Source organism: Caballeronia eucalypticola (genome assembly GCF_047608185.1).
Classification (GTDB): domain Bacteria; phylum Pseudomonadota; class Gammaproteobacteria; order Burkholderiales; family Burkholderiaceae; genus Caballeronia.
Genome location: NZ_JBLKRU010000057.1, coordinates 1 through 47,402 on the forward strand (window position 1 = coordinate 1; position 47,402 = coordinate 47,402).

General features: G+C 56.2%; 34 protein-coding genes and 6 pseudogenes. 14 read left to right on the plus strand and 26 right to left on the minus strand.

Features of this window, described 5'->3' with window-relative positions:
- The coding region (locus ACMX25_RS35825) for a sigma-54 interaction domain-containing protein (RefSeq protein ID WP_414954616.1) at positions 1-982 on the plus strand (982 nt) is incomplete at its 5' end.
- Between the two features lie 36 nt (positions 983-1,018).
- Here ACMX25_RS35825 and ACMX25_RS35830 read toward each other — a convergent pair.
- A pseudogene (locus ACMX25_RS35830) lies at positions 1,019-1,227 on the minus strand (transposase domain-containing protein); the annotation flags it as partial.
- 25 nt (positions 1,228-1,252) lie between these two features.
- On the opposite strand from ACMX25_RS35830, the pseudogene ACMX25_RS35835 reads away from it, so the two are divergent.
- The 3 genes and pseudogenes from ACMX25_RS35835 to ACMX25_RS35845 all read left to right on the plus strand — a co-directional run.
- Positions 1,253-1,453, plus strand: a pseudogene (locus ACMX25_RS35835) (transposase domain-containing protein); the annotation flags it as partial.
- Positions 1,426-1,791, plus strand: coding sequence for a site-specific integrase (locus tag ACMX25_RS35840; RefSeq protein WP_414954617.1), 366 nt, complete (start codon positions 1,426-1,428; stop codon positions 1,789-1,791). The pseudogene ACMX25_RS35835 and the gene ACMX25_RS35840, both read left to right, overlap by 28 nt.
- Before the next feature lie 16 nt (positions 1,792-1,807).
- A complete protein-coding gene (locus tag ACMX25_RS35845; RefSeq protein ID WP_414954618.1) occupies positions 1,808-2,419 on the plus strand; it encodes a tyrosine-type recombinase/integrase in 612 nt (203 codons plus the stop codon).
- Positions 2,420-2,513: 94 nt separating this feature from the next.
- Here the strand turns inward: ACMX25_RS35845 and tnpC are convergent.
- The 7 genes and pseudogenes from tnpC to flhD all read right to left on the minus strand — a co-directional run.
- Positions 2,514-3,507 (minus strand): annotated as a pseudogene (tnpC, locus tag ACMX25_RS35850) (IS66 family transposase); the annotation flags it as partial.
- A 58-nt stretch (positions 3,508-3,565) separates the two neighbouring features.
- Positions 3,566-3,901, minus strand: coding sequence for an IS66 family insertion sequence element accessory protein TnpB (gene tnpB / locus ACMX25_RS35855; RefSeq protein ID WP_408501606.1), 336 nt, complete (start codon positions 3,899-3,901; stop codon positions 3,566-3,568).
- Positions 3,898-4,293 carry a transposase gene (locus tag ACMX25_RS35860; RefSeq protein ID WP_414954619.1) on the minus strand — a complete coding sequence of 132 codons (396 nt, stop codon included), beginning with the start codon at positions 4,291-4,293 and terminating at the stop codon, positions 3,898-3,900. The genes tnpB and ACMX25_RS35860 overlap by 4 nt, the downstream gene beginning before the upstream one ends.
- A gap of 963 nt (positions 4,294-5,256) precedes the next feature.
- Entirely contained in the window at positions 5,257-7,035 is a 1,779-nt protein-coding gene (locus ACMX25_RS35865; RefSeq protein ID WP_414954620.1) for an ATP-binding protein, read from the minus strand.
- Positions 7,036-7,239: 204 nt separating this feature from the next.
- Complete coding sequence (locus tag ACMX25_RS35870; protein ID WP_414954621.1) at positions 7,240-9,051, minus strand: putative bifunctional diguanylate cyclase/phosphodiesterase; 1,812 nt, start codon at positions 9,049-9,051, stop codon at positions 7,240-7,242.
- A gap of 116 nt (positions 9,052-9,167) precedes the next feature.
- Positions 9,168-10,595, minus strand: coding sequence for a response regulator c-di-GMP phosphodiesterase, NosR family (nosR, locus tag ACMX25_RS35875; RefSeq protein ID WP_414954622.1), 1,428 nt, complete (start codon positions 10,593-10,595; stop codon positions 9,168-9,170).
- A 698-nt stretch (positions 10,596-11,293) separates the two neighbouring features.
- Positions 11,294-11,671 (minus strand): flagellar transcriptional regulator FlhD, encoded by a 378-nt coding sequence (gene flhD / locus ACMX25_RS35880; protein ID WP_414954623.1) that lies wholly within the window; start codon positions 11,669-11,671, stop codon positions 11,294-11,296.
- 322 nt (positions 11,672-11,993) lie between these two features.
- Between flhD and ACMX25_RS35885 the strand changes: the two genes are divergently transcribed.
- Together ACMX25_RS35885 and ACMX25_RS35890 are read left to right on the plus strand one after the other, a co-directional pair.
- On the plus strand, positions 11,994-14,393 hold the full coding sequence (locus ACMX25_RS35885) for a putative bifunctional diguanylate cyclase/phosphodiesterase (protein ID WP_414954624.1): 2,400 nt from the start codon (positions 11,994-11,996) through the stop codon (positions 14,391-14,393).
- 464 nt (positions 14,394-14,857) lie between these two features.
- Positions 14,858-16,537 carry a methyl-accepting chemotaxis protein gene (locus ACMX25_RS35890; protein WP_414954625.1) on the plus strand — a complete coding sequence of 560 codons (1,680 nt, stop codon included), beginning with the start codon at positions 14,858-14,860 and terminating at the stop codon, positions 16,535-16,537.
- A 163-nt stretch (positions 16,538-16,700) separates the two neighbouring features.
- Here ACMX25_RS35890 and ACMX25_RS35895 read toward each other — a convergent pair.
- From ACMX25_RS35895 to ACMX25_RS35915, 5 genes and pseudogenes are all read right to left on the minus strand, one after another.
- Positions 16,701-17,089, minus strand: a pseudogene (locus ACMX25_RS35895) (TRAP transporter large permease subunit); the annotation flags it as partial.
- Between the two features lie 717 nt (positions 17,090-17,806).
- Positions 17,807-17,971, minus strand: coding sequence for a hypothetical protein (locus ACMX25_RS35900; protein WP_414954626.1), 165 nt, complete (start codon positions 17,969-17,971; stop codon positions 17,807-17,809).
- A 261-nt stretch (positions 17,972-18,232) separates the two neighbouring features.
- Entirely contained in the window at positions 18,233-18,520 is a 288-nt protein-coding gene (locus tag ACMX25_RS35905) for a hypothetical protein (protein WP_414954627.1), read from the minus strand.
- A gap of 104 nt (positions 18,521-18,624) precedes the next feature.
- A complete protein-coding gene (locus ACMX25_RS35910) occupies positions 18,625-18,834 on the minus strand; it encodes a hypothetical protein (RefSeq protein WP_414954628.1) in 210 nt (69 codons plus the stop codon).
- A 340-nt stretch (positions 18,835-19,174) separates the two neighbouring features.
- Positions 19,175-19,636 (minus strand): HU family DNA-binding protein, encoded by a 462-nt coding sequence (locus tag ACMX25_RS35915; RefSeq protein WP_414954629.1) that lies wholly within the window; start codon positions 19,634-19,636, stop codon positions 19,175-19,177.
- Positions 19,637-19,870: 234 nt separating this feature from the next.
- Here ACMX25_RS35915 and ACMX25_RS35920 point away from each other — a divergent pair.
- The 3 genes from ACMX25_RS35920 (at position 19,871) to ACMX25_RS35930 (ending at position 24,008) form a co-directional block, all read left to right on the plus strand.
- Positions 19,871-21,006 (plus strand): IS3 family transposase gene (locus tag ACMX25_RS35920; protein WP_414954630.1). Its coding sequence is split into 2 segments (ribosomal slippage): positions 19,871-20,126 and positions 20,126-21,006, totalling 1,137 coding nucleotides; the frame shifts between segments, so codons are not numbered across the junction.
- A gap of 325 nt (positions 21,007-21,331) precedes the next feature.
- On the plus strand, positions 21,332-22,189 hold the full coding sequence (locus ACMX25_RS35925) for an H-NS family nucleoid-associated regulatory protein (RefSeq protein WP_414954631.1): 858 nt from the start codon (positions 21,332-21,334) through the stop codon (positions 22,187-22,189).
- A gap of 322 nt (positions 22,190-22,511) precedes the next feature.
- The gene (locus tag ACMX25_RS35930; protein WP_414954632.1) at positions 22,512-24,008 is read left to right on the plus strand and encodes an IS5 family transposase; all 1,497 of its coding nucleotides are present in this window, start codon (positions 22,512-22,514) and stop codon (positions 24,006-24,008) included.
- Between the two features lie 614 nt (positions 24,009-24,622).
- Here the strand turns inward: ACMX25_RS35930 and ACMX25_RS35935 are convergent.
- The 5 genes from ACMX25_RS35935 to ACMX25_RS35955 form a co-directional block, all read right to left on the minus strand.
- Complete coding sequence (locus tag ACMX25_RS35935) at positions 24,623-24,763, minus strand: hypothetical protein (RefSeq protein WP_414954633.1); 141 nt, start codon at positions 24,761-24,763, stop codon at positions 24,623-24,625.
- 308 nt (positions 24,764-25,071) lie between these two features.
- Positions 25,072-27,156 (minus strand): putative bifunctional diguanylate cyclase/phosphodiesterase, encoded by a 2,085-nt coding sequence (locus tag ACMX25_RS35940; protein ID WP_414954647.1) that lies wholly within the window; start codon positions 27,154-27,156, stop codon positions 25,072-25,074.
- A gap of 209 nt (positions 27,157-27,365) precedes the next feature.
- Positions 27,366-28,658 carry a methyl-accepting chemotaxis protein gene (locus ACMX25_RS35945; protein ID WP_414954634.1) on the minus strand — a complete coding sequence of 431 codons (1,293 nt, stop codon included), beginning with the start codon at positions 28,656-28,658 and terminating at the stop codon, positions 27,366-27,368.
- 1,185 nt (positions 28,659-29,843) lie between these two features.
- The gene (locus ACMX25_RS35950) at positions 29,844-31,889 is read right to left on the minus strand and encodes a sensor domain-containing protein (RefSeq protein WP_414954635.1); all 2,046 of its coding nucleotides are present in this window, start codon (positions 31,887-31,889) and stop codon (positions 29,844-29,846) included.
- Between the two features lie 402 nt (positions 31,890-32,291).
- Complete coding sequence (locus ACMX25_RS35955; RefSeq protein WP_414954636.1) at positions 32,292-32,762, minus strand: low affinity iron permease family protein; 471 nt, start codon at positions 32,760-32,762, stop codon at positions 32,292-32,294.
- A gap of 730 nt (positions 32,763-33,492) precedes the next feature.
- Between ACMX25_RS35955 and ACMX25_RS35960 the strand changes: the two genes are divergently transcribed.
- Entirely contained in the window at positions 33,493-34,128 is a 636-nt protein-coding gene (locus ACMX25_RS35960; protein ID WP_414954637.1) for a chemotaxis protein CheB, read from the plus strand.
- 75 nt (positions 34,129-34,203) lie between these two features.
- Here the strand turns inward: ACMX25_RS35960 and ACMX25_RS35965 are convergent, their stop codons facing one another.
- The 3 genes from ACMX25_RS35965 to ACMX25_RS35975 all read right to left on the minus strand — a co-directional run bounded on the left by ACMX25_RS35965 (position 34,204) and on the right by ACMX25_RS35975 (position 38,011).
- Complete coding sequence (locus ACMX25_RS35965; RefSeq protein ID WP_414954638.1) at positions 34,204-36,570, minus strand: hybrid sensor histidine kinase/response regulator; 2,367 nt, start codon at positions 36,568-36,570, stop codon at positions 34,204-34,206.
- A 195-nt stretch (positions 36,571-36,765) separates the two neighbouring features.
- Complete coding sequence (locus ACMX25_RS35970; protein ID WP_414954639.1) at positions 36,766-37,047, minus strand: hypothetical protein; 282 nt, start codon at positions 37,045-37,047, stop codon at positions 36,766-36,768.
- 589 nt (positions 37,048-37,636) lie between these two features.
- The gene (locus tag ACMX25_RS35975) at positions 37,637-38,011 is read right to left on the minus strand and encodes a hypothetical protein (RefSeq protein ID WP_414954640.1); all 375 of its coding nucleotides are present in this window, start codon (positions 38,009-38,011) and stop codon (positions 37,637-37,639) included.
- Between the two features lie 180 nt (positions 38,012-38,191).
- On the opposite strand from ACMX25_RS35975, the gene ACMX25_RS35980 reads away from it, so the two are divergent.
- Complete coding sequence (locus tag ACMX25_RS35980) at positions 38,192-39,208, plus strand: Crp/Fnr family transcriptional regulator (protein WP_414954641.1); 1,017 nt, start codon at positions 38,192-38,194, stop codon at positions 39,206-39,208.
- Positions 39,209-39,255: 47 nt separating this feature from the next.
- Here the strand turns inward: ACMX25_RS35980 and ACMX25_RS35985 are convergent, their stop codons facing one another.
- The 4 genes and pseudogenes from ACMX25_RS35985 to ACMX25_RS35995 form a co-directional block, all read right to left on the minus strand.
- Positions 39,256-40,119 carry a sensor histidine kinase gene (locus ACMX25_RS35985; RefSeq protein ID WP_414954642.1) on the minus strand — a complete coding sequence of 288 codons (864 nt, stop codon included), beginning with the start codon at positions 40,117-40,119 and terminating at the stop codon, positions 39,256-39,258.
- 282 nt (positions 40,120-40,401) lie between these two features.
- Positions 40,402-40,575 carry a hypothetical protein gene (locus ACMX25_RS35990; RefSeq protein ID WP_414954643.1) on the minus strand — a complete coding sequence of 58 codons (174 nt, stop codon included), beginning with the start codon at positions 40,573-40,575 and terminating at the stop codon, positions 40,402-40,404.
- 235 nt (positions 40,576-40,810) lie between these two features.
- Positions 40,811-41,128: pseudogene (locus ACMX25_RS40400) on the minus strand (DesA/ISL3 alpha bundle tail domain-containing protein); the annotation flags it as partial.
- Positions 41,107-42,003: pseudogene (locus ACMX25_RS35995) on the minus strand (DesA family fatty acid desaturase); the annotation flags it as partial. The pseudogenes ACMX25_RS40400 and ACMX25_RS35995, both read right to left, overlap by 22 nt.
- Positions 42,004-43,160: 1,157 nt before the next feature.
- Between ACMX25_RS35995 and ACMX25_RS36000 the strand changes: the two are divergent.
- The 3 genes from ACMX25_RS36000 to ACMX25_RS36010 all read left to right on the plus strand — a co-directional run bounded on the left by ACMX25_RS36000 (position 43,161) and on the right by ACMX25_RS36010 (position 46,100).
- Positions 43,161-43,652 carry a polyhydroxyalkanoate granule-associated phasin gene (locus tag ACMX25_RS36000; protein WP_414954644.1) on the plus strand — a complete coding sequence of 164 codons (492 nt, stop codon included), beginning with the start codon at positions 43,161-43,163 and terminating at the stop codon, positions 43,650-43,652.
- A 44-nt stretch (positions 43,653-43,696) separates the two neighbouring features.
- Positions 43,697-44,536, plus strand: a complete 840-nt coding sequence (locus ACMX25_RS36005) for a class I SAM-dependent methyltransferase (RefSeq protein WP_414954645.1) — start codon at positions 43,697-43,699, stop codon at positions 44,534-44,536.
- Between the two features lie 427 nt (positions 44,537-44,963).
- Entirely contained in the window at positions 44,964-46,100 is a 1,137-nt protein-coding gene (locus tag ACMX25_RS36010) for a sensor histidine kinase (protein ID WP_414954646.1), read from the plus strand.
- A gap of 45 nt (positions 46,101-46,145) precedes the next feature.
- On the opposite strand, the gene ACMX25_RS36015 is transcribed toward ACMX25_RS36010, so the two are convergent.
- On the minus strand, positions 46,146-47,402 hold a 1,257-nt coding region (locus ACMX25_RS36015), incomplete at its 5' end, for an ISL3 family transposase (protein WP_414950301.1).

Here is a 47,402-nt window from a genome sequence, read left to right on the forward strand (position 1 = left end):
TCACTCAGAGGGTCACATGGTCGGATCATGTGACGCAATGCTTGCGCTGTTCAGTTCTATCCGCAAGGTTGCAATGACGGACGCGCCCGTGTTCATCTCTGGCGAGTCGGGAACCGGCAAAGAATTGACCGCGCTCGCCATTCACGCCCGTTCAGTGCGGTGCGATCGGCCGTTCATCGCGATCAACTGCGGTGCTATTCCCACTCACCTTCTTCAATCGGAATTGTTTGGCTATGAACGCGGCGCGTTCACCGGTGCCAACCAGCGCAAGATCGGACGGGCGGAGGCTGCAAACGGTGGCACACTTTTCCTTGATGAGATCGGAGACCTGCCGTCCGAAAGCCAAGCGAGCTTGTTGCGCTTCCTGCAAGAGCGCACGATTGAACGGCTCGGCGGGCATGCCTCCACTCCCGTAGATGTGCGTATTATCTCCGCGACACACGTGGAAATGCAGACGGCCATGAGCGATGGTCGTTTTCGGCCGGATCTATTCCACCGCCTGTGCGTGCTGCAGATTAAAGAACCTCCGCTGCGCGAGCGCGGTCAAGATATCGAGTTACTTGCGAATAATATACTCGAGCGTTTCAAGATGGACGCCAGTCGTCGAGTACGAGGATTTGCGCCCGACGCGATCGCTGCGATCCAGGCTTATGGCTGGCCGGGCAACGTGCGCGAGCTGATTAACCGCGTGCGCCGCGCGATCGTCATGTCCGACGGACGACAGATCCGCGCGGTCGATCTCGAACTCGGGGAGCATGTCGAGAGCGCGCCGATGTCCCTGGCCCGCGTGCGCGAAGCTGCAGAACGCCAAGCTATCGAACTCGCATTGCTGCGTCATCGAGGACGCCTCGGCGATGCAGCAAAGGATCTCGGCATTTCTCGCGTAACGCTATATCGACTGCTCAACACTCACGCACTGCGGGTGGCAACGGCTCTTCCAGAGGAGGTTATGGATGCGCCTTCTAGGCCGGATGAATGGTAAGTGGTCCGTGAAGGACGCACCTCGGACTGGAATAGATTATGCCGAAGCATCCCTTTCGGGTTTGCCGAGGTTCCAAGGCAACAAGGCCTCGTAGTCGTCGGCGGTCTTGGCATAAGCAGCGCCGTAAATAGGTCAACCAGATATCGATAAGCGTCGACACGATTTGCGACACACGTTTGGACGAGCGAGTACAGGTTCGCGCTCGCTTTAGCCCCACCCACAGAGTCAGCGAATAACCATGCTCGTCCCTTATAGACGCCTTTCTATAAACGCCGCTCCTGGCTGTTTGCAGACACCGTTGCGGGCGCAAACGCCAGCGCTAACATCTACTCAATCGTGGAGACCTGTCGCGCCCACCGCATTGATCCCTATCGTTACCTCACCTAGCTGTTTCAACGGCTGCCACTTGCAAATACCGTCGATGAATACGACGCGCTGCTTCCTTGGAAAATGCCTGCCGACATTCCCTGATCGCGCGCTCCCTACATCGTCCACGCTCCAACGGCGTGCACCCTCAGAGAGGCGTCGTTGATGGATCGCATACGTTCAAGTTCGTCTCTGAGCAGAACGGTCGCGGTGTCGTCTCCTTGCAGCTTGCCGACCTCGACGCTAACGTCGTGACACGCTTCCTGGATCACATCGAAGCTGAGCGATCTAATTCGGCGGCGACGCGCAACTGCCGACGTGCAGCGATCCGAGGCTTCTTCAAGCACCTGCTGCGCAACGACCTGACTCATTCACAACAGTACATACGAGTGTTGGCCAATTCCTGCCAAGAAAGCGCGCCAGCAGCCATCAACCTACCTTGAGGCGGATGATGTTCGATTGATCATCAACATGCCGAACAAACGCACCTGCGACGGATGGCGCGACTATACGCTGCTGCTGTTCCTCTACAACTGCGGTGCTCGGGTCAGTGAGGCTGCGGGCCTTCGGTGGGACGATCTGCAGTTAGCTGCCCCGAGACAGGTTCGCCTGCGCGGCAAGGGAAGAAAGGAGCGTGTGTTGCCACTGTGGCCCGAGACAGCCAACGCGTTACATCGACTGCGGGGCATGTCACGTAGTGACGGTGGACAGTGCGTGTTCGTCAATCGAAACGGGCAACCCCTGACGCGCGATGGCATCGCCTACATCCTCACCAAGTACGCGACCGCAGCAGCTCGCGACAACCCCGCATTGCTGCGAAAGCACATCACGCCGCACGTCCTGAGACACAGTTGCGCCGTCGCGTTGCTGCAATCTGGAACCGACGTCACAGTGATTCGCGACTACCTTGGCTATACCAGCGTCGCAACGACAGGTCGCTACATCACGATCAACCTGCAGATGAAGCGTGACGCCATGGAGGCGTTCTGGAAGAAGGCCGGCATTGAGCCGGCGAACACAAAGCCATGGAAATCAAAGGCCGACCTGCTCGCGTTCTTGCAGTCTTTGTGAACGATCAAACTTTATGTGGAGTTTGAACTTCAGATAGGCCACATGCACGTTGGCGACAACCTGATCCCCTCCGGATAAAACCGCACTCGGGATAATGTGCCATGCAGCCAATTTCCGTGATGCCCAGTTTGAATCCTGCTTTGTAGCCGCTGTAATCGTCGACGACCAGTTTGCCACGCCAATTGCCCAGGAAGGGTGCGAGCGTGTTCGCCAGATCTACCGTCGGCGAACTCGTACACGACCGCGCGCACCTCTGCGAACTGGGTCGACGTGTACGCCCATAAATAGGCGCGATGCGTCTTCCCTTTGCCGGGGCTCAACATCTGCACTGGCGTTTCGTCTGCATGTAAGACGCTGTGGCGCAGCAGTTCCTCGCGAAGTGCGTCGACCAAGGGCTGCAAACGTACACCGCATACGCCCACCCAGCCACCGAGCGTCGATTGTGGAATTGCTAGGCCAGCCCGGGCGAAGATGCGTTCCTGCCGGTACAGAGGAAGGTGGTCGCCGTATTTGGCGACCAACACCTGTGCGAGCAAGCCATTCGTCGGAATCCCTTTGTCGATCACATGCGGTGGCACCGGCGCCTGGATCAACGTCTCGCACGCTTTACATGCCCACTTCCCACGGATGTGGCGCTCAACAGTGAACACGCCCGGAGCGTAGTCGAGCTTCTCGCTGATATCCTCGCCAATGCGCACGCGTTGGCAGCCACAGGGGCAGGTTAACTCCGTCGGCTCGTGATGGATGTCGGTGCGGGGCAACTGGGGCGGCAACGGCAAGCGTTTGGCCCGCTTGCGGGGCTTCTCCTGCGGCGCGTCTGAGCGCAGTTCATCCAGCTCGGCCTCAAGCGCGGCCAAATCCTCATCAATGGCCTCGTCCAGCAAGCTTAACTGCTCGGCAGTGAACTGTTCGCTACGTCTGCCGAATTGCAGGCGTTTGATGACCGAGAGCTCATGGGTGAGCTGGTCAATGCGCGTTTGGCGGTAGTGCGATTCACGCGTCTTCTCGTCGACCTGGGTCATCAACTGCCGCGCAAGTGCGCGCAGTTGATCGGGGTTCAGGGCATCGAGATCAGTGGGTGAATTCATGCCCCCAAGTTTGCCAGCACCTGCACGCCGGGGGAATCGAAACTGTTTACGTCATTTGCTATACCACCGCGATTACGTGGTCGTGCGCCAACGTCTGCCAGGGCAGCCCGATCACGAGTGCGCGCAGTTGCTCGAGATTTAACGTCTCAGCAATATCACTATGACCATTGGCCCAGACGAAATGACCTTTGTTCAAGCGTCGTGCAGCAAGCCAGACGCCAAAACCGTCGTACACCAGGACCTTCATGCGCGTCGAGCGCTGATTGGCAAACAGATATGCATGATGTGGCCGTGCGGACCCAAATACCTTCACCACGCGAGCAAGGATGGTATCAGCGCCGGCACGCATATCGAGGGGTTCGGTCGCAAGCCAAATGGCGTCGATGCGGATCATCGCAGCACCTCCCGAACCCAAGCTGCGCTGTCACTCAAGCAAAGCTGCGGCCACAGCACTGACACGGTTGTGCCATTGCGCTGAATGTCGATACGCACGTTCGCTTGCGCCGCGTCGGGCGCTTGAGCTATCGGCACGGTCATTGGCAGCGCGACGACGGCAGGCTTGAGCTCGACATCAACCGGTTTGGGTGCAGGCGGCGCAGCGTCGCTAGGATCGGCGGCCTCTTTGATCCAGCGCCGCAGCACATTAGGATTCAGGCCATGCGAGATCGCCACGGCTGAACATGAGATGCCGACCTGCCGACATTGCTCGATAAGCTCTGACTTAAACGAGGTGCTATAGGTCCGCCGTGTGCGCCCGGTCGGAATGTCTTGGGAAAAAGTGTGCACGTGTCCGCTTCCTGATCGTGGAAACGTATGCTCTTACGCCCAGGAACAGAAACCCAGATGAGATCGCCGGATGCTTACTATCAATACGTCTGCCGGTTGTCATAAATTGCAAACTCGACGGTTTATCGGTGCTCTAATCGTATGATTAAGCGAAGTGTATGCGGACCGTAGCTTTTAAGTTCGCTAAAATGCTATTTATTGACATACGTCAAGGACGCGGGATTGGACAGTTCTGAGCTGCGTTAAGGGCGGTATGATCGAGTCTCTCTCAGTTCGGGTCGGCCTTCGGAATTGCCCGAACATTAAGTCGGCGCTTGCGTCGACTTTTTTTTGACGAAAAATAAAAGGCCCGACAAAAGCCTGGCAGCAAATTTACACAGCCTACATTAGCGGCTTGATAATGGTCTTTCGCGCAACCACCCCGTTTGACGCCGTAAGAACTTCGTCCGGATGCCAATTGGTGCGGCCAGAGGATTATGGTTTCGTAGCACAGTCAGCCCATTTGACAGCAGCGCAGGGTTTATATGAAGCCCTGGATAACTAATCCCGAGCGGTGAAGCCCCTGTAGTTGGACGCGAAGCCGTGATTCGATCTCTCTCCAAAGCTGACGTTCGCGCGCACATCACCCAGAGCCGGCGGCGCTAATCATTTATTGGACCGCCTGCCCATCTTGCCCGGGACCAGGCGTGGCGCGATCAATCGGAACCGCCTTGGCGCCACACCTAGCTTCAGCCCTAAGGGCGTTTACGTGGCGATACGGCTTACTGACACAGGCAAATCGTCGACACTTCCATACTGCTCTCGCATTCCCGGCACCTTCGCGTTCGCATACTTCGCGGTTCGTTTAAGCGTGTCTCAAACCGGTTGCGATCACTGCCGGTTTCACATTGATAATGTGCTGACATGCACAATAGCTTCATACCTGAGGCCGCGCCTTCGCTGGCGTACTTCACCTCGCTTTCGTCAAGTCACATCTTGTTTGACGGGCAGAGTTAGTCGGAACGTGGTGCCGCGCCCGACCACACTTTCAACGCCCAGGGTTCCATTGTGCTTTTGCGCGATACCGTACGACAATGACAATCCAAGCCCGGTCCCTTTCCCCACCGGTTTGGTCGTGTAAAAGGGGTCGAAAATGCGTGACAGGTTTTCCTTCGGGATGCCACAACCAGTATCCATTATTTCGACCGCCACACGGCCATTTTCGACACTCGTGCGAATAGTGATCGTCCCTCGGTCACCTCCGATCGCATGTGTTGCATTGACGAGCAGGTTCATGACTACTTGGTTGATTTCCGACGGAAAACACTCAACCTCGGGGATCTGGCCGTACTCCTTTATGACATCTGCTTTGTATTTGACCTCGCTGTGAATGATGTTCAGCGTGGCATCGATACCTTGATGCAGATTTGCAGACCGCCATTCCAAATGGTCACCTATGCGCGAGAATTCCGTCAGCGCTTGAACGATCTTTCGCACCCGGATGATGCCGTCTTTGGTCTCGCCCATCAGCACCGGGACATCCTCTTTCAGAAAAGGTATGTCGATACTCTCACTCAGCACCCGAAGTTTTTCCGTTATCGTCGGTTCACTGATGAAGTGTTCAGCCCCCTCATAAGCCGCGAGCAGGGTAAGCAATTTTTTCAGGTATCCATCTAAGGTGTTGAAATTTGAAAATATGAAGCCAATCGGATTATTGATTTCGTGCGCGACACCTGCGGCAAGCTGCCCGATGGACGCCAATTTTTCAGATTGCACCAGTTGCGCCTGAGCCTGGGAAAGCTTCGCATTTAATGCCGACAATTCCACGTTACGCGAGATCAGTTCCATCTCGATCTGCTTGCGCTCAGTGATGTTGTAGTTGACACCGACAATGCCGACCACCTTTCCGTCGTCATCCCGCAGAGGAACCTTCGTCGTTAACATCCACGCCACATCGTTGGCGAGAAGATAGTTAAGTTCTTCTTCATGATGAATCAACGGCTGGCCCGTCTGCATTATCGCTAGTTCTTCAAGATAATACTGTGCTGCGCACTCCTCAGGATAAAACTCGAAATCAGTCTTTCCAATCAAATCATTAGGAGTCTTAACGCCCATTGCGTGCGCGACCGCCGTGTTGCCAAAAATGAAGCGCGTTTTAATATCCTTGGCATAAATATGATGGGGAAAAGTTTCGGCGAATGTACGTAGCAAACTGCGCTGAAACACCAGTTCGCCACGCTCGGCACTCCATCTGTTATTTTCTTGCACCAGCCGCTCACAGTATCGAGCATTTTCAAGCGAAATTACTGCCTGCGCAATCAGCGCGTCCAGGAACGTCACCCCCTCTTGCGTGAATACATCGGCCGCAGAATCGTTCTCCAGATAAACAAGTCCAATCAAGTTAGTCTGACTGGTCATGGGCAGGCATACAACGGATCTGACATTTTCATTGACTAGATAGGGGTCTGCCGAAAAAGGGTTGTCCTGTGCCGCATCCGCAATCACAACATGAGCATGCGAGTGCTGTACGTTGGTAATAATGGAGATCGGAACTCTAGGGCATGGCATGCTTTCACGATGCGTGCGGATGTTCAAGCAATGACCGCACGACTCTCCTTCCGCCGCTAACCTCAACCATTTGTCCTCTGGCAACAGCAGATAACCCTTGCGCGCGCCCGAGATCTCGATAGCGGCGCGAATCATGGTAGCGAATAATTCATCCGGGAGGCGTTGTGCGGCAACGGCTCGCAATGCATCGAACACTCCCGGGAGTCTAGACATGGTTATGAGGGTGTTGATACATATCCTGGTCCTGGTAGAAACTTTCTTTCGGACGGTTTAGAAAGGAAGCCGTTGGACTGAAGTGAAATACGGCGCTTGTTCGATGCAGGTGCACTTCTCGCACGGCGTTGCATGCATCGAGATTCACGGACCAAGCAGGCACCGTGCGGGATGACGGAGAAGTCACTATATGCCGCCTTGTATCGCGCTTTGACCGGTGCGTGTATCGGCTAGTACCGCTGCCCGGCTCGATTCGCTCGGCGTCCACGACGCGAGAAAGTTGGCAACTTCCTGTTCCGGGCGCGGAGGACTGAAAAGATACCCTTGCGCCTCATCGCAGCCAGCTCGGGATAAGAAGTCGAGTTGTGCGTTCGTCTCCACCCCTTCCGCAGTGCTGACGATGCCAAGATTCGTGCATATTCCCATCACGGCCCGAATGACCGCTTCGGCTTCAGGACGTTGACCAATGCCTCTTGTAAATGATTGGTCAATCTTGATGCGATCGAACGGAAACATCGTTAGATAGCTCAAGGACGAGTAGCCCGTGCCAAAATCATCCATCGCGATGCTGACACCGATCCGTTGAAGTTGCCGCAGCACGCACAGCACTGCGTCCGTATTCTCGAGCATCAGCGACTCCGTGATCTCGAGTTCGAGTCGATGCGGTGCAAGCCCAGACTCCCTCAACGCGGACGTGACGGCGTCTACCAGGCTATTACCCCGAAACTGAGCGGCGGAGAGATTCACCGATACGCGAAGGGAACCGGGCCAGCGCGTTGCTCGCCAGCAGGCGTGGCGGAGCACCCACTCGCCGATTGGCGCAATCAGGCCCAGCTCCTCCGCAAGTGGCACAAATTCGCCCGCTCCGACAATTCCCCGCTTGGGGTTTCGCCATCTCAGCAGCGCCTCGAAGCCATTGACGCGTTGTGGGTGAAGATTAACGAGCGGCTGGTAGCACAATTCAAATTCGTGTCGACCGATCGCCTGATGCAATTCGAGTGCGAGCGCTCTGTGAGCCTGCATCGAACGTTCCATCTCAAGCTCGAAGAAGCGATAGCATCCTCGCCCGGCCGACTTCGCTTCGTACAGCGCAAGATCCGCATGCTTGGCGAGCGCACCCCATTCGCAACCGTGCTCAGGAGCGATCGCGATGCCAATGCTCGTGCCGATGACAATTGCATGCCCTTCGACCATGTACGGGTCGCTGACACCATTGATTAGTTGCTCGGCAAGCATCGCGATGTCGCCGCGTCCGACACCGTTTCGCACCAGCACCGCAAATTCGTCGCCGCCGATCCTTGCAACCAGGGCTCCGTTTGGTAGCTTTTGAGTGAGCCGTTCGGCGACGTGTTGCAACAGCGCGTCACCGACTGCGTGGCCGAGCGTGTCGTTCACGTTCTTGAAACGATCCAGATCAATATAAAGCAGCACGCAACGCGCTTGGTCGCCGGAAGCCATCGTCTCATCGATGCGTTGCCTAAGCAGCGCCCGATTTGGCAGATCGGTCAGCGCATCGTGCGTCCCCATGTGCGCAACGCGTGCATCGGCTTGGCGCAGCTCCGTGACGTCGTCGAACGTTTCGACAAAACCACCTGACTCCAACGGTTGATGTGTAATGGACATGACACGTTCGTCGAACCACAGTTGTTGCACCGTCCCGTGAGCCCTTGACCAGACCATCGCGAAATATTCGGCCGCATAGGGATAAGCTAGGCGCTCGACCTGGTCGCCGAAGACCGGACTGCGCAACAGGACCTCGACATAGGTGTTCCCGTGGTCGAACGCATCGGCTGGGAGCTGAAGCATATGGAGGAAATGTGCATTGCACATTGTGAGATGGCTCATCTCGTCCACCATGCAAATGCCTTGTGGCATATTCTCCAGTGCCACTTTTAACTGGTCGCGCTGAACAGCCAGTTCACCGACCAGGCGTTTCTGCATGCGAGTGCGCTTGGCGAATTCGTCAGCGCTCGCCAACGGGCTATAAGGCGTGTTCATCTATGTCTCTCTGTGAGCCGCCACACTGTAGCGGTGAGCTGATGTAATCACTAACCGACGCTTGCGCTCGACATTATCGGAACTGTCATAGCCGACATCGCGTTGTGATGGCGCGTTTAGCGGCGCATAGGTTCGGGTTGGCTTCGCTCCCCCGTGTGGACCAGAATCGCAAATGGCGTCTTGTCCTGCGCCTGAAAACGCTTCACCTGTGTGATTTGATGGGCGGACACGACGCCGTCCTTCGCCAGGAGGAGCACGCCCCGGCTCGTGTGCAGGTCATCGGCGAGACGCATCCCTTCGCGGAGCTGCGATGCGTCGATCAGCGTAACTGGCGTATCACCGCTCAGCGCGAGCGGATCCTTTACCAATGCTACGAAGCGATCAACAACTTGGGGATCGTAGCGCGTCCCCGCCTGCGAGTTGAGCATCACGATTGCCTGTTCGAGCGAGGCGGCTTGCTTCACGATGCCGCCGCTTCGCAGACCCTCGAAATCGCGGGCCACTGCCAAAATCCGCGAGCCAAACGGAATGTCTGAACCAGCTAAACCGTCAGGGGTGCCTCGGCCGTTGAACCGCTCGTACTGATGGCGGACAATGTGCGCAACATGATCCAGCTGCGCGACTGGCGTCAACACCATTTGTGCGCGCAGCGGATGCTGATAAAAAAACTGGATCTCCTCGGGCAAAAGTCGATCAAGCGATTTGCGAAGCAATTCGTCTGGCAGCGACAGCTTGCCGATTCCGTGCAGCAGGCCGGCGAAAAACACATCCTGAGCCTGCAAATCGCTCATGTCGAACGCCAGCGCCAAACGCCGCCCCATCTCGCCGATGCGCAGTGATTGGCCGCCCAGGACGCCGCAGCGCAGCTCGATCATGCTTGCGCAGACCTGCACCATCGTCGAGAAATTACGCTTCAGATCGCGTTGCGCGTCCTCGAGGAACATGACGGTCTGACGGATTTCCTCCGTTCGCGCCAGAACCTGGGCTTCAAGGCCGGCGTTAAACCTCCGCAAATCATCATTCTGCTTGTGCGTAAGCGCGGTCAACCGCTCGGTTTCCTTGCGCAACCGCCGTTGCTCGAGTGCCTGCTCGACTGTCAGGAGCAAGTCCTGGTCGTCCCATGGTTTGTTAAGATACCGGTAGACCCCGCCTTCGTTGATCGCACGAACAACCGATTCGACCTCCGAGTAGCCGGTCAATAAAATACGCATCGTATGCGGATATAGCGCTTGCGCGTGAGCGAGGAATTCTGCTCCGCTCATATAAGGCATGCGCATATCCGAGATGATCAAATCGACCTCGGTTGACGCGAGCATCTCCAGCGCGGCCGCCCCGCTTTCTGCGGTAAGCACCTGATAGCGTGTCGGCCTGAGCAAACGCCTGAGGGATGACAAGACACTCGGCTCGTCATCAACGAGTAGCACAACCGGGACAGATCCCGGATCGTCGTCTGTAACGAATGCTACGACCTCCGCGACTTGTTGTTCAGTGCTTGGCACGGCGAGCGAGGAAGGGATTTGTAGCTCCTCCGCGCACTCCGCCATGATGCTCCCCGCTTCAGCATCGTCGCTTACCCGGACATGATTGGGCGTGTCGTTATCATCTGTCATCGATACCTACTTGCAGAATTCAACGCGAGCGTCAATCGTGGCTCGCGATGTCGGGAAGCAGCATCGCCGTTTGCGCGACGCCACCGTTTCCGAGGGTGAAATGGACCTGTGACACGGCGCGACTTCCTAATACCGTCTGTGCCTTGCCATCGGCTGGACCGGGTAAACGTACAGCTTTGTAGCTTTACCCGAGGTCCGGATGAAAACGCGTTTGTGGGAAGCGAGAGGGTACGGAGGAGGTGCTACCACTGATTAAACTCAAGCGGCTACCAGGAACATCGTTTCGAATTTCGGTCTCAAAACGGGGACCGCTTTAGAATCGCCGTGACCCCATGATTAGGAATACACCCGATTCAGCTTGGTCTACGCATCAAGGTACATGGTTGGAGTGCCCGTCCAGGAGGAACACGCACGTGCTTTGGAACACCGAGACATGGATGTTTTGGCAGCCGCGCCATTTATCAGTGGCCCAAAACGGCACTGTGTCTTCCTCCGGTAACATGCCTCGCTTAGCGTCTTACCGGAACATCCGGTCGCGCAAGAGCGTGGTTCGTTTCCGGCAACTCCATTCACCGCTTGAATTCGATCAAGCCGCTCGCGACGGGTCCGTCATGTGCGGTGTCGATGAGGCTTTATTGATCGAGATGGGCGCCCACTTTTTGAACGAACAGTTCAGCGGGCTGGCTCGCCAGCAAGACAGCCGCATGGGGTGGTACGACGTCCGTTGCGCGGTGTGCTGGTTGAGTAAGCGCGCTGAGCATCATAGCGTCGTTGAAGCGGAAGAAACACAGCAGTTGGTCGGACGCTGCAAGCTTGACGACCTGAGCACGCGTGAGGCTCGCCAGGAGATCGCCAACTTGCGCTGACAGGCCGAGGCGCGACATTCCAACCGCCCGATCTTCGTGCAACATGCACTGCGCAAGCATTAGATAAGAAAGGTTGATTTCTCGAATTGAGTTCACTGTGTTTTGTCTGCTCATCGTTTCCCCTTTTTGCCCGTGCGCCTGCATCTTGCGCTAACGGCCACTAGCACTCGCGCAAACGTTATCGGTAACCCCTTGATGTGACTCTAGTCTGATGGTTAGAGAAATGAAAGCCTTATTCGGAGTGCTTTCCCTATGCGATGCGTCGGGTAAATACTGCCGTTATTGAATAAATCGATCTCCCATCCGAGGACGGGCGATCTAGCAGGGCAGTTATTCAAGATTGCATAGCAACGCAATTCAAGGTGTGTCGTAATACTGCCGTAAACAACTGAAGATTGATGCAGAACCAATCTCCCGCCCTTAAGGCTTATCTCCGAGCAAGCCCTAGCTCCCACCTGGTTACCTCATGGTCCTTTTAAAGAGATTAACGCGCGCTTTGGCGCTTCTCGCTCCATCATCGTCCAGCGGCAGGCTTGCCGCCACCGGGCTTGTGGTAGCGCTCGCCTTAATGCCGGCCCTGGTGTTCTGGGGTGCTCTGGAAAATTACCACGCAGGACTTGCATCAAAACAGGCCAATGAAGCCAGCGATGCGTACGAGCAGGCGCGGTATAGCGTCGGAGCTGAAGAGTCGCTTGAACGTAAATACCGTCTCGAACCGGGACAACAGATTAGGGACAAGCACGCCCAAGCCGCCGCCGATCTGGTTTCGTGGCTCAGCAAAGCGCGCGCGCTCGAGCGAGGTAAAAACGTCACGACGATTGACGGTGTCCTTGCTAACCACACCGCGTACTTGGCGGCTGTCGGCAGGATGTTCGCTGCGGTTGACGTGAACGACACCGTACGCGTGAACGCGATAGACGTCGGCGAAGCCGATCCGCTATTTGATGCCATAGAACACGATGTTTCCGCTAATGCAGTCCGGCATCGGCTGGAGGCGATTCGACAGTTGAACCGGCTTGCCGATACCCAGCAACTGGTCCTGATCGCGACTCCGGTTATCTTCGCGATCGGGCTCGTGCTCGCGGGTTTCTTCGCGAGCGTCCTTCGGCACTCGCGGGCGGAAACTGTGCTTGCCGGAGTGTCCGCAACCCGGCGCAGCGAACAACGGTTTAAGTCTCTGGTGCGCCATGCCGCAGACGTGATTCTGATTTGCGATACATCCGGCACCATCCTCTATCGGGCTCCTACGGCGGAGACCCCGTGGGCCTTCAGCCATGAGCATTCGCCCGACGACAGGTTTTCTCTCTGGATTCACCCCGATGACGAAGCCGCCCTTCATGAGGTATGGCAACAGGTTGCGGCCACGCCAGGCGTAGCAAATACGTTGGAGTTGCGCAGCCGCGACAATCAGGACGGGTGGCGAAACGGCGAGTTCACCTTGACGAATTTGTTGCAGGACTCCGACGTCGGTGGCATCGTTGTGAACGTGCACGATGTGACTGAGCGCAAGCTTTTCGAGCAGCAACTCACAACGCAGGCTTTCTACGACTCACTCACGTCACTACCCAACCGGGCGCTATTGCTGGATCGCATCGAGCAGGCGTTGGCTCGCGCCAGTCGACGCAACGGCACCGTCGGCCTGGTGTTCTTTGACATCGATAATTTCAAACGGGTCAATGACAGTCTCGGCCATCAAACGGGTGACGCACTTCTAGTCGCTGTAGCAAAACGCCTGGCTACGTACGTGCGCCCTTTGGACACTGTTGCCCGCCTCGGAGGCGACGAGTTTGTCATCCTTCTGGATCACCTAACGAGCGAACCAACGGCTGAGGTGACTCTGGTTGCGCAAAGAATCATCAAGGAGTTTTGCAAGCCCTTTCTTTTGGACGGTAAGGAGTATGTGGTTTCTGGGAGTCTCGGTATAGCACTTGCCGATACCGCAACGAAATCAACGGACGGAGCCTCTCTTTTACGCAATGCCGACGTCGCGATGTACCGCGCAAAGTCGGGCGGCAAAGGTCGCTACGCGATTTTTGACGCCGACATGCACACGGACATCGTGTCGCGTTTCGAGCTTGAGGCCGATCTGCGCGTCGCCTTGGAAAGGCAAGAATTGCGGGTGCACTATCAACCCATCGTGCAGCTGGAATCCGAAGCGTGCATCGAAGTCGAAGCACTTGTGCGTTGGCAACATCCGACCCGCGGCTTGATTGCTCCACTTGACTTCATTCCAATCGCAGAAGAAACCGGGATCATCATCCGGCTGGGCCTTTGGGTTCTCGAGGAGGCTTGTCGCCACGCTGCTGCATGGCAGTTACTGTACCCCTCGAAGCCTCCGCTGCAAGTTAGCGTGAACCTCTCGCCTCGGCAGTTTGAACACGCCGACCTGCTCACTGATGTACAGCGCGCCCTGGAGCAAGCGGGGCTTTCACCGACCAGCTTGCGACTCGAAGTCACTGAGGGCGTCATCATGCGCGACACCGAATCGAGTATCCGCACGCTGCAGAAGCTCAAAAATCTCGGCATTCGGTTGGCAATCGATGATTTCGGTACCGGCTATTCATCACTCAGTTATCTCAAGATGCTGCCGCTTGACGTGTTGAAAATCGACCGGTCATTTGTACGTGGTATCGGACAGAACACAGAAGACGACGCGATCGTCCAGGCGATTATCTCACTCGCGAAATCGCTCGGGCTTACCGTGACGGCCGAAGGCATCGAAACACCACAGCAGGCAGAACTGTTGCGGAAATGGTCTTGCGAAAAAGGCCAGGGATTTCTGTTTGCACGGCCGCTAGAAGCTACCAAAATTTCCGCGCTGCTTGGCGCACCTAAAGACGCTCTTGTGGGTCGCTCAGTGTCCTAAAGCCGCAATATCGGTAATGGCCACTAGCTGCCAGTTTGGCGCTTCTTGATTTCGGAACTGGGGAGGACCAAGACAACCAACGATACCGGGCGGTTACATTCGTGTTTATCTGCCTTCGCATGTAACCGCATCGACGCGGGCACTGTACGATGCGGCGCTCGATTCAAGTCGGCCCAAAATCGAATCGGCGTTCCTATCGGTCAAAATTTGGAAAGGGAATGTAGGTCTCATTCTGGCGGGTTGGCGTGTTCGGATTTCATTACGTTGAGACGTATTTCCTCAACTGGCAATGGTCTCCCATTCGCCGCATCATCGAAGGGGCGCCGTGCGCTGGATCTTCCGTACAACTTAGCGCAATCCAATAAGACAATGCTTTAGTTTTGATTTTGTCAGCCGATATTAAGGAATAAGAAAGGCTGCGTACCAAGGCAGCAAATATTTAAACTAACGAGGCTGACAAGACGATGAGCATTTCGATAAGAACGCGGCTCGCCGCAACAATGGCATTTCTGGGAATCCTCCTCGCGGTGACGACCGGCTTCGGCTTGTACGGGATGAGTACTATTAATTCGTCTGCCGAAGATATCAGCCGCAATAGCCTTCCCTCTGTGAATGCGCTCGGCAACGCCGAGATCCTGGTCGCACGTAGCCGCTTCGTCCTCGACAGGATCGCGCTTGACCCGACCGGGCCCGATACTGCTAGCCTCCAAGACCGTGCGCGAAAATTCATCGACGAATCTGATGTCTGGTTTAAACGCTACGATGCTTTGCCACGCGGTGCAGCAGAAGACAAACTGGCCGAAGACGCCAAGCAAGCCCGTAGTGCCTTGCGTAAGGCCGTCGAGTCGTTTGGCGGCGCCACCGCAAGCGGTGAACAGGTAGCCACGCGCAAGCTCGCCATGGAAACGTTACCGGACGCCTACAACGTGATGTCCGATGCGTCGAGCAAGCTCAAAGCTTTCCAGATCAGCGACGCCGATGCGCAAAATATTATCGACTCCAGCACGTATCACACTCAACAGATAATTGGCGGCTTCGTACTACTTGTAGGGATCGCAGCGGCGTTCGCGGGGTGGTTCTACCTGCGCCGTGCAATCATGCGTCCGCTCGCTGACGCCCTCGGTCATTTCCGGCACATTGCTGATGGTGACTTGACGCGCACAATTGTGATCCGTTCGAACGATGAAATGGGCCAGCTGTTAAGCGGCGTGGCGGCCATGAAGGATAAGCTGGCAATGACGGTAAGCAACGTGCGCACGAGCAGCGAATCCATTGCGAGCGCGACCAAACAAATCGCCGCAGGCAACACGGACCTGTCAGCACGCACGGAAGAACAGGCTGCGTCATTGGAGGAGACGGCCGCGAGCATGGAAGAACTCACATCGACGGTCAAGCAAAACTCAGACAACGCTAAGCAAGCAAGCGGCCTTGCTGAGAATGCTCGCAACGTCGCTCAGCAAGGTAGCGAAGTGGTGCGTCAGGTCGTCGAAACCATGGCAGGCATTGATGAGAGTTCGGGCAAGATCGCAGACATCATTGGCATCATCGAAGGGATCGCCTTCCAAACGAACATCCTTGCCTTGAATGCCGCGGTGGAAGCTGCACGCGCAGGGGAACAGGGCCGCGGCTTTGCGGTAGTGGCATCGGAAGTACGCAGTCTCGCTCAGCGTTCGTCGACGGCGGCTAAGGAGATAAAAGGGTTGATTGAAACATCCGGTGATCGCGTACAGGCGGGTACAGCGCTGGTCGCGCGTGCGGGTGACAACATGGACAAACTCGGCACTGCGATTCAGCGCGTGACTGACATCATGGGTGAGATCGCATCGGCCTCGCAGGAACAAAGCCGGGGGATCGAGCAGGTGAATCAGGCCATCACGCAAATGGATGAAGTTACGCAGCAAAACGCGGCGCTGGTGGAAGAGGCAGCGGCGGCCGCCAGCTCGCTCGAGGATCAGGCTGAGCAGCTGCGAGCGACAGTGTCGCTGTTCAAGACCAACGCAGTTGACGTGGTTAAGACCAGCGCCCGGCCGGTTGCATCACCTATAAATCAGGATAAAAAGCTCCGTGTTGCGCCTGCTCGCAAGAACGTGCGGCTTGCCTCGCCAATCAGTCTCGCGACTGGTGCTAGCTGGGAAACGTTTTAAGCAAGAGTTGATGTAGCAGGTCGTGCGCAGATTGCTCGTGAATGGAGTTGAAGGCTGCAAAAGCTGGGTAGTCTCACCGAGACAGCCGTCACAGCCTTCATGTTTTCTGCGGGGCAAGCTTGAACGCGCGCAAGTCGTTGGCATCGCATTGGTGACTAGCTGCTTACTGGAACCCCGTGGATATCCACGGCATAGCGGCGACCAGCACGAGACCCACGGCCAGCGCCAACATATGCGCAATTATCGGGCGCATTCCCTCCTCAGGATTGATTCGGTTGATTGCGCAAGCGGTGTAGTAACCCACGCCGAAGGGGGCGCGATAGACCTATCCCCATAGAGCACGGCGATCATCGCGTAGTGCACCGGATGCACGCCGACCGCTTCCGAAATGGGAAACAGCAGCCGGCCGAACAGCACGACCACAGGAATGCCTTCGAGAAAGCTGCCGAGCACTATGAACATCGCCATCAATGCGATCACGAACGTGATGCGTCCTCCCGGCAACTGCTCGAACATGTCAGCAAGGTCGTTAGAAAAGTCCGATTGAGTGAGGCACCCCCATTTTCGCTTTATTTATTGTCGCAATCAGAAGTGCGATGGGCAAACCTAACCTTGCTGAGTTTCCAGTCGGCAGGCAGGAGTGGGCTCAGTTGTCCAAGGATTTGCGGCCGACATATTGCGCTTGCCCTCCGATATCTTGCAACAAGTCAACCCCTCAAAGCGTGTCAAAGTCCTAAAATAATCTCGCGAATTCGCTACTTGGGACCTGCGCACAATAACGTGAGCTCCAACACCTTTCCTCGGAGCGCGGCAGCACGGTTGGCGGTGTCCCCTGCGCTGTCCCAATGACTGCGCCGAACGGTGCGTAGTGATGCCGAGGACCGCCTGCGGAGTAGCGAACGGCACTCGCCAAAACAAGGACCATCTCGACGTAAATCGGGCATTGGTCTCAGAAAATGCAGTTCTTTTTCTCACCCGATATGACGGATGGCAGGTGCTTCGTCGAGGCGACCCAGACCATCGTGTTGGAAACTCCGAGTCTGATCGTCGCAGAGAACGTTCCGTTGCACGGGCATATTTGGTCATACCGACACCGTTGGACTTCTGAACCTGTGCTTCGTCAGCCTCGCAGCAGCATAGTCCGATCGGAGATTTCGGGTTCATTCTCTTTGAATGAACTCATCTCGTTTGTACCATCGAGAGGGGCATCGTTCTAGCGTACGTCGGATCAATAGAGTGCTCGTGCAAAGTGCAGCGTGTCGCCGCACGTCAGGAGGAGGCAGAGTGAGTTGGCTTTCGCTTCGCGTCAGCAATCGCGTCCTTAAGAGCTTCAATGCCGGCGTTGGTGAATGCCGTTACGGCGATCACTTCATTAGGACCAGAAGCTAGATTGTCAATTACGCCGAGACACCCATCTTCGGGATCAAGATTCATCAGTGCGATCTCTTCCAGCCAAGCCTCAGGCTCACCTAACATTTTAGCGACACAAGAGATCGTATAAACGTAACCGGTGCGACCATCAGGATCCTCCTCCGAATGCCTTGGTTAAGCAATCGCAGTTCACACATACTCGCGGGCCAAAAGAGGGCTCGCGACTGATATCGGCAAGATTTCCAGTCGTCATTTGCGAAGCACACTGATCGTCACGACGCATCCGCGTCTCATCATGGTCGACCACTTGATACCTTGCACTCGCTATGCGCCCCCGAGTTTTGATTGACAGCGTTTATACCAGCTGGCCGCCCGTGCGGGATTGGGTAGCTTGTCGCCCGCAGCGGCGGCATTCCAATGGTTGTCCCAGTACAGCCCAAGGGTCCGAGCGGCGTCGAGATTACCGTATTTAAAAGCAATCTCGTATTGCACCTTGGCTTGCTCCGGATCGGCCTCCATACCACGACCGAGACGCGCGCTATCGCCCAAAGCGGCCGCAGCAAGACCTTTCAATGCATCCTGTGCGTTGTCGTCCTTCAACACATCGGCCAATATGCGATTTTCCGATTCCGGATCCGCATCGCCCCCCGGTACCCACGAACAGTGAAAGCGCGTATGCGACGCGCAGCGTCGGATGCTTGTTGACGCCCACCTGCTCAAACAGCTTGCGTCCGAAAGGGTGCGCCGGAAATGCTTGACAACAGTAGCGCATTGGCGGTGGTCGCGATCGCCTCAAATGACGCAAATCCCGATTTATGGGCCGACATGACATACCGATAGAATTTTTCGATGTCCAACGCTGCATCGTGTCTTTTCAAGGCTTGCCATTCGAAATGCAACTGATTGAACCAACTTGCTTCCGACATTTTCCTCGCCTCCTTTAAAATACGGATGCGACAACCATCATTGACTCGTCCGACACCATTAGCATGCGTCGAAAGATCATGTTCGTTGAAGAGGCCAGTGCGGCGCCTGAACTGGTCCGAAGCGGATCATCACCGGTTTGCCTGAATCCGTTCGAACGCCACTGCAAGGTTGCTCCGGCCTATGCAAACGCACTTCGCGCTATTCGCAAGTGACGCCACCGTTTTGCGAGCATCTTCATTTTGTTACCGCAGTGTAGTTGCATAGGATGCCTGCCGCTAATTCTGACCCACGGCAGGCCACGTCAAGCCGGTCTATGTTTTGTTGCAACTGCGGCAGCTCTTACAGTGCAGCATCCTTCAGTTTTTTCAAAGGCCGGACCTTGAGACGTACGGATGCCGGTTTTGCTGCGAACCACTTGTCTTCGCCCGAAAACGGATCCTTGCCAAAACGCTTCTTCTTTGCCGGTACATCTTGAGCCACGACCTTCAGCAAACCAGGAAGCGTGAACTCTTTTGCACCCTTCTTGTGAACGGACGCCAAAACTGTCTCTTCGAGTGCAGCCATCAGCGCTTTCGCAGCTTTGGGCTCGACCCCGGCGCGCTCAGCCAAGTGCAAGCTCAGCGATGCCTTCGTGAACGATTCCTTGATCGGCTTCAATGGCGTAGCGTTTGCAGCTTTCGTCGCCGGCGATACGGCCTTCTTCGCGCTTACGGTTGCTTTTTTCGGGACGGATGTAAGAGCCTTCTTCGCAGACGCAGTAGCCTTTTTTGCAGCAGGTGCTTTCTTCGTAGCAGTTGCCATGAGTTCCTCTAAATAGTTTGAGTTGCCCAAGACGCTTGCCTTTGCGAGGTCAATAACCGTTGTCTTTCGCAAAGGTACAAATGCTCGGGTATGCGCAGAGTAACAACCTCAAGTAGAAGGCGCAACGTTTGAGACCCTAATTTAGGATGGTTTTCTAATTCTCGAGGTGATCTTTGAGGTAGCCTGACTTTTTAGGACACTCCTTTTTGATAAACTTTATCAATGGGAGCACACATGACGAAACCAAGAACATACACACCAGAGCTTCGCGAAGAAGCTGTAAAGCTTGTGCTTGCACAGGGCCTGACGCTAGATGAAGCGGCGAAGCGAATTGCCATTCCGATGGGGACTTTGGCCACTTGGGTCAAAGCAGCCAAGCTTGGCAATGGCGCCGTGACGGCGCCAGGCAGTCGCACGGTTCCCGAATTAGAAGCCGAGGTAGCCAGACTACGCAGGGAACTGGCGGAGACCAGGATGGAGCGAGATATCGTAAAAAAAGCGGCAGCGTCATGAATACGATGCGACTCGATTATCCAATTGCTGTCCTGTGCCGTGCCTTTAAGGTTTCGCGCAGCGGCTTCTATGCCTGGTCAAAAGGTAAGCTGTCTCCACGTGCGCAGGTTGATGAACGCCTGAAAGTCGCCATCAAGGCCGTGCACAAGCAGAGCCGCGAGACCTATGGCACGCGACGCGTGCAGCCTGAGCTTGAGGCACAAGGCTTTATAGCCGGGCGCGACCGCATCGCCCGCCTGCGCCGAGAGCTGAATCTGCGCTGTAAGCAGAAGCGCAAATTCAAAGCCACGACGAATTCGAATCACAACTTGCCTGTCGCCGACAATCTGCTGAACCAGACGTTCTCGCCAACGCGGCCAAACGAAGCCTGGGTGACGGACATCACCTATTGTGCCACCGACGAGGGGTGGCTCTACGTCGCCGGCATTAAGGACGTCTTCACCTGTGAGTTGGTTGGATACGCCATGGGTGAGCGCATGACACAAGGACTTACGGCGCAGGCCCTGTGGCGTGCTGTGCGCAACAAACGCCCCGAGAAAGGCTTGATTCATCATTCGGACCGTGGAAGTCAATACTGTGCTCATGACTATCGGAAGCTGGTTGAACAATTCGGCATGCAGGCCTCAATGTCGCGTAAGGGGAATTGCTTTGACAACGCACCGATGGAAAGCTTCTGGGGCAGTCTAAAAAACGAACTGATACATCACCATCGCTACGCCACGCGTGCCGATGCGAAGGCGGCAATTCAGGAGTACATCGAAAGCTTTTACAACCGCCAACGGCGCCACTCGCGCCTAGGTTATGTTCCGCCCGCGTTGTTTGCTGAAGCGTTCAGCAAACAACAACAGGCGGCTTAAGAAAAGAGTGTCCGCTGTTGACAGTACACCTCACTTCTCGTTGTCGATACTTCTAAAACAACACAGGGTGAAGTCACATCTCGCGGAACCGTTATGAGCTGCGAGTACACGACTACGGTCTCATTCACCAACGTCGTCTTTTGCTCGACTTGTGATGGCGCCCTCTCCCTCCTGGGAAATTATTGCGATTAATTACACGACGTGAGCAACTTGTTAAGAAAACGGCCCAGATTTTCAACAGCGATACACAACTACTTTGCTCGACTACTTTCCTAGAGCGCTGCTAACTGGCATATTGCGAGGATGTCTAACAAAGGGAGCCCACATGCGTACACTTGAACAAATCCAGGAAAAACTCGCAATATTGCAGAGTCAGGCTGAAAAACTCATCGCGCAGAAGTCCCAGATTGCGCTCGACAACATCCGCGCACTGATGCTGGAACACGGGCTCACCACTGAAGATATTGAGGCAAAAGCTAAAGAAAAGCGCGAGGTAGCTGCATCTAAACGTGCAATCGTGAAAACAGCGAGTGCATCTCCGACGAAGGATCTGCGCAAGGGACCGTTCCCCGTTAAGTACTTTGATCCCAAAACAGGGAAGTCATGGACCGGACGCGGTCGTGCACCGGCATGGCTCGCAACGACGAGAAGTAAAAACAAGTTTCTGGTTGATGGCGCGGCCACCCCAATCGAAACAGCAGGTAGCGCAGACGTCGCCACCACACCTGAAAGCTCGGCCAAGAAACCGTCCAGCGCATCCGTGAAGAAGTCAAAGGTAGAAAAGGCGGCGGCAAAAAGTACGTTACCTGCCAAGTATCTGGATCGGAAGACTGGAAAGTCGTGGAGCGGCCGAGGCTCCGCGCCCGCATGGCTTGCCAATGCGCGAAACAAAAACCGTTTTCTTGTCGAAGGTGCAGAGCCGTCGAATTTCGGTACGCCCGCGAAGACGCGCGAAGTTGCCAAGGCTGCCCAAGCACCGGAATCTTTGGACGTGACCGTCTCGTCGAAGAAAGCAGCGAAGAAAGCCGTGGCGACCAAGAAAGATGAATCTACCGGTTCACAGCCACCGAAATATCTGGACCCCGTCACTGGCAAGACATGGAGCGGACGCGGCCCGGCACCCGCTTGGCTTGCAGCCGTGGAGGACCGCAACGTATATCTTTCCAATCGAGACACTTCGTAAGCCCAGCGCGCACTGATCCACGCTCCTGGAATGCGCTCTGGCCAACGAGCGCATACACGCGAGCTAACGCTGCGGTGTCAGGCGGACGGCTGCTTAGCTCCCAACTTTTCCTGATGATGGTCCGAGCTGAAGGACTATCCATAAGACGACGAAGTGAACCTCTGGCTACCCAACCCAAAAGGCTTTACATCTCGGTTAAAGTAGTCGGCCTTGCAGAATGACGTGAGGCCAGAGGTGGTGCGGGAATGGGCGTGAGCAAGGGGTTGCAAAACACCAGAATCAATATTGAATTGGCATATCTTCTGGGAGTTGAGAACTGCCGATGAGCACGCCCGATTTCTTCCGCAGCCGCCTGGACGCGATGATCGATTTGCGTCACCCGCTCGCCGTACTGGCTAACCGGATGCCATGGTCGTCGATCGAAGCGACGTTGACGCCGATGTTCGAGCGGCGTGCTCGCGAAGGCCGGGTGAGCGCAGAGATTGATCTGTTCGGCGTGACGCCGAAGCTCGCGGGTGCGGGTGTCAGCGCTACAGGGCGCCCGCGCCTGTCCGTCCGGTTGATGGTGGGTCTGCTGTATCTGAAACACACATACAACGAAAGCGACGACTCGGTCTGCGAGCGGTGGGCCGAGAGCGTGTATTTCCAGTACTTCTGCGGCGAGGACTATTTCCAGCCGCGTCTGCCGTGCGACCCGACCAACCTGGTACGGTTTCGTCAAGCGTTGGGCGAAGCGGGCGTCGAAGAGTTGCTGGCGACGACGATCGCGGCCGCGGTGCAGATGAAGGCGGTTACACCGCTCGAATTCGAGCGCGTGATTGTCGACACCACGGTCCAGGAGAAGGCGATCGCCTATCCGACCGACAGCCGCCTGCTTGAGGTGGCACGGGCCCGACTCGTGCAGTTGGCGCAACGCGCCGGGCTGACACTGAAGCAGACGTACGAACGCGAAGGCAAAAGCCTGCGTCGTCGAGCTGGTGGCTATGCGCACGCCAAACAGTTCAAGCGCCTGCGACGGGTGCTCAAACGCCAGCGCACCGTGCTGGGACGGTTGCTGCGCGACATCGAGCGTAAGTTGACGGGCGCCACGCGTAAACGACAGGCCCAGTTGCGCGTCTGGCTTGAGAGAGCTTGGCGCATCTGCCGACAGCGGCCCAAGGATAAGGGCAAGCTCTACGCGCTACACGCCCCGGAAGTCGAATGCATCGGCAAGGGCAAAGCCCGGCAGCCCTACGAGTTCGGTGTCAAGGTCAGTCTCGCAATTACGGAGAAGCAAGGGTTGATCATCGGTGCGCGGGCATTCCCCGGCAACCCTTACGATGGCCACACGCTGGCCGAACAACTCGAACAGAGTTCCATTCTGCTGCAGGACGTGCCTGGCGCACCGCAGCCGAAGACCGTCTTGGTCGATCTCGGGTTTCGCGGTGTCGATGCTGAGGTATCATCAGTACACCTGATTCATAGAGGAAAACACAAGACGCTGACTCGCACACAGCGGCGCTGTCTCAAGCGACGGCAGGCGATCGAACCGATCATCGGCCATGTGAAACACGACCACGGCATGCGACGTTGCTGGCTCAAGGGGCAAACCGGCGATGCGCTACACGCGGTGCTGTGTGCTGCTGGCTATAACTTGCGCTGGTTACTGCGCGCAATCGTCCGCCTAGGCCTGAGGCCCATATTTTTTATCCTCGCGTCGCTGCATTGGCTCGTCAATGTCGCGTCGCATCCATTACTCCCGCATCGCGACCGCTTTCGACGAGCCAGTTTCGCCTCGCCGATAAACTGCGCCGTCGGCTCCGCTCGTCACGCAAACTGAATTTTGCAGGTCCGACTAAAGTAGAAGCAACTGTCCGCTGTCGTCAACTATCGCGGATCGTCTGGCTGGACGGCCGGTATGCTGTGGCGCAGGTAATCTATTGGTTGAGCTACTGTCTGCGTCCGCATTGTCGATGATTTTTTCTTGGGTCGGGGTGCGCGATCCTGGCGTGCCGGTCGCTACATTGGACCAATCATCCGCAAGAACCACAGCTGCAAATATCGCGTTCGGCGAAACACGGCCCAGCCGAATCTCCGCGATCATGTGCTTTCTCGATAAATTTTCATCACGTGCGCGATTCGCGTTTTGCTCTAGGCGTTGGCTGGAACGGACATTCCGCGTTGGTACGCAGGATATTGACTCGGATAGTACATCCTCGAAAAAATTCATTGATCAGGCTATCGCCGAAGGTCCATCGCATCTCATGTCATATGCGCAACTGCCCTCTCGCCGATATGCTTCACTTTCACGGCGAAATGATTGGCTGATTTGCATGATGTTGACATGGCTGTTAGCGGCGGTGCAAATCCGACACTAACGGCGGCGTTGGTTTGATTAGAAACGAAGGGACCAAGGGCCGGTGTTGCTAGCCGTGGTTGTCGGCCTGTTCGTGCTCAGAATGGATCGTCGACATCGGCCAGGTGGGCGTTCATGAGAGGCGCGTGTTGTTCGCGCTGTAGCTCGTGCAATGCGAACTCGTAGTAAATGCAGATCCGCTCGCGAAGGTCGTTGATGAGTTCGACGACGGCGAGCACTTACTCGGCGGACCAGTTGTCTGGTACCAGGAATCGAACCTGCCGTGCACCCCGGAAAGTGATCGATGGCGAATCATGATGTCTTCTTCTCGGCCTTAGGTCCACCGAACTTACGTCTATCCCCCGCCGGCTTAAGATGGGGGACGTTCATTTCATTTCGTCGACTATATATATCCGCTCTGAGCGCCTGGCTTTCATTCACGAAGCTTTGCTGGAGCTGGCCCGCTGCATCATTTGCTGGCGACAGTTGCAAACACTCATTTTGTCATCGCCCTCTTATGAGATCGACATTTTAAGAATAACGCTCCTCAGGTGACAGGGACGAGCGTCTCGCTGTTCGCGCCACCAAGCAGTTTGCCGAAATCTTGTGCGTTCAGGGGCCTGCCGGTATGAAATCCCTGTATCTCGTCGCACCTCATAACCTTCAGCTGCTGTAGCTGCGAAGCCGTTTCGACGCCTTCGGCGACCACTTCCATTCGCAGAGCGTGTGCGAGTGCGATGATGGCCGAGACGATTGCCGCTCCTTCTTCGCCGTGTTCGTCCAATCCTCGGGTAAAAAATCGGTCGATCTTAAGTTGCTTTACGCGGAAGCGTTGCAAATAAGCAAGGCTTGAGTAGCCGGTGCCGAAATCGTCGATGGCGATATCGAAGCCGTTTTCTTGAAATTTCTTAATCGTCTCTACAGAGTGCAGCGCATCCTGCATAGCGATTGACTCCGTGATCTCGAACATTAGCTGGCCTGGGGCTATCTTTTGGTCCGTAACGATGCTCACCAATCGCTCGACAATGTCGGACTGGTTCAACTGTACGGCCGACAGATTGATCGCTAGTTTGACCGGGCGTAATCCCTCTAGCTTCCACCTATTAAGCTGTCGGCACGCTTCGAGTACTACCCAGGCACCGATCTGGACGATCTGACCCGAGCGTTCCGCAATCGGTATGAACTCCATCGGCTGTAGCGTACCTATGTCCGGATGGTCGAAGCGCAGCAAGGCCTCGGCACCGGCCATTTGGTCGTTGCCACCGTTAAATTTGGGCTGAAAGTGCAAGGAGAGGTAACCGCGTTCGAGTGCGTCATGCAGTGCATGTTGGATCTGAAGTGTCCGCGCCGCAGCAGCGCTCATCGTTGTTTCGAAGAAACGATAAGTTCCTCGGCCGCCTCGTTTCGCCTCATACATTGCGGCATCGGCATTTTTTAACAATTCATCTACGGTGGCACCATCGCGCGGGTACAGGCATATCCCGACGCTGGGGGTGGCCTGAAGGATTTGCCCGTCTGACCAGCCGCCCCGGCGCATGCGATCCAACATGCTGGTGGCGACCCTTTCTGCGTCGTCCGATCCCGCAATGTCTGCAAGCAACACAACAAATTCGTCGCCACCAAGTCGCGCGACCGTGTCATTGGTCCGAACACATTGCAGAAGGCGTCTCGAGAAGGCTTTGAGCAGTTGATCCCCAACGGAATGTCCAAGGGAGTCGTTAATCGTTTTAAAGCCGTCGAGGTCCAAAAATAGGATTGCGAATGGTTTTTTTGAGACCCGCGCAATCGCGATGGCTAGCTCCATTCTTTCCGTGAGCGTACGGCGGTTGGGCAGATCCGTTAGTGCGTCGTACGCAGCCATGCGAATAACTTGATCACTCAGACGTGAGACCGAACCGGCGAGCAAAGCCGCATTTGCATCAAATTTCAGAAGTACGAGCGTGATGATTAAAATGACGATGGTGAACAAAATCACGGCTTCCGGAAGCCAGGATGCGTTCAGGCTAGACGCGGCAGCGCATATTGACCCAATCGGGAACACGGCAGCGGCCATGCCCATATAGTGCATTCCTGAAATGGCCACGCCCATCAACAAAGCGGCGCCAATACGTTTGGCGATGCTTACAACACCGGTGCTATAGGACAGGTTGCGCGCAAGGCAAATAGCCGCGATCGACGCGCCGATTGCAATGAGGACGGCCGCGATCACAAGGAGTGAGTTGTAATCGATACCGGGCGTCACTCGCATGGCTGCCATACCGGAGAAATGCATAGCGGCAATGCCTAGTCCCATCACCGCTCCAGCAACGCCGATTCGTTTAGCCGACAATTGTTCGCCGGCGATCACGCGCAAGGCAAAATACGCCACTGAAATTGCGAGCGCCAACGAAAAACCAGTGATCCGCCAATCGTATCCGACCTGAATCGGTAGCGAGAATGCGATCATTCCGATGAAATGCATGGACCATATGCCGATACCCATGGCGACAGCGCCGGCAGCGAACCAAACGTGCTTCTGGCGCCTGCTGCAAAGCGTCGACAGGCGCCGAGAAATATCGATGAACGTATATGACGCGAGCGTGGCCACACAAATGGACAGCGCGACAAGCCATAGATCGTAAGTTGTTTTCATATCAGTATTAACGACCGGCGATTGGCGCGTCTTGGTTGAACAGTCCATGCGAGCATGCTCGGAACCGCCAAGACAGCCGATCGATAGCGATCGGCGCGCTCATTGCGTAGTTGTGGTGGGCAGAGTCCTGGCTTAACCTACGGGCTCCTCCGATTTGCGCGACTAGCCGAATTCGTTTCGTGCGCTTCACCATTCAGTTTATTTGTGATTCAGCGTGCAGCGAGCGCAACCCATCCAGGCAGCACGAACCGATCGACGATCGAACTGAGACGCAATGCCTGTTGTGCCAGGCTTTCCGACGCCGCGGCGCTCTCTTCCACGAGTGCAGCGTTCTGCTGGGTCACCGTGTCGAGTTGTACGATCGCGTCGCCGACTTGCTGAATGCCAATCGTCTGTTGACTGGTGCTGTTGGATATTTCGTCTACTAGAAGACTGACCTGCCGCGCCTCGTTGACGATGCTATCGATACCGTTGCCAGCCGCATTGGCCAGGCTTTTACCCACTTCGACCCTGCTTACGCTCTCGCCAATGAGCGTCTTGATCTCCTTTGCGGCAGTAGCAGAGCGCTGTGCAAGAAACCGAACCTCGGCGGCTACAACTGCGAATCCACGACCATGCTCACCCGCCCGAGCAGCTTCCACCGCAGCATTCAGCGCAAGGATGTTGGTCTGGAAGGCTATTGCATCGATCACACCGGTGATGTCGGCGATCTCCTTGGATGAGTCGGAGATGTGATTCATCGTGGACACAACCTTTCCGACAGCGAGACCGCCGTCGGTCGCTGACGCTGAAGCGGAGCGCGCAAGCTCGTTGGCATGCTTAGCGGACTCCGCGGTGTTTTTAACAGATCCGGTCAGTTGCTCCATCGATGCAGAAGTCTCTTGCAGGTTGCTTGCCTGTTCCTCGGTCCGTTGACTCAAATCCAGGTTGCCCGCCGCGATCTCCGCCGAGGCGGTTTCAATGGAAGCCACCGACGTTCCTACCTCGGCAACGGCCGCTGCGATTTTTTCGATTGCTTCTTTAAGCAACGCGGATGTTCGGGTGCTGACGAGAACGCTTCTGACATCGAGACACAACTTTCCCTTCCGATCGATGCAATTGACGATATCCGACAACTCAGAACCTTCCACGGCCGATCGCTTAAGTTCTCTAGCAAGATAAATTTCCACTCCCGTTTGCGCTACCACGTAGATCGCATGCACCAGTGTTTTGGGAAGGTCAGCGTGGGTCGTGCAAAACACGTCGAAGCCAGCTGCCTGCATGCGATCAAAGACAACATGGTGCACAGCAAAGAGACCCGCACCCAACACGATCGGCCGCCAATCGCGATATACGAGGAGTAATCCCAGGAGTACGAAGATGCCGAAGTGAAGCTCTGATGCGCCGAAGGCCAGTTGGATATGCAGAATGATCGCCGCGACATTGCAAGCGGTCAGCGCTGCTTGAGACACGGCTGACCCACGCGCCACAAAAAATGCGGTGCTACCGATAGCAAGGATCAACGCGGCGCACACGCCAGCAAGGCCGATATCTCCAAAATATCGGCCAACGCCGAGCGAAGCCGCGCAAGACACGAGCAGCGTTCCATACATAACAAGATCGCCGGTTCGGGCAACGTCGAGTAGCGCCGACCGAGGTGCGACGTTTGTAAGTGAAAAGTTTGACATAGGTCACCAGTTGATAAATCTGCGTATAAGTTTTATTGCAAACGCCATATCTTTACAAACGTAATATCGGCCCAAAAAAACGTTATCGCAGAGCCTTTTGCGAAATAGCGTCGCCCGCAAGTGAAAAAGCAGCAGTTTTTTGATCTAGATCAAAAATGGCGTTGGCACAGTACTTTGTTGCCGGCCGAGGCCGCCATTTTTTCACGCCGGCCTGATGACAGGGAGGTTTCCCCCATTTTCGTCTTCGATGAAGTCGTGTGTAAACTCGACGAAAAGGAAGGACAGCGATGTTGAAGATACCTAAGCAGGAGTAAACGACGCAGTTCGGAACGCTGGCAGTAAAGCAAATGGAGGACGGGCAAAACATTCGCGACGTAGCGCGAGAGTCGGAGATTTCACATCAGAGGGGTGTCAATCAACCGATTGACGCTACGACTGGCCTGATCAACACACCGCTCTAGTTCAAGTAGCTGAGTTTCGGCGAGCCTAGTCGCGTCGTCGAGGGTACCCAGAGTGAAGCTTAGGCGCGGCGCCATGGCATTTATTGCGCCAAATGTGGCGAGAGGTTGCAGACCTATGGCGTGAACATGCTGAGCCGTTGCTGTCGAGATGACGCATAACTCCGCAAGATCTTGCGACAAGATATCAAGGGACATGTATGCAGCGCTGTACGACTTTAACAGCCTCTTCTCCTCATCAAAGACCGAACTTGTACCGCTTGTGTCCCGGCCAAAACGGGCATGGGGGCCTTGAGGTTTGATTTTGTTTATCGCACCCATCATAGCCAAAACTTCCCCTTAGGTTGATATTCACCGAAAGCGCGCACGCTGACGTAACTTCACGTTCATGCGACGCCGGGCACACGCATCTGTTTATCGTTATATACGTACCTACTTTTACGGCAGATGAAAAAGTAGCTGAAGTTAACAATTGAAAATAAATAAGGATATCTTAAGAAATACTAGACCTTTACCCGCATCCCGTCACTTTTATTGATCTACATCAAACCATGTCGAAACGTTATTTCGGCTCCCTCGCTGGCGCGCAAAGAACTCTCCGTTGATCAAGAAATCCACCTGGGACCGCATGGCATGCGCCTGACAGCGAGTCCGGATGTATGACTACAATCGACACTCGACGCCTTCGAATCGTCACCCAGTGAGCGCTTGGCAAACGGGGGCGCCAATGTATGAACCACGTCCAAATCCACATTGCTTTTGCAGCAGAGCCCCGAAGGTGGCGGTCATCGACTGGCCGCGAAAACCAGTAGCCCTGCAGCTCGTCGCAGCCGTAGCGCAGCAATTGGTCGCGCTGCTCGGCGGTCTCAACTCCCTCGGCGATGACCTGCAGTTCGAGTTTGTGGGCCATCGCGACGATCGCCTCGACGATGGCGTGGCTGCTCGATTGCGAACCGAGCTCGCTGACGAACGAGCGATCCAGCTTGATGCGACGCACGGGGAATCGGCGCAGGTAGGCGAGGTTGGAGTAGCCGGTGCCGAAGTCGTCAATCGCGATACCGACGCCAAGTGCCTTGAAGCTAGCCAGGATGCGGATGCTTTCTTCCGGGTCCTTCATCGACAGGCTCTCGGTGATCTCTAGTTCCAACTGCTCGGGGGCCAGCCCGTGCTCGGCAAGCACCTGCGCAACCACCGATTCCAGCGCGGGATTGTGGAACTGGCGCGCCGAGACGTTGATACCCATGCGCAGAGCCGGCAGTCCGCTCTGCAGCCACGCTGCAGCCTGGGCGCAAGCGGTGCTCAGCACCCATTCGCCGATCGGCTCAATCAGCCCGGACTCTTCGGCGAGCGGGATGAATTCCATTGGAGGCACTAATCCGCGCACCGGATGCTGCCAACGCACCAGTGCCTCTACGCCGACGATGCGTCCGCTGGCGATCTCGATCTGCGGCTGGTAGTGCAGCACGAACTCGCCGCGTTGCAGTGCCTGCTTCAACTGGGTCTCGACCTCCATTCGCTCGCCGGCGTGCGACTGGAGGTCGGGCGTGTAGCGCCGCACCCGATTTCCGCCGCCTTCTTTGGCGCCGTACATCGCGGCGTCGGCACGCTTGAGCAACGTGGTCGCATCCTCGCCGTCCTGCGGATAGACGCTGTAGCCCAGGCTGCACGTGACGGACACCTCTCGATCGGCGACGAGCACCGGCTCGGCCACGACTTGGGAGAGGTGATTGGTCAAGTCTGCGAGCACGTCAGCAGGCGTGGGATTGGTCAGCAGCAAGACAAACTCGTCGCCGCCAAGGCGGGCGAACGTGTCGCCCGCGTTCACCAAGCGGCCGATGCGTCGTGTCACGACGCGCAGCAACTCGTCGCCGGCGGAGTGGCCCAGGCTGTCGTTGACGAGCTTGAACCGGTCTAGATCGAGGAACAGCAGCGTGAGCGAGTGATCGCGGCGTCGCGCGAGTTCGATCGCTTGTTCAATCCGGTCCATCAACAGCGCCCGGTTTGGCAGACCAGTGAGAGGGTCGTGCATCGCCTGGTGGCGCAGCTCCTGTTCGAAGCGTTGCCGCTCTTTCACTTCGAGATCCAGTCGTGCGACGGTGGCCTGCAGCCGGATAGCCGCCTCCGCCGCCTGCGCGTGAGCGGCCTGCAGCGCCAGTTCGGCGGCCTTCTGCACGGTGACCTCGTAGTTTATGCCCACCAGCCCGACGATCCGGCCGGCGTCGTCGCGCACCGCTACCTTGGTCGTGATCAGCCAGGCTTCCTCTTCAAGCAGCAGGTATTTGGCATGCTCTTCCAGATTGAGGAGCGAGCGCCCGTGCCTTAAGACATCCTGTTCCTGTCGGTTGTACTCGCTCGCCAGCTCGAGTGAATAGAAGTCGAAATCTGTCTTTCCGAGCAGCTCCGCGGGGTCGGACACGCCCATGCCCCGGGCGACCGCCCCGTTGGCGAAGATGAACTGGCCCTGCATGTCCTTCGCATAGATGCGATGCGGTACGTTCTCGGCAAGCGCACGCAGCAGGGTGTGTTCGAAGGCGTTGGAAGACACGCCCGTAGTATCGCCAACCGCCGGTTTGGCGCTGGGAAAATGCTGAGAAGGCGTAGTCATCATGACCCCAAACGCCGCGCTAAAATCGACAATCGACCATGGCGCTAGGTCGATCACACGTCAGGCCGACGACGAATACGCAATGCGAACGATCATTGTTCGAGGCCCCAAAAGCCGGCTTGGCGAAATGCGTGCGCCGGGAGGCGCTCCTAGTGCCTTTAACGGCAGATTCCCAGTCTGCGCCATGGGGAAAGACCCTTATCGCGACGCGACCGAGCTGTCGAATGAGGTACTTGAACCATGGCTTCGGCTGATGATGGGATGCAGGTCTTTCTCAATCGGATGACCGGTAGCAGAGCGGAGCCGACATCTGAATGTCGCATTAAACCGGCACGCGAGCGACTCTTCAAGGCCGCTCACTGCCCTTCCCGTAGACGAGAGTGAACCAAACCGTGGGAGGTCAATTCATGCCGCGCGGCGTGCACTCGGCGAGTTTTCAGCTGCAGAAGTCTTGGTCAACACGGCAAGTTTCTCAACCGAGAATTCTTCGTTGAGAACAGCAACTCTGACCTGTGCCAGACAGTGCGCTCCCTCGTCCGTCCATCGCATTTGTTGCTTCTTCGCCATGCGATGGCTGACCACCAGGTTCACCGCGGACTCGGCAATGCTACTGCTGATCGGTAGACCCTTGTGATAGCGCGTTCCATAGTTCACCAGCGTACCGGCGTTGCGCTCGATGTAGATAGGGCCAGTGATACCCCACACCACTACGGATGTGGCAGCAAGAGCAAAAGCAATGGGCGATCCGACCCAGCGTGTTACCGCACTTGCGAAACGACCAAACGCACGTGTGATTGGATTGCCTGCCGCATAGGTAGGGGTGCACGTGTCGGACGCGGTGCTCAGTTTGTCCGTCGACGAGTCGTTGTGTCTCAAGGGTTTCCGTCATGTGAAAGGTTTCTAACCGACCAAAGCGTAATTGACCTTACAACGGCATTCGGTTTGCTGGTGATCCACGTTCTTATCAAATCTGTGCATTCGTACCGCTTTGCGCTTGCAAGTGCCAACTGCATTTGACCTATCGAAAGCAAGATCGCGGCGATCGTGAGAGACGGTCCGAACTCCGTTACCATCGCCACCGATTCTAGTGAGGCCTGAAGTCAGGGATACGGCACCGGCACGTAATCTGATGCCAACGTGGCCGCTTGGCTCAAGCTTTTCACCCGCTCTTGCAATGGACGAAGTGCCGCGAACATATTCAGGGCGAGACTTCTGGCGCTATGCACCGCGCCTGCTCCGAAACAGATCTAAGAATCGTTGACACCGGTTCCCGCCGGGCGCTCCTGCAATTCGCCGCCCTCGCGATATCAACATACTCCTCACTTCCAGCAGTGCGATAGACCGGTGGCTCGTTGCGAAGGGAACATGCGGAGCCAATTGCACTTACGAGAACAGATTTGCGCCGTGAAAATGATCTCGGCAACCCTCTAGTTTGAAAAGACGGCGGCTCTGTTAAGCACGGTTCTGCGAGCACGCAGCGGTCGTAATCTTCAATCCCTGATTGCGAACCTGTCGTGGTTGCACGGTCGCCCTCTCGCATTGTGATCTAAGGGCCTGTATGTCAGAATATTCTGAAACCCTTGCGCGACCTCAGGGAGGAACGCATATGAACGCTGAGAACCATCCTTACTGCGTCGCTCTTGGCGCATCGGGTAGCGAAGGTCTTTCCGACATCATTGAGCTGCTCAACGTGTGGCCGAAAGGCATGCATGCTGTGTTGCTGGTTGTACTTCACCGGTCGAGTGAAGAACGAAGCAGTCTTAGAGCTGTTCTGGCGACTTCCTGTCCAAGAATCAAGGTGGAAATCGCCCGCGAAGGGCAGGTCCTCTTGGCCGACGCTTGCTACATCGGAATGCCTGACCGTCCTTTAACTCTGCTCGAAGACAGGTCAGCGTTTCTGATCGATGGTTCGAATAACAGACTAAGAAATCGAACTGTTGATGCGCTGTTTCAGTCAATGGCCGAACATATCGGAGAGCGAACGGTGGGTATCGTTCTATCCGGATCGTTGGACGACGGCGCTCGTGGGCTCGCGGCAATTCACGACGCGGGTGGTTTGACCATGGTCCTCGATCCAAAAGACAAACCGAGAGGCATGCAGCAAAATGCAATTGATTTCGACGGACCGATCAATTTTGTGGGCAGTGCGCCCGAGATCGCGCAGGTGTTAGGTAGCCTATTACCTCGGCAAGGCGCCCATAGTTCACGGCCAATCAAACAACGACGCTCAAAAACGGGATGAGCATTCGGCCCCGGCATATGCGAACGCCTCGGGCGAAGGCGACGACATTGACTGAACAAACGTGTCGGGGCGCGATCATCTTATTCCCAAATCGCGTAACGCATTCGTAATTGTCACGATGTTATAGGGCTTACGGAGCACGATTGCATTGGCAATGCCCGAAGGTGCATTCTGCCCGGTTGCAAAGACAATGGCGATAGACGGTCGAATATCCCGTGCTATGCGGGCTAACGTTGCCCCCGACATATCGGGTAGCCCGATGTCGGCGATCAGGACGTCGACATGGTCTTGCTTGAGCGACGCAATGGCGTGCGCCGCAGTGGACGCCTGAGTCACAAAATGACCCAAGTCTTCAATAAGCTCAACAGTGCTCGCACGAATCAGATCGTCGTCTTCCACGAGCAGGATTTTCAACTTCTGCTCGCTTTGCAGTTGCGTGATCGACGACGGGTGAAGCGTGCTTCGTCCGATACTTTCCTGACGCTGTTTTTGATTAGTAATCACATGCCGGACCTTGCGCGCGAGATCTTCACGCGTATAGGGCTTACTCAATAGCTCGACTCCAGCGTCAAGGCGACCGCCATGGACGATGGCGTTTTGGGTATAGCCTGAAGTGAACAATACCGCGATGTTCGGCAATCGCACTCGCGCCTTGCGCGCCAGGTCCGGGCTGCGCAGTAATCCCGGCATCACCACGTCGGTGAAAAGCAAATCGATCTTAATCCCGCTTTCGAGGATCGTGAGCGCGCCCGCCGCGTCTTTCGCTTTCAGTACTTGATAGCCAAGTCCACGCAGCATTTCCACCACCGTTTCGCATACCTGGTCATCGTCCTCTGCGACGAGAATCGTTTCTGTACCGCCGACGATCACCTGCGTGTTTTGCAGTGGGGCGACATCTTCGGCGTCCAATGAGCGCGGTAAATAGAGCTTGACGATAGTTCCGTGTCCCAGTTCACTATAAATCTTAATGTGGCCGCCTGATTGCTTCACGAAACCATAGACCATTGATAGGCCGAGTCCGGTCCCTTTGCCTTCAGGCTTGGTCGAGAAAAAAGGCTCGAACGCCTGCGACAATACCTCGGGTGTCATGCCGGTGCCGGTGTCCGTTACGGCAAGCATCACATACTGACCGGCGCTGACTTCCGCATGAGCGCGCGCATAGACGTCATCAAGGAAGGCATTGCCAACTTCGATAGTCAGTTTCCCCACGCCATTCATCGCATCTCGCGCGTTGATCGAGAGATTCAAAAGCGCATTTTCAACCTGAGCAGTGTCGACCAGAGTGTTCCATAAGCCGCCTGATACCGCTGTCTCGACTTCAATAGTCTCGCCCAGGCTACGTCGCAGCATGTCTTCCATGGCGACGACAAACCGGCCGATATTTACTACCTTCGGGTCCAGTGCCTGACGTCGGCCGAACGCCAGGAGATAACTGGCAAGCTTCGCTCCACGGGCAACACCCGCTAAGGCATTGTCCAATCGTCGCTGGGCGCGCTCGTTGCCAGCCAGATCAGCACCCAGTAACTGTAAGTTTCCGGAAATGATCTGCAGTAGATTATTGAAATCGTGCGCGACGCCGCCAGTCAGCTTGCCTATCGTTTCCATTTTCTGCGACTGTTGCAGGGCCTGCTCGGTGCGTTTCAATGCGGCAGCCGTGTTTTGCTTCTCTGTGATGTCTCTAGTGATTTTGGCATAGCCGAAGAACTCGCCCGCGGCATCGCGGATCGGGTCGATGACGACGTGAGCAAAAAATCTTGTCCCGTCTTTTCTTACGCGCCATCCTTCGGACTCAAACCGCCCTTCGCTCGCCGCCGTTAATAAGGCCTTCTCAGGAAGCCCCTTCGCTCGATCTTCCTCGGTATAAAAACGCGAAAAATGCGTTCCGACGATCTCATCCTTTGAGTACCCCTTGATTCGCTGCGCACCCGAATTCCAGTTCGTGACGCGACCTGAAGCATCGAGCATATAAATCGCATAGTCCGTTACCCCTTGCACCAGCATGCGAAACTGCTGCTCGCTTTGGCGCAAGGCTTCCTCGGCAGCCTTGCGCTCTGTGATGTCTCGGGTGATCTTCGCAAATCCGATCAGGACGCCCTCTTTATCTCGAATAGCGTCGACAACGACGTTTGCCCAAAATTGGGATCCGTCTTTGCGAACGCGCCAGCCCTCTGTTTCAAACCTGCCGTGCATCTCTGCGGTTCTTAATGCGAGCGCCGGAACACCTGCAGCTTGATCCTCCGGTGTATGAAAGCGCGAGAAATGCTCGCCGACGATTTCCGATTCGAGGTAGCCTTTGAACCGTTCTGCGCCAGCATTCCAACTGACGACGTGTCCGCCGACGTCAAGCATATAAATCGCGTAGTCACTGATGGCAGCGACCAGAATCTGGAATCGCTGCAGATCTATTTGGCCGGGCTCAAACGGGGAATTTCCACTGGGCATGGCTAAGTTCCAAGCGATAAAGCAAACGGAACCACCCTGTGTGCCGGCGCTTTGATGCGATAGGCCGACCGTAGGACGGTTCGGAGTTTTTGCGGGCCGATCATACATCAGCCTTCGATATCCGTTATCGCGTTCAAGCGCCTGACATGCTCATAGTCTTCCCGCGCAAAAGGGGCAAATTGGCCGTCTCGCATGCTACTGCAGCGTTGGGTTCCAGGCGCCCGGTGACGTCGGCGTCCGCGATCTATAGGCGGCCGCCACGCAGCGGATACGCCGATGTGGAGTCGCAGGGTGCAGATCTGTAAACGAGCGTCCGATCAAACTGCGGAGCTTCTGCGAAAGCAGCCGCTCGTAAACGCCGAAGTTCAGGTCATTCTCCCTCTGCTCGACAGAGTTAACCGTGATTGTGACCTGTTCGTCCCATAAGCCCAGCACGCTGGCCATGGCAACTTCGAGCTGCACCGCAGCGCCGGTCATCGGGTATTGGTTCTCGCTAAAATATCGTAGGCCTTTTCCTGGTCCCGATACGCTCCCTCCACCCGTCTTGCCCGAACACTCATTTGTTTCAACGGCTAGGCCACGCCGGCCACCGTATGCAATGTCCCCGTGGGAAAGTCGCAGGTCGCGCGCAGGCGGACCCTGTGTTTGCCCAAATTGCGCAATCACAACACACGGACGCATTGCAGCACCAAGTTCTTCGGTCGGCATGGCCGCCAAGGCGACGGCCGACGTAGCTTGTTATTCGCTTGATCCTCATGAGTGTGTGGCACGGTCTGTCGCAGCAGCGATTGAAGAACCTAGCGCGATCAACCGCTGCGATTGCGACACGGCAACAAATACTGGCTGCTCTCTTGACACCGGCCCACTGACGGACGAATGCAGGCAATCGCAAACTATGCGAGGCGCTTACCGTCGAGTTGCTTACGCCACGACCACGCTACAATCAGCGCGTAGATCGAGATGGCTTTCAAAGGCACTCACGGCGGCCCCCATGCGCTGGGCAAGGACACACCGAGAACCGGGTTCACAGCCCATGTAAGGCGCACGTCAACACCACACCTGGCTATCACAAGGCGCCTTCTGTACTTGCGGATCCGACGTCTCGCAGTTGGGGCAATTCAATGGGCGGCCGCGCGTCCGAGTCAAGTCCAGGAAACACAACACGCAAGATCTCCTGCAGTTGCACAGCGCAGCGGCGCGCGTCCTCGGGCGCGTTTGTGTTCATGGCTTCAAACAGATTGACGAAGGCTGCCAGAAACGCATCGGAGACTGGCGTTTCACGGGAATGAGCACGCAGGAACTCGCAATAACCAAACACGCGCTGGATGAATTCAACCTGATGGGCGGCGAATTCATCATCATCGAGTGAAGGCGGGAGAACGACCAGCGGGGCGTCGGAGAGGGCGGAAGGCAGACGAATGTACGAAGTTGGAGCGTTCATGCAGCAATCCCGTGTGTGCACGAGAGCGGCATGAATGCGAAAGGTGTGAACCCGGCATCACGACAAGGTCGTGCGTGTGCTATAAATGTCGAATGCGTTTGACGCACCGGGTCAGAAGACAGTATTTCATGGTCGCCAGGTCGCGTCAAATAAATTTGACATCTTTTTGGCTATCACACGATGCAGTTCGATTGGTACGAGTTGTTCGATGAGCTGAAACGTAGAGGTCGTTTCAATAGTGACGCACAATTGGCGGACAGCCTCGCTCTGACACGCTCGCAAATTTCCGCGTGGCGAAATGGCAAAAGCGACCTCGGAACGCTGACTAAAATTAAAATCCTGGATGCCCTGGGTCACGATACGCTGCGCTCGGCGGTATTGAGCTTGGTCCCGGAGAAGAACCGTGAAGAGCACATAAGGCAGCAGCAACGGCTCATCGCACGAGTCAACCGGAGCGGACGATTGCTCGATCAGGACCTGGTGAATGGCACAGACGATCCTCTTTCGCATCTGAATTATCTGCTGGCCGCGCTGCCATCGGACGAGCGAGAGCGTATCGCGCCCCATCTGTCGCCCGTTACCATGCAACTAGGACAGGTGGTTTACGAGTCGGGCGACCATCTGAGCCATGTCTACCTGCCAACTACCGCCATCATTTCAATGTTGTACGTAATGGAGAATGGCGCCTCAGCGGAGATTGCCGTGGTAGGCCGGGACGGGCTTTTGGGTGTCGCACTCTTCATGGGCGGCGAGACCATGCCGAATCGCGCCATTGTGCAGAGCGCGGGCCAGGCATTGCGCCTGAGCGGCGAAATCGTGAAGCAGGAGTTCGCGCGAGGTGGCGCAATACAACGTCTTTTCCTCCGCTATACCCAGGCGCTTATTACACAGATGGCGCAGACAGCGGTTTGCAACCGCCACCATTCGATTGCGCAGCAGTTCTGCCGCTGGCTGTTACTGAGCCTGGATCGCCTCGAATCGAATGATGTCCGGATGACCCAGGAACTGATTGCGAACATGCTCGGCGTTCGCCGGGCCGGGGTTACAGAGACCGCAAGAAAACTACAGGAAGACGGAGCGATCCGCTACAGCCGGGGACTGATCGAGGTGGTAGACCGCCATGCACTCGAGGCGCAAGTTTGTGAATGCTACAAGGTGGTAAAACGCGAGAGCGACAGGCTCTTTAGCAGCTTTTGAACGATATTGAAGACGGTCCACCGTCGAACCAGCGATTCACGCAGCAGTCATTCGCTGATCGAAACATTCTCTCGCGCAGCAATTATCGGAAGTCGAAGGACGAATTCGCTGCCGGCGCCTGGGCCCCCACTGCTTGCTGAAATCGTCCCGCCGTGTAATTCCGCAATCGCCTTCACGATCGCAAGCCCTATACCCAGACCGTCAGCACTAGACGCAATTGTCCTGCGCGATTGTGTGAAGAGGTCGAAGACATGTGGCAGGAGAGAACTCGATATGCCCTGCCCGTTGTCCTTCACTGAAACCACCAGATCGTTGCGTTCTGCTCGTACGGTCAGCTTAATCGAACCCGAGATTGATGTGTACTTCACGGCGTTAACCAGCATGTTGCTGATGGCCTGCGCAAGTCGTATGGGATCGCTGTTAGTCCAGATTTTTTCAACGGGTGTTTCGATGCTGAACGTTTGACCACGTTTTTCTGCAGCAAGCCCAACTCCCTCAAGGCTATCCGTGAGAACGGTATCGAAGTCCGTCCTGACTTTATGCAAATGAAACACACCGTGGGCGACGCGCGTCGCATCCAACAAGTCATCCGCGAGTTGGGTCAAATGTGCGATTTGCCTGTCGATGGCCTCGAGCGATCGTTCAATCTCTCGACGGCCGGACGAAACTCTGCGAATCATCTCGGTGGAAAGCTTCAGTGCATTTAGCGGACCGCGAAGCTCGTGCGCGACCATCGCGAGAAGTTCGTCGTTTCGATTCCGCTCGACCTGGGACTCTACCCGATCGACACCGTTGAAGGAAAGCGAAGTAGCTGCGCCCGCGAAGCGCGGAGCCATATCATCCAATGCGTCTGACGCATCAATAAAGGCCGGGCCAGCCGGCGAATGCGGCTGAACGGTAAGCGTGGACATGTTGACCTCCGCTTTGTGAGACGTTGGCGGGAACGCATGGATACGTCGATGCCGAGCGCACAAGTGGCAGAGGATTGCCGCCCATTCGCCGTCGGTCGAGGCTGCCGACAGTCCGAAACGCCCATAGCTCACTGGTGTGTAATGCAAGCCTATACGTTCGCACAAGTGCTACCCACGCATCTGTACGGTGACCGCAGCGACTCGAGGAAGAAAATTACAGAGGACAGGACGGCAGGAAACCCCGTGTATCTGCTTGCATATGAATTCGATGCATGACAGCGGTCATGGCCGGACAGCCATGATCTCGAAGGCGAACGCGTTTTGTAAGGCGACGCTTGCTTGTCGGGCCTCGCAACGGGAGAACCGAAGAACCGTCACACTCGCGTCATCCCTGCGGCTGTTTCCGCTGTATTTTGCCGCCAGTTCCAGCGCAGCGACATTGCCAGCAATCGCCATGGCCCTGCGCGTCAGTCAGGCGGGGTAGATACATTTTTTTCGGTGCATGGCGTCAAACTCATTCGACACGATCGACCACCTTACCGGGGCCGCAGGCCATTCCTGCCATCGTCCTCAGACCATCTGATCCTGACGTCATTCACGACGTCAAATGCTGCGGAAGCCGCCGGCTGCGCGGCGGCAAAATTCTCACCAGGGCGGCGCTGACCGTTGAAACGATAAGCAATCGCTGCCCTTAAGCACACTGACGAAGGCGTATGAAAAATTCTTTTAGCGCCTTCACACCGCTCTGCTCCGCACGACTGCACCAGTCCTGCAGTTAAAAGAGCAATTGCTCGGGCGATGCATTCGATCTTTCCCAGATCGACGACAGATCGCTGCGAAATTCGAGGCAAAGCCGCAGCTTCGGGCTGCCGCCGCATATTTGCGGCAACGCCAATTGCTGCAGGTCGCGCCGGCTCAATTGCTCCCGGAAAAGCCGCCTCCTTTCGCGGCGCGCAAGACGCCTCTTATGTGGACGCAGACGCTCGCCCTTCGCCAGTTCATGGCGACAGGCCCTGCTGACCAGCCTGGCATAGCTCGCCATGACCTCATAGTGATTGGAAAGCACCGCTTCCAGCGTATCGTTATCGAGTATCGACTTGGCCTTGATCAAATGCGGCGTGGGTGCCACTCTCTTGACCTTGGCTAATCGCAGGCTCGAAAGTATGCAAATGTACATCCAGCCGATGTCGAATTCGTACCACTTGTTTGATAGTTTTGCCGAAGTCGCAAAAGCGTGGTGATTGTTGTGAAGCCCTTCGCGGCCAATCAATATTCCCAGCGGAAAGAGGTTCGTACTCTTATCGGCAGGCCCAAAATTGCGGTAGCCCCAAAAGTGCGCTCAGCCGTTCACGACTCCGCCTGCCCAGAACGGAATCCATATCATCTGAACGGCCCAGACCGATACGCCGACAATACCGAATAGCGCGACAACAATCACCATCAGTAGGCTTATTCCAAGATTCGGGTACCTCGCATAGACGTTCCGCTCCATCCAGTCGGTCGGTGTGCCGTGACTCAATTTGCGCAACGTTTCTTCGTTCCTGGCTTCCGCGGTGTATAGCTCCGACCCTTCGAAAATCACCTTCCAGATTCCGCGCGCCTGCGGGCTATGGGGATCCTCATCGGTTTCGCATCGAGCGTGATGCTTTCGATGAACCGCATCCATGGGCCGGTCTCAATCCCCGTTGTCATCCAGAGCCAGAACCGGAATGTATGACTCACGGCGAGATGCAGTTCAAGCGAACGGTGCGCCTGGCAGCGGTGGAGATAGACCGTCATGCAAACGATAGTGACATGGGTCGAGAGGAGCACGGCCAGGAGAATCTGCCACCATGAATAGCTTAGCAAGCCGTTGGAGAGAAATTCGAGCAGAGACATAAAAATCGTTAGCCTCGCGACGGTGAGTCGTCCTGACGCATTCGATACAGAGGGACCTGGATGCCAAAATCAAAGACTACAAGAAGAAGGGCCGCGAAAAGAAAGAGCATCAGTGGATTCATGCTGCGATCCAGTCGTGAAGCGCGAGTAATTGCGGCCCGGAAATCGCGGGCAAGTGTTCTGCATACGTCAGCCTCCCATGCACCGATGCCGTACATGCAGCATCAGCACACAATGCGCGCATCTAAGCGATGTTTGATGGTCCTATGGCCCTGCACCGAGTTCCGAAAACGCACTGAGGCGCGCGCGTTTTCGGAGTATCGAATAAGTCGACATCCGCACAAGCAAGTCAACCGCGACAGACACGTCCGCTTATCAGATTTCGCCCACCGGTTATTCGCCATTACTCACGATATAGGCCTATCGCCCTGGGTCGCATTCACCGGTCTCAAGAATCGCTGATGCTCGCCGACTTAAATAGCACGGTCCCACTTGCAACTGGGCGCGTCTGTACGGTGGTCGGTACTCGGATAACCAACCAGATTGATCGCATGGTTCGGTGGCAGAGCGCGCCGTGTGATGAACGTGTGGTTGACCGCTCGCTGGCTGGTGCGGGCGGCGTTCGCTCGTGTCAGCTGTCACGTCACTCCGCCAACCTTACGAACCCGTTCGAGGCGTGGTACGGCACCGTACCGACGCGTACTCTGATTGCGTGCACTGTCTATTGCGTTCGTCTTGAACCTGCGATTTCGAGACGCCCCGAAACGGTCGTGCAGGAATAGTCGATCTCCACTGCCCCCAACGGCGGCCGGAGTCTTCCGAGCGGTGTAAACATGAACCTAGTCACCTTTGTTTTTTACGTCACGCTTCTGACAGGTGGCCTCGTTGTAAGCAAACGGATTAGTTTGCATCTAGCGCGCTCACCTTCTGCCATCGCCACCTCTGGGTCTCCGCGTGGCCGTCGATTCTCTTGGCGGTAACGTCAACGTGCGTGAATGTTGTCGTCGGCCGACGCGACATAGACGTTAGTGCTCTGAGCGGTCCAGTAGACCAATTTTTTTGACTTCAGCGCTGACCAGACGGCCAGCACCGAACGGCACCGCATCTGCATTGCCATTGTCCCTACGCGGTCAATCGGCACGCTCACTTACTCCGAGGACAATATGAATACATCAGTCTTGCTCCCGTCTTTGGGCGAACTTTCGATGAACTGGTGGCGCGTTTTGATGGAAGCCGGCGAAATGTTCAACGCGACAAACAAGGTCGTTGGACATCGCACGGCACGCATGGCATTGGCCGGGCCGATGCCAAACGAGCGCGACCGATACGAGTTCAGCCTGATGAGTCGCGAGAAAGTTGAAGCGGCGTCTGAATCGATCGAAGCCCTGAGATCGGGTTTTTTAAATCTGAGCCTGGAACTGGCCATGGAGACCGGCAGGCAAATGTCCGCAGCTTCAGCCGCTATTCTTGCGTTGAGTTCGAGTCATACAGCCGCGCAATGGCATGAGCGCCAGGCGGCGCTTCTGAAGATTGCGACGGAATATCCCACGCGCCCTCTACTGTTGGCCAACTCGACGGCCCGCATTGTGCAGGAAAGTCTGGCGCCCATTCACGGCCGAGCGACCGCGAATGCCGAACGTCTGGGTGCGATTTGACAGCCGCCGCGCTGGCGCCCCCGCTTCGTGGAGAGAATCTGCGAGTGCGCAATCACGACGGTGACGGCGTGGCGAAGGTTACGTCCAAATTGGACGGCGTGTCGGAAACGATGCTCTGGACGCTCTACGATCGGGCATGCGAAGCACGTCGTTCCGACGGTGTTCTAGTCGACCCTGACAGCGTTCGCATATGCGATGCAATCGACTATGACTTCACGCGCCATTTTGGAAACCCCGTCGGTTCGTTCGCCGCGCGAGCGGCAGAAATCGACGAGCTTTTGAGGCGCTGGCTCGACCGCCATCCAGACGGCTTGATCGTGTCCTTGGGTGAAGGCCTGGAAACGCAGGTCCACCGCGTAGACAATGGTCGGATGCGTTGGCTCACGGTCGATCTGCCGGCTGCAATCGAACTGCGCAAGCACTTCCTTCCTTCGTCCAGGCGCTTTCGTCACGTGGCCTCGAGTGTGTTCGAGCCAGACTGGATGGACGAGATTGAACGGACCCCCGATGTATTCATCGTCGTTCAAGGCCTCTTCATGTATCTTGAGCCTGAAGCGGTGAAACGCCTGTTTGCCCAGATAGTCAAGCGTTTTCCTGGCGCCGAAATTGCATTCGACGTGATCCCACGGTGGTTCTCTCAGTTAACCATGTGGGGCGTCATGCAAACGCCGTACTATCGTTTGCCGCCCATGCCATGGGGCATCGACGGAGATGAAATAACCGCCCGCCTACACAGTTGGTCGTCAGGCATCGAAACGTTGAACATGCTTGAGTACCGGGTGCCTCGTGGCTGGCCGAAAATAATGGAAGACCTTTTTCGTATGAATCCGCTGACCAAGCGCCATTTACCTTGCCTAGTGCATCTCAAAGTGCAGAACCCCTGACTGCCGCGCATAACCAGTGACCATCTGCGATTGCGGACCGGTCGCACGTGCGGGACCGCGGGAACCATACCGTTTGATTTCTTGACAGGACAGCTGCATGTGCAGCCACACGTGAACGGTAACGGCGAGCGCATTGTCCGGCAACCCTACAAGTCCGTTCGAATGTTTCAGGCTGATGCCAACCGCCGAAATGGTACGTGCTAACCGTCGTCATTTGACCGTTGGCCATTTGACGGCCATACAGCGTCGTCCGCGACTGGCGCACTAGCCCTACGGTTGGGCATGCGCACATGACATGCGGGGGTATGCCTGGGGGGCAAATTGAACTACTCGCCATCTTGAGCGAAGTTCACGTCCCCTGAGCGAATGTCCTGTGGCGACCGCAGGCGCTCAGGCAAGTACAGCCGACAAAACGAGGGATTGCATCATGATGCACGATTTTCTTTCAAACAACCGCGACGACCTCATTGAGCGGTGCCGCGTAAAAGTCGCGCACCGGCCCGCCCGAGGGGCAACTGTGCAGCAGTTGCAGAACGGCGTGCCGCTTTTTCTGGATCAGCTTATTCAGACACTGCGCATCGAACAAACGGTCGAGCCCATGGATAGTCGCAAGATTTCCGGCCCGTCGGGTGGCGAGCCGTCGTTTTCGGCGATTGGCATGTCAGCCGCGCAGCATGGACGACAACTCCTGGAGCTCGGGTTTTCCGTCGATCAGGTCGTCCACGACTACGGCGATTTGTGTCAGGCGATTACAGACTTGGCCTATGAGCGCGATGCGCCGTTTCAAATCGACGAATTTCGAACGCTCAACCGCTGCCTGGACAATGCGATTGCCGATGCGGTGACGGAATTCAGTTATCAGCGCGACTCAGCTTCGACAGACAAACACGTCGAAGAGATGAATGAACGCCTGGGATTTTTGGCCCATGAACTGCGCAATTTCCTCCAGACTGCAACGCTCGCTTTCACTGCGGCCAAAGCCGGCAATCTTAGCCTTTCAGGCGCGACGGGATCAGTGCTTGAGCGCAGCCTGACCGGGCTGCGGGACCTGATAGATCATTCTCTGGCTGAGGTTCGGCTGACAGCCGAAGGCCCGCCACCACCGCAAATGTTCTCACTGGCTGATTTCATTGGCGAGATCAAACAGGCGGCGGACCTCGCGGCCCGCGCTCACGGGTGTGTGTTCACGGTGTCTCACGTCGATGCAGATCTTGCAGTTTGCGCGAACCGGGATCTCCTATTCTCTGCGCTGGGGAATTTGCTGCAGAACGCGTTCAAGTTCACTCACCTTCACACCGAGGTCAGTCTTGACGCGTACGCTGTGGCGGGCCGAATCCTGGTCGATGTAAAGGATCACTGCGGGGGGTTGTCGGCAACCGATGTGGAAAGCATGTTTCAGCCATTCAAACAAAACGGCGTTGACAGAACAGGGCTCGGATTAGGACTTTCGATTGCCCGCCGCAGCGTGGAGGCAAGCGACGGGCTTCTCAGCGTGCGCGACATCCCGGACACAGGGTGTGTCTTCACTATCAGTCTGCCCCGACATGCAATGGTGCTGCAATGACGCAAGTCGATGTCTGAAACAACTTCCCCCTAATCATTTGGTCCGTCAGTAAAATCTATGGGCGAGTTCTGGCTCAGGAAGTTTGCCAAGTACGTGATATAGCGAGAGTTCCGTCATTTTGAAGGTGCGATATCCATAGGCTTTTCTCATAGTGACTTTGGCTTTGTTGTTCAGTCCCTCAACGATGCCACTGGAGAACGCCTTTCGCGCCCGGAAATAGTTGAGCAACAGCTCTCGATGGGTGCGTACTGTGCGAGCGAATTTCTTGAGCGGGTCGATGCGCGAGCGCATGACCTCGCTGCACCACTGATCCAGGAATTTGCCTGCCCATGCGGGTGACTCGTAGTCCCAGAATTGCTGGAAGTATTCTTTGAAGAGGTAGGCCCGTACGCTCTTGAGGTTATAGCGCAGCACCTCACGCAGCTTGATGCGCTGGGAGTCGGTCAGGTTCCCCGGGCGCTTGAGCAGACACCAGCGCGACTTCTTAAGCACCGGCTCGTAGCCGTCCTTGACCAGTTGGCGTGCTTCGCCCGCACGGACCTCGTCGATGGCAAGATTGAGTTTAGCGACGATGTGAAAGCGGTCCAGAATGTTCAGCGCCCCTGTGCAATGCAGTTTGATCATGTCCAGATAGGGTTTCCACATGTCCGAACACACAAACTCGATGCCCTGCGCCAGTTCCGTGCCGATCATATCGAAGAACTTCTGGAACGCTTCTTTGGTGCGCTTCTCGCCCACCCAGAGCAGGCGCGTGCAGCCCGCCTCGATCTGGTAGACCAGTGTCAGATACTCATGACCACGACCGTAGGCGATTTCGTCCACGCCGATGGCCCGGATATGCCCCAGCTCGCGATGCTCCAGACCCCATTGCACGACATAGGCCACGGCCTGTTGGACCTTCTCCCAACTGGTGTGGAAGGACTGTGCCGTGTCCTTCCATGAAAGCTTGCGCGCCCAGTGCGCCAAGTACAGCATGTACGCCCTGGTCAACTGGTGCTTGCCCATTGCCCAGGGCACCTCCTCTACCTTGACCCCACATCGCCTGCATTCCACGCGCCTCATGCTGTACAGTAAAAACACCGCAAAGCCCCAGATCGGGATGAACTCGAAGCGGCGTTGGGGCAGTTGGTCGTAGCCCCTGGCGGGTTGATGGCATCCTGAGCAGCACGCTCTGGAGCCTTTGCGCGGGCGCACATCGATCTCGATAGTATTGCTATGCATGCACAAGCGCGCGGTACCGTAGACGAAGCCAGGGAAATGGTGGCAGGCATTAAGCAGACGAGTCAAAAGCATGAGCAACAA

Coding starts and splice junctions, on each gene's coding strand:
- ACMX25_RS35960 (WP_414954637.1), top strand. CDS start 33,493: ATGAACGCTGAGAACCATCCTTACTGCGTCGCTCTTGGCGCATCGGGT.
- ACMX25_RS36000 (WP_414954644.1), top strand. CDS start 43,161: ATGAATACATCAGTCTTGCTCCCGTCTTTGGGCGAACTTTCGATGAAC.
- ACMX25_RS36010 (WP_414954646.1), top strand. CDS start 44,964: ATGATGCACGATTTTCTTTCAAACAACCGCGACGACCTCATTGAGCGG.
- ACMX25_RS35915 (WP_414954629.1), bottom strand. CDS start 19,636: ATGGCAACTGCTACGAAGAAAGCACCTGCTGCAAAAAAGGCTACTGCG.
- ACMX25_RS35975 (WP_414954640.1), bottom strand. CDS start 38,011: ATGAACGCTCCAACTTCGTACATTCGTCTGCCTTCCGCCCTCTCCGAC.
- ACMX25_RS35870 (WP_414954621.1), bottom strand. CDS start 9,051: ATGAACACGCCTTATAGCCCGTTGGCGAGCGCTGACGAATTCGCCAAG.
- ACMX25_RS35910 (WP_414954628.1), bottom strand. CDS start 18,834: ATGTCGGAAGCAAGTTGGTTCAATCAGTTGCATTTCGAATGGCAAGCC.
- ACMX25_RS35885 (WP_414954624.1), top strand. CDS start 11,994: ATGGTCCTTTTAAAGAGATTAACGCGCGCTTTGGCGCTTCTCGCTCCA.
- ACMX25_RS35970 (WP_414954639.1), bottom strand. CDS start 37,047: ATGACCGGCGCTGCGGTGCAGCTCGAAGTTGCCATGGCCAGCGTGCTG.
- ACMX25_RS35990 (WP_414954643.1), bottom strand. CDS start 40,575: ATGGCGATTGCTGGCAATGTCGCTGCGCTGGAACTGGCGGCAAAATAC.
- ACMX25_RS35965 (WP_414954638.1), bottom strand. CDS start 36,570: ATGCCCAGTGGAAATTCCCCGTTTGAGCCCGGCCAAATAGATCTGCAG.
- ACMX25_RS35930 (WP_414954632.1), top strand. CDS start 22,512: ATGAGCACGCCCGATTTCTTCCGCAGCCGCCTGGACGCGATGATCGAT.
- ACMX25_RS35900 (WP_414954626.1), bottom strand. CDS start 17,971: ATGAATCTTGATCCCGAAGATGGGTGTCTCGGCGTAATTGACAATCTA.
- ACMX25_RS35950 (WP_414954635.1), bottom strand. CDS start 31,889: ATGATGACTACGCCTTCTCAGCATTTTCCCAGCGCCAAACCGGCGGTT.
- ACMX25_RS35985 (WP_414954642.1), bottom strand. CDS start 40,119: ATGTCCACGCTTACCGTTCAGCCGCATTCGCCGGCTGGCCCGGCCTTT.
- ACMX25_RS35925 (WP_414954631.1), top strand. CDS start 21,332: ATGCGTACACTTGAACAAATCCAGGAAAAACTCGCAATATTGCAGAGT.
- flhD (WP_414954623.1), bottom strand. CDS start 11,671: ATGCAGGCGCACGGGCAAAAAGGGGAAACGATGAGCAGACAAAACACA.
- ACMX25_RS35890 (WP_414954625.1), top strand. CDS start 14,858: ATGAGCATTTCGATAAGAACGCGGCTCGCCGCAACAATGGCATTTCTG.
- nosR (WP_414954622.1), bottom strand. CDS start 10,595: ATGGCGGAGTGCGCGGAGGAGCTACAAATCCCTTCCTCGCTCGCCGTG.
- ACMX25_RS35940 (WP_414954647.1), bottom strand. CDS start 27,156: ATGAAAACAACTTACGATCTATGGCTTGTCGCGCTGTCCATTTGTGTG.
- tnpB (WP_408501606.1), bottom strand. CDS start 3,901: ATGATCCGCATCGACGCCATTTGGCTTGCGACCGAACCCCTCGATATG.
- ACMX25_RS35980 (WP_414954641.1), top strand. CDS start 38,192: ATGCAGTTCGATTGGTACGAGTTGTTCGATGAGCTGAAACGTAGAGGT.